This window comes from Mitsuokella jalaludinii DSM 13811 (assembly GCF_000702905.1).
In the GTDB taxonomy this organism is placed as follows: Bacteria; Bacillota; Negativicutes; order Selenomonadales; family Selenomonadaceae; genus Mitsuokella; species Mitsuokella jalaludinii.
The window spans coordinates 1-57,671 of sequence record NZ_JNKR01000010.1 but is presented as its reverse complement, the minus strand read 5'-3'; the positions used below and the strand labels follow the sequence as shown (position 1 = coordinate 57,671).

Genomic DNA, 57,671 nt, shown 5'->3' with positions numbered 1-57,671 from the left:
CGTCGGGTCAATCGGGTAGCGCAGGTGCTTGCGCATCTCCTCCGTATCGGCCTTGAGCTGGTCTTTCTCGGGATTCGGCTTCTGGGCGCGCGCCGCGCGGTGCTCGTTCTCAAGGTAGTCGAGCAGGCCCAGGCTCGTATCGGAATCGGAATGATACGTCGCGGCGCTGGCCGTGCCCGCTGCTGCCGGCAGGACGAGGGCCGTGATCATCAGGCCTGATAAAATCTTCGTTGCTGATTTCATCCAGAAAATCTCCATTCTATGCATCTATGCAATCGTACATCCTCTATAGTACATCATCGCCGCGAGGAGCGCAAATCTCATGGCTTCTCAGCAAGTGTCTCATTGAGGCTGCCCGTGCGGTAGCCGAGCAGGTCGAGCGCGGCGTAGGCAAAGCCGATGCGCCGGAAAAAAGCCGCCGTCTCCTCGCGCAGACCTTCTTCAAGGAAGCGCGGGATGTCCTCTGGCACGAGCTCGATGCGCGCCACCTCGCCATGCGCGCGCACGCGCAGCTGGCGGAAGCCCTTCGCCATAAGGAATTCCTCGGCGCGATTGACGCGCGCGAGCCCCTCCGGCGTCAGCACCGTGCCGTACGGGAAGCGCGAGGCCAGGCAGGCAAACGACGGCTTGTCCCAGGTCGGCAGGCCGAGCGCCCTGGAGAGCGCGCGGATGTCGGCCTTGCGGAGCCCTGCCTCGTGCAGCGGGCTCACGATGGCGAGCTCGCGAAGCGCCCTGTGCCCCGGGCGGTAGTCGCCGTCGTCGTCGAGGTTCGAGCCGTCGACAACAAAGGCGAGGCCATGCTCTGCTGCGAGTTCCTTCATGTGCGCGAACAGTGCGTGCTTGCAGTAGTAGCAGCGGTCTTTGGGGTTCTCGCGGACATGCGGCACCGTGAGGATCGGGAACGGCACGGCATGGTGCTCGATGCCCTCTTTCTCGCAGAAGGCCCGGGCGTCGTCGACATCGCGCTGCGGCACAAAGTCAGAGGCCGCGGTGAACGCCACCGCTTTGCTGCCAAGCACATCGTGCGCTACCTTGACGAGCAAGGTCGAGTCGACGCCGCTCGAGAAGGCCACGGCGACACTGCCGAGCTGCTGCAGGATGACCCGCAACTTCTCGTACTTCTGGCGCACGGGCTCGGGGAGAGACTGTATAGAGTTCATGGGAATCACCTTTCTTCAGGGGAAATCAATTCTGGGGCTTCAACAAGCCGTTCTGGTAGGCGAGCAGCAGATTGTAGAGGTCCGTGATCTCGTCCTGGATGGCTCGGCCTTGGTCGGTGTCGCCGACCGTGTTGTGGCACGACTGCAGTTCGACTGTCTCGGAGACGGACTCGATGTCGTGGTTGGCGCGCAGCGCCTCGCGGACGTCGGCGATGCGCTGGTGCTCGAGCAGGCGCAGGCCGCGCGAATTCGAGATGAGCGTGTAGCCGGAGATGCCCGTCTTCTTGTGGTAGGCGCGGCAGAAGCCGCCGTCGATGATGATGGCGCGGCCGCCCGCCTTGATGGGGCTCTCGCCCTTCTTGACCTTGACGGGTACATGGCCGTTGATGATGTGGCCGCGCTTCGGGTCGAGGCCGAATTCCTGCAGGACATGCTCGCAGCATTCCACTGTGTCGATGTAGCGGTAGTACGGGTCGGACGGCTCCTTCCAGGTGCTCTCGTCGGGAATCAGCGCGCGCTCAAACGTCTTGAACTCGCGCCCAGACGTCGGCGAGAGCCTGCCGCACCAGAGGAAGTACATAAAGTCGAGGGCGCGCGGCGTGCCGTGCAGCCATGCCTCCCGCGCGCGCTGCTCGCAGAAGTCGAACCAGCTGCGGCCGCGGTACTCCTTGCCCTCGAAGCGTATCGTGCGGAAACTGCCGTCTTCATTGAGCGGCACGCAGCCGTGGAACAGCAGATTGCCGTTGCAGCAGGTGTAGAGATTGCCCTTCTGGTAGAGGTAGTCGACGTGACGGTGCAGGACGGCGCTCTCCGTGAAGTAGGAGCGCAGGTCCGCGATGATCTCCTGCTCCTTTGCGGTCAGCTCGTAGACATCCTCGCCCGACTCGTCAATCGTCGGGAAGTAGGCGCTCTCGAGCTCGTAGCGCCTGCCGTCGCCGAGCCGCGCATACGAGGAACGGAAGTCGATGTGATGGAGCAGCCGGCGGCTCTCCATCTGGAAGTCGTGATTGCGCGCGATGAGCTGGCCCTCGAGCTTGAACATCATGATGGTGATGGCGCGCTCCGCTGCCTTCAGGGGCGCTTCGTCGGGGTAGATGTGCGAGGCAAATGTCGTCAGCGGCCGCAGGCTGATGCCGTAGCCGCGCTCGAGGACGTCGGTATTGTGGTAGCGCAGGGAATTGCGCACGACCGTCGCGATGCAGGCCTCGCTGCCGAGCGCCGCGCCCATCCAGAGCACATCGTGGTTGCCCCACTGGATGTCGACGGACGGGTGCTCCATGAGCAAGTTGAGGATGGCGTCGGGCCGGTTGCCGCGGTCAAAGAAATCGCCGACGATGTGGAGCCGGTCGACGGCCAGCCGCTTAATCAGAACGGTGAACGCCTCGATGAAGTCCGCGCCGCTGTCAATCTGCACGATGGTATTGAGGAGCTTCTTGAGGTAGAGGAACTGCGCCTGGTCGGCTTCCGGGCGCGTGTTCATGAGCTCGACGATGACCGATGCGTAGCGGTCGGGGATGAAGCCGCTGACCTTCGAAGCCGGATACTTGTAGCTCATGAGCTTCGCGAGCTCGAGCAGGCGCGAGAGGTTCTCGCGGTACCACGACGGCGTCGCGCGCCGCTCCGTGCGCATCTGGTCGATCTTCTCCTTCGGGTAGTAGATGAGCGTGCAGAACTCCGCCTTCTCGTCCTCCGTCAGCCGCACGCCGAAGACGTAGTCGACCTTCTCGCGGATGACGCCGGAGCAGTTGTTGAGGATGTGGAAAAACGAGGCATACTCGCCGTGCAGGTCGCTCATGAAGTGCTCGATGCCCTTCGGCAGCGAGAGGTACGACTGCAGGTAGATGAGCTTCTCGTAAACGGCTTCTTTTGTTGGGTATTTCTCGGCCATGAGGCGCAGGATCTTGCTCGTCTTCTTCGTGTGTGTGCGATAGTCCGTCATCGTGACTCCCCTTCCCTAATCTATCCCTCAATCTCATATCTCAGCGCAAGTCAGCTCAAAAAAGAAAAATGCGTGCGCAGGCCGTAGCAGAGCAGCACAGCCGCAATCGTGAAGAGGTACTCCGGCACAGAGCCGACCTTGAAGAGCCTGACGCCGACTTTCTGGTACGGCGTCAAGAGCGGCACCTTGCCGCAGACGGCGTCCTCGGCGATGTGCAAGAGAGCGCCGATGCAGATGTAGATGCCGATCGTCGTGAGGTCGGCCGTCGGCAAGGCAGTCAGCTGCCCCTCCTCGAGCCTGCTCAGGAAAAAGATCAGACCGAGGTACAAGAGCGGCCAGTGCGACCAGCCGCGGTGACGGCTGCGCCAGCTCCAGTAATTGCCCGCATGCGGATTGCCCTCGACCTTGTCGGGGAAGATTGCCCCCGCCATGCTGTAGATAGTCAGCAGCATATCGTCCGTGGCCGCATAGACAATGACGCCCGTCAGGACCTGGTGGTTGACCCATTTCATAAAAAACATTTCCTCCAAAGCACAAACGCATGAGATTCTATTCTCTATCTCACTATTCTACCAGATATTACAAGGAAAACATATGAGTGCTGGCGATTTTTTGGACGCATACCGCCTCGTATAGTATAATAGAATCACACAGACAGAAAGGAATTTGCCAGATGGATGATTATACTTGGGAAAAGACCATACAGAGGCGTAGGATCAGGAGGCGACGCCAGGCTCTCCTGATCCTCGTGCTGCTGATCCTCGCGCTCGGCGCCTTCTTCGGCTGGCATTCGTATGCCGAGAAGCGCACACCGGAATACGCGCTCGAGCAGGCGGCGATCGCCGTTCAGAAGAAGGATGCCGACAGCTTCCGGCACTACGTCAACCTCGACCTCGTGACCTCGCGCGGCTACGACGACCTGACGGCAGACCTGCTCTCCTACGACACGACGCTGACAGCTGTCAACAAGGCCGCCTACGAGAAGTTCTACATCACGGTCAAGCCGCAGCTCACGAGCGGCACGCAGGACACGATCCTGCGGCGCGTGAGCTCGGGCGAGTGGAGCCTGCCTGAAGGCACGGACATCCTCAAGGGACGCCAGCTCGGCATCGACTACGAGCGCTTCCTCGCGCGCAGCCAGATGCGCAACACCTCGCTTGTCGGCATCGGCAAGGTCACGCGCGACGGCACGGCGGCAACGGCTGAGATCGAGGTGCGCGACGACTGGACGGGCACATCCTTCACGCTCGAGGCCGCCATGGAGCAGGCGACGGACGGCCACTGGCAAGTCACCTATCTCAAGAATTACCGCGACTACCTCGACGCCATCACGCCGCTACACAACGAGGACATCGCCAAGTACAGCGAGGCGACGAAGAACATCGTCGCCTCCTACAACGAGAAGCTCACCGCCTACAAGGCCCGCTTTGCCGCACTGAGCCAGACGAGTTCCGGCACATTCACGGCCGAGCAGAAGGCGGGGCTTGAGGCACTGGTCGAGAAGGAAGTCATCCCGACTCTGCAGGCTCGCCAGCAGGAGCTCTCGAGCGTCGAGGTGCCGCCCGGTGCCCGCTACCTTGCCGACCAGCGCCAGCAGGCCACGGAGCTAACGCTCAAGGCATGGCAGCACTTCCTCGCGGGCATCAAGAACGATGACCCCGATGAGCTCGCCCAGGCCGAGACGCTCAACAAGCAGGAGCTCGCCGTCGACCTGCGCGTCGACGACATCATCCGCCACACGGCCATCAGCCGCAGCATCCCCAATCTGCCGTGACTGCCCTGCCCCATCAAAAAAGGTTCCACTCCGATGAGTGGAACCTTTTTTGATGGGATTACGGCTTCTGTATCTTGTACATCGCAGCATACATCGTCGGCAGCACGAGCAGTGTCAAGACCGTGGCGACGAGCAGGCCGCTGGCGATGGCGACGGCCATCGGCCCCCAGAAGGCGCTCGTCATCAGGGGCAGCATGCCGAGGATGGCGGCTGCAGCCGTCAGCATGATGGGGCGGAAGCGCAGCACAGCGGAGTCGACAACGGCATCCCACGGCGTTTCGCCCGCCTCCAGATGCTTCTGGATCTGGTCGATGAGGATGACCGAGTTGCGGATGATCATGCCGAAGAGCGCGAGCACGCCGAGAATGGCGACGAAGCCCATGGCCTTGTCGAGCACGAGCATGCCGATGGCCACGCCGATGATGCCGAGCGGCGCCGTCAGGACGGTCAGGACCATGTCCTTGAAGCTGCGCAGCTGGAACATCAGGAGCGTCATGATCAGGAATACCATGACTGGTATCGGCTTGACGAGGAAGCCGACTGACTTGTCGCTGTCCTCGAGCGTGCCGGCAGCTTCGATGGAACAGCCGAGCGGCAGATCATCGCGCAGGTCCTTCGTCGCCTCGTACGCTTTCTTCGTCGCGTCATTAGCCGTGCCCGTCTTGACATCGGCGCTGACCGTGACGGTCGGCATGAGGTCGTAGCGCTTGATGAGTCCGTCCTCACCTTCGTACGAGATCTTCGCGATCTGGTCGAGCGTCACATAGCCGGCCTGGCCGAGGTAGATCGGCAGATTCTTGAGCTCCGCGATGTTCTGGCGGTCAACAGCCGCGAGCCGCAGGTCGATGTCGATCGTGCGGTCACCCGTGTAGAATTCCGCCGCCTTGGCGCCCGTGATCTCCGTGTAGAGCATCTGCGAGACGGCCTGCGTCGTCACGCCCATGCTGCGCAGCTTGTCCTGATCGAGCTCGAGGTGGACGACCTTGCTCTTCTGACCCCAGTCCGTCTGGATATTCGTGTTGTTGGGATCCTCGGCGAGGATGTCCGCGACCTCAGCCGCCGTCGCCTTCGCCTGGTCGACTGTGTAGCCAGAGACGCGCAGCATGACAGGATGATCGGCCGGCGGGCCCGTCTGGATGAACTGGATGTTGCCGCTGACGTCGGAGAACTCACCGGCAAAGGCATCCTGGAGATCCTTGGCCAGCGCCTCGCGGGCCTTCGTGTCCTTCGCGACGATGACGAACTGCGAACAGTTGTCAGCTGCGGCCTTCGGGTCGACCGTCAGCACGAAGCGCGGCGCGTACTGGCCGACGTAATACGAGTAGTTCTCAAGCTTGTCACTGCGCTCCTGCAAAAAGTCCGACATGCGGTCGCAGACGGCCTGCGAGGCCTCCATCGAGGAGCCCTCCGGCAGCTTAAGCTCTACGAGGATCTCCGGGCGCAGCGACGGCGGGAAGAACTCCTGCTTGATGAACGTCATCATGAGGAGCGAGAGGAAGAATACGCCGGCCGTCGCGATGAGCACGACCTTGCGATGCGTCAGGAAGATGGTGAGCACCTTGCGGAACCACGTGTAGAAGCGGCTCTGGTACGGGTCAATATGCCCCTCAGCATCCTTCTTGACCTCGACGCGGATCAGGTAGTAGCCGTAGAGCGGCGCGACCATGACAGAGACGATCCACGAGAGCAAGAGCGCCGTTGCGATGACCGGGAAGAGCGCGCTGCAGAACTCGCTGGCCATGCCCTTCGCAAAGGCGACGGGGATGAAGCCACAGCAGGTAATGAGCGTGCCCGTCAGCATCGGCTTGGCTGTCGCGCGGAAGGCATAGCAGGCCGCATCAAAGCGGCTGTTGCCCATCTCGAGCTTAACGCTCATCATCTCGACGGCGATGATGGCATCGTCGACGAGCAGGCCGAGCGCGATGATCAGCGAGCCGAGCGAGACTTTGTGCAGGTCGATGCCCACAGCGTACATGACGACGAAGGTACCGCAGAGCACGAGCGGGATGCAGCCCGCGACGACGAGGCCCGTGCGGAAGCCAAGCGACAGGAAGCTGACGGCCAGCACGATGACGATGGCCTCGACGAGCGTCTTGACGAAGTCGTGGATGGACTCTGCGACGACGCTCGGCTGGTCAGATACCTGGTGGATCTCGAGGCCGACGGGCATGTCCTGCTGGATCTTGCCGATCTCCGCCTTGAGATCATCGCCGAGCTTCAGGATATTGCCGCCGTCCTCCATCGAGACGGCGATGCCGATGGCCGGCTCGCCGTTGTAGTACATCTTCGGCGCAGCCGGCTCCTCAAAGCGGCGCTCGACCTTGGCGATATCGCCGAGCCGCAGCACCTTGCCGCCCGCATTCACGGGCATCTGGCGGATGGCCTCGACATCGTCGAACTGGCCCGACACGCGCACGTAGACGTTGTCGGAGTCCGTCTCGACCATGCCGCCTGGCGTCATGTCATTCTGCTGTGCGAGCGCGTTCATGATGACCTGCGGGCTGATGCCGAGCTCGGAGAGCTTGGCGCGGTCCATCTCGATGTAGACCTTCTCCTCCTGTTCGCCGACGAGTTCGACTTTCTGGACGCTCGGCACATTGAGGAGCAGTCGCCGCGTCTTCTCGGCCTGCTGGCGCATCTCCTCATACGAGTAGCCGTCGCCTGTCACGGCGTAGATCGAGCCGTAGACATCGTCGAAGCGGTCGTTGTAGTACGGGCCGTAGACGCCCTGCGGCAGTTCGCGCTTGACGTCCTCGCAGAGATTGCGCACATCCTTCCAAGTGTCGCGCACCTTTTCCTTCGCGACCTCATCGGAGAGCTCGACGTAGATGATGGTCTGGCCCGCGCGCGTCTCACTCTTGATGTTGTCGAGTCCCTGCGTGTCCTGGAGCTTCTTCTCGAGCTTGTCCGTGACCTGCTCCTGCATCTCCTGCGCCGTCGCGCCCGGCCAGGCGGCCGAGACGACCATCTGGCGTATCGTGAACTGCGGGTCCTCCATGCGGCCGAGCTTGTTGTAGGCAAAGATGCCGCCGATAGCCGTCACGATGATGAAGTACCAGACGAGCACCTTGTTCTTCAAGGAGACTTCTGTCAGATTTCTCATTTGTCCGCCTCCGTCCGCACGGCCTGGCCCTCACGGAGTTTATGGACGCCGGCCGTCACGACGACATCCGTCGGCGCGAGGCCGTGCACGAGGACCGTGTTGTCGCCGAAGTTCTCGACCTCGACGCTCTTCAGGGCAACGGTGTTGTCGTCCGTGACGACCCATACCTCGGGCGCGTCATCCGTCTGGTAGATGGCCGAGAGCGGCAGGACGGCACCTGAAGAGGCGTTGCCGTCCGACTGCCGGACAGCCACACTGGCCGTCATGCCGAGCTGCATGCCCTGCGGCGGGTTCGGAACGGAGACGCGCACTTTGTAGGTGCGCGAAGTGCTGTCCGCCATCGGCGCAACTTCGCGCACCGTGCCGTCCACTTCCTGAGAGAGCGCCCAGAACGAAACTTTGACCGGCGTGCCGACTGCCACATCCTCGATGTGGTTCTCCGGGACGGCGATCTCCACCTCAAGCTCATCCGTCTGCACGAGCGTCATGACGGTCTGGCCGGCCGCGACGACCTGCCCTTCCTCCGCGTCAATCTTCGAGATGACGCCGTCTGCACCGGCTGTCAAGTTCGTGTAGCCGAGTGCGTTGTGCCCCTGCGCAGCGGTGGCGAGCGCCTGCTGGTACGTCGCAAAGGCCGCATCGTAATTGGCCTGGTACTGGTCGAGCACAGAGGCCGCGACAGCATCCTCTTGGTAGAGCTCGCTGTAGCGCGCGAGGTTGCGCTGTGCCAGGTCGAGCTGCGCGCGGGCCTGCGCGACCTGCGCGTCGCCGGCATTCGACTGCTGCACGACGTCCTTGGCGTTGATGACCATCAGCGTGTCGCCCGCCCTGACGCGGCTGCCCTCCTGCACATTGCGCGCGAGGATCTGGCCGCCGACCTGGAAGGCGAGGTTCGTCTCATAGCGGCCGCGCACCGTGCCAGCGTACGTGCCCGTGTCAGCCTCCATGCCGCTGCCGGCCTGCTGCGTCTTGACGAGCGGCGCCTTCTCTGCAGGCGCCGCCTTCTGGCCGCAGCCGGCGGCCGAGAGCGCGACAACGAACGCGAGCACGAGCGCCAGTCCCTTACGATTCTGCATGACCGTTCCCCCTTGTCATTTCTACCTCCGGTATATCGCGCGCCAGCTTGCGGATGTCGGCACGGCAGGCCCGGTCGACGAGATGGTCGAAACCCTTGACGATGACCTCGACTTCGGCAGGCTCCATGTCCTCCACGAGGTAGTCGACCCAGCGCTGGATGACATTGCGCAAGTAGGCATGCTGCTTCTTGCCGTAGTCCGTCAGGTAGACGTGCTTGGCGCGCTTGTCGCGCGCATCCTGCTCGCGGTAGACGAGCCCCTTATTCTCGAGCATCGTCATCGTGCGCGTCACGACGGCCTTGTCGAGGTAGAGCATCGCAGCGAGCTCATCCTGCCGCGCACCCTCGTGGTCGTAGATGCGCAGCAGCATGACGTACTCCGAGTACGTCAGATGCAGCTTCTCGCACGCCTCGACAACAAAGATCTGTGAGCGGCGATGAAGCACCGAAAACCAGCGTCCTATGTTGATATACTCATCCATGAGTGATCCCTCCCATTATCTGCCTATCCCTTGGCAGATATGTATCAGCAAATGTCCAGTTGATGAAATCAACTATGATTACGATAATTGTAACATATTGGGCTAGCAGGTTCAAGGCGGCAGACATCGTCCCCGAAAAATACCGTATACATAAGAAATCCATATATTTTCGCAGAAGCAGCGTGTATAATGAAAGAGACTATGAAACAAGAAAGGGGATATTCTATGACCTGTCCAAGGGTTGGACACATCAACTTCCTGAACGTTCTGCCGCTGACCTGGAGCTATGCACACGGCGCAGCGGACGGCCTCCAGCTCACGCGCGGCGTACCGGCGGAGCTCAACAGCGACATCGTCAACCACCGCCTCGATGTCAGCAATGTCTCGTCCATCGTCTACGCCCGCCACAGTGAGGAACTCGTCGTCGTACCGGATGTCTGTGTCTCGACGGACGGCGATGTCGAGAGCATCCTGCTCGCCTCGCGCAAGCCCATCGAGTCCCTGAAGGACGACAAGATCATCCTGACGGCCAAGTCGGCGACATCGCACTGCCTCTTGAAGATCATCCTGCGCCTCGCCTACGGCGCCATCCCGAACTACTACGTGCGTCACATCACGCCGGAAGACCCGATCCCTGACGACGCGACAGCCTCGCTGCTCATCGGCGACGACGCGCTCTGGCTCTACCACCACCCGCGCGAGGGCTACTATTACTACGACCTCGGCCTCGAGTGGAAGAAGATGACGGGCAAGAAGATGGTCTACGCGCTCTGGGTCGCGAGCCGCCGCTTCGCCGAGAGCCATCCAGAATCATTGCAGCTCGTCTACGACCGCATCCACACGGCCTTCCAGACTGCAGAAGCGCACAAGGACGCGGCCATCCGCGAGATCCTGCCGAAGAAACCCGCCTTCACCTACGAGCAGCTCGAGGAGTATCTCGGCCCGATCATCCGCTGGGACCTCGCCGACGACTACCTCGACGGCCTCAGGACCTTCTACAAGCTCGCCCACGAGATGAACCTCATCGACCACGTGCCTGAGATCGAGTTCGCCCCCGTGCGGCGCAGCTGAGCGGCACGATAAGAGAATACGGCGCAAAAAAGACGCTCTGACCTGAAATGTCAGAGCGTCTTTTATCATCGGATGTTGGATTGTCTCATCACTCAAGACTGCGCGTGCAGCAGCTTTGCCTTGACGATGCGGCGCACCGACTCGTCGACACGCTCCATCGGGATCGTGCCGTCCTCGACGGCGTCCAAGAGGCCGAGGTAGACGTCCGTCTCATGCGGGTACTCGTGGCAGACGAGCACGATATCTGAGCCGGCTTCGACAGCCTTGACGCCGAGTTCGCGGAAGCTGTAGTGCTTCGCGAGTGCGCCCATCTCGACGTCATCCGTGATGATGAGGCCGCGGTAGCCTAGCTCACCGCGCAGAAAGTCCGTCTGGATGGCCTTCGAGAGGCTCGCGGGGTTCTCTCCGTCGAGCGCCGGATAGCGCAGGTGCGAGACGAGCACGAAGTAGTCCTCGCTCTGGCGCTCATCGATGACCTTCTGGAACGGCACGATATCGCGCTTCAGGAGCTCCGCCTTCGTGGCCGTGATGGAGGAGATGTCCTCGTGCGAGTCGACCGTGCCGCGGCCGATGCCCGGGAAGTGCTTGAGCGCGTACATCATGTGCTGCTGCTCGTAGCCCTGTGCGGCAGCCTCGACGAACTTGGCCGCCTGCTCCGGATCCGGGCCGAAGGAGCGCGCGTAGTCTCCCACGTCAGCGACAGGCGCAAAGTTGACATTGAAGCCGAGCTTCTTGAGCTTCTCCGCCGTCTGGCGGGCCGACTCCTCCGCGCGCGTTACCTCACCGCTCCTGCCGATCTCCTGCTCCGACGGCGGCGGCGTCAGGAACGACTTGCCGCGCACGACCTGGCCGCCCTCCTCATCGACGCCGATGAAGAGCGACACCTTCTGGTCCGCCTTCGCCTGCAGGTCCGCGATGAGCTTCTTCGTCTGGTCGGCCGACTCCATGTTGCGGTCAAACAGGATGACGCCACCCATGTGGTACTGGTGCAGCATGTAGAGGCTGTCATCCGTGACATCCGTCCCCTGGACGCCGATCATGACCATCTGGCCGACCTTCTCCGTCGTCGTCATCGAGTCGACAATCGCATCGACCTTCTCGTCGAGCGTCTGCTCCTTCGCTGTCTGACCTGCGCCATCGCCGCTCTGCGCCTTGCCGCAGCCCGCCACGATTGCGGCAGTCGACAGAGCAAATAGCAGCAGAACGAGCAGCCAAAAGCGGCTCATGTTCTTTCGCATCATCCCATCCCTTTCCGTTCTCACAGATTCACACCCAAATGTCATCCCGCTTACTTGAAGAACATCGCGTAGTAGCCCGCTACAAAGATGTAGAGGACAATCAGCGGCAGGATCCAGGTCGCGTAGAAGCGGATCCACTTTGGGAAGGCCATGCCCTTGCCGGTGTCGGCCTCCTTGATGAAGTTATTCCAGCCCCAGCCGTAGCGGCTCGTGCAGAAGGCCAGGTAGACGAGGCTGCCGAGCGGCAGCAGGTTGTTGCTGACGATGAAGTCCTCGAGGCTCAGGACATTCGACCCCGGGCCGAACGGCGTGAAGCCGCTCCAGAGGTTGAAGCCCAGGACGCAGGGCATCGAGAGCAGGATGATGATGAGCATGCCCCAGCGGATGATGATCTTGCGGTCCTTGCGCAAAAGCTCGAGGAAACAGCAGATGAGATTCTCGAACACGGCGATGACCGTCGACATCGAGGCAAAGGCCATGAACAGGAAAAACATCGCGCCCCAGAAGTGGCCGAGCGGCATGTGGTTGAATACGTTCGGCAAGGTGACGAACAGCAGGTTCGGGCCGCTGCCCGGATTGACGCCGTAGCTGAAGCAGGCCGGGAAGATGATGAGGCCGGCCATGATGGCAACGAAGGTGTCGAGCACGATGACCCAGACAGCCTCGCCCGTCAGCCGCTTCGACTTGCCGATGTAGCTGCCGAAGATGGCGAGCGCGCCGATGCCGAGGCTCAGCGTGAAGAAGGCCTGCCCCATCGCCGCGAAGACGACCTCCTGCACGCCGTACTCCACGACCTTGCTGAAGTCCGGATAGAGGTAGTACTTGAGTCCGATCTCGCTGTTCGGCAGCATGATGGAGTTGATGGCCAGCACGACCATCAGGACGAGCAGGGCCGCCATCATCAACTTCGTGATGCGCTCGACGCCGGCCTCGACACCGAGGTAGCAGACGCCGCCGCAGAGCACGACGACGAGGATCATGCAGCCGGCCAGCGTCACGGGGTCGGCGAGCAGGCCGCCGAAAACGGCCCCGACCGCCTCGGCGTCCATGCCGTCAAAGGCGCCCGTCGCCATCTTGTAGATGTAGTAGAACATCCAGCCCGAGACGGTCGTGTAGAACATCATGAGCAGAAGATTGCCTGCAATCGCCCCGTACTTGTAGAGATGCCATTTCGTCCCCTTCGGCTCGAGCACGTCAAACGACATGGCCGCACTGCGGACGCTCGCGCGCCCGACGGCAAATTCCGCGACCATGATAGGCAGCCCGAGAATGGCCAGAAACACGAGATAGATCAGCACGAACGAGGCGCCGCCATACTGGCCTGTGATGTACGGGAAGCGCCAGACATTGCCGAGTCCGATGGCACAGCCCGCTGAGACCAGGATGAAGCCCAAGCGCGTCGAAAAACTTCCTCTTTTTTCCAAAAATTATCCCTCCTATTCCCTTTTACAGGGATACAATTCCTTGTGGTTCACACTACACCAGTTTACTCTACAGCATCTTTTTTGTCCAGCCACGAGCAACAAAAGGGCCTCCCGCAAGGGAGGCCCTTTTATTGCACGACTGCTTCAAGTGAATCAGCCGAGAATCTTCTGGAGGTAGTTGCGGATGTCGTCGCCGTCTTCCATCGTCATGACGTCTGCGAGGATTTCCTTTGCCTTGACCGAGCTGATGGAGCGGATCTTCTCCTTGACGCGCGGGATCGACGGTGCACTCATCGAGAGCTCGTTGATGCCCATAGCCATGAGCAGGACAGCGGCGTTCGGATCCGACGCCATCTCGCCGCACATGCCGGCCCAGATGCCGTTCTCACGAGCGCTCGTGATTGTGCGCTGTACAAGGCGCAGCACAGCCGGGTTGAAGTGGTTGTAGAGATAGGAAATATTCGCATTGCCGCGGTCGACTGCCAGCGTGTACTGGACGAGATCGTTCGTGCCGATGGAGAAGAAGTCAACGTACTTGGCAAGTACCGGCGTCATGATGGCTGCTGCCGGCGTCTCGACCATGATGCCGACCTGGACATCGTCAGAGTACGCCTTGCCCTCATGCGCGAGCTCGAGTTTTGCTTCCTCGATGAACTCCTTGACCTTCTTGAACTCCGCCACGTTGATGATCATCGGGATCATGATGGCTGCCTTGCCGTAGACGCCGGCGCGCAGGATGGCCTTGAGCTGCGGCAGGAAGAGGTCACGGCGCTGCAGGCTGATGCGGACGGCGCGATAGCCGAGGAACGGATTCTCCTCCTCCGGGATGTTGAGGTACGGCAGCGGCTTGTCACCGCCGATATCCATCGTGCGGATGACGCAGAGCTTGCCCTTGCACTTCTCGATGGCCTCTTTGTAGGCCTTGAACTGGTCTTCCTCCGTCGGGATGTCCTGACGGCCCATGAAGACGAACTCGGAGCGGAACAGGCCAACGCCCTCTGCACCGTAGTTCAGCGCGTTGTCGACGTCCATGTGCGTACCGATGTTGGCCATGAGGTCGACCTTGACACCATCCGTCGTGACAGCCGGCAGGTCCTTAAGAGCCGCGTAATGAGCAGCAAGCTCCTTCTGCTTCTTGATCTTCTCGTCGTAGCTGGCAATATCTTCAGGTGCCGGATTGATGACGATCTCGCCGCGCTCACCGTCCATGATGACGTGGTCGCCATCCGCGATGCGGTCGATGCGGTCTTCCTTGTTGAGGCCGACGATCGTCGGGATTGCGCGAGCCTTGGCGATGATAACGGCATGGGCCGTCGTGCTGCCCGAGCCGAGCAGGACACCGGCGATTTTCTCCGTCTCCATGCCGGCGATGACGGACGGCTCAATCTCACGGCCGCAGAGGATGACCTTCTCGTCACCGATTTCCGGCTCCTTGACGCCGAGGATGTACTTGGCGACGCGCTTGCCGACATCGCGCAGGTCAACAGCGCGGGCTGCAAAGTACTCGTCCTCCATCTGCTCGAACATGACGGCCTGCTCTTCCGCAGCCTTGAGGACGCCCTGTGGCGCATTGCCGAGCTCCTCGATCTTGGCCATGATGTTGTCGGCCATCATCGGGTCCTGTACCATCATGCGGTGTGCTTCCATGATGGCGGCCTGCTCCTTCATGTCCTTGCTCTTGAGCTTCTCGATGCTCTCGCGCAGGATCTCTGCGACAGCCGTCAGGGCATCCTGTGCCTTCTGCTTCTCCGTCGCCTTGTCTTCCGGCTTGTAGTTGACGAGATAGCCGTCAAGGTTCTGGCCTGCGAGCATGATCTTGCCCATGGCGATACCGGAGATGACGCCTTTACCACGAATGATTTCTGCCATTTTACTTTCCCCCTGAAAAATTCCCTGCATTCGCGTGCATTCCCTGCACATATGCAAATGACCTCCCTCCCGCCGGAGCCGGAGGAAGGTCACTCACCTCTTCTGTTCGCTTATCGCGCTCGAATCCGAAATTATTCCTCGCCGAACTTGGAGTCGATGAGGTCTTTCAGAGCCTTGACTGCCTCTGCTTCATCCGGGCCGTCTGCGATAATCGTGACTTCCGTGCCCTTGACGAGGCCCATGCTCATGATCATGAGGATGCTCTTTGCATCGATCGTCTTGCCCTTAGCCTGCAGCTGGATCTTGGACTTGAACTTCGTAGCCGTCTGAACGAAGATGGAAGCCGGGCGAGCGTGGATACCAGTCTTGTTTTCAATCGTAAGCGTTTCCTGAGTCATTTGAACCTCTCCAATCTTAAAACCATTAATCTTACTTTCCCTGTCGTTACAGGAACATAATCAGCACTTATAAATAATGCAAGATACGTGCCAACTTTTTCCTCCAAGCAGGATTTTTTATCTTGACCCGTCAGGCCTTGTACACAAGGCTTCCGAGATCATATCGTCTTTTGCTTTCGGATTGTTCCGCCGCTATATGACGTTCTCCGATATGGGTTTTGGTAAATTTTACCAAAACTGCGATTTTGCTTGGTAATTTTTACCAACGCTTGGTAAATTATACCAAGCCGTATTTCCGCGCCTTGGCCGCCACGGTCTTGTGACTGATGCGCAGCAGTTTGGCCGCGCCGTTGAAGCTCGTTCCCTGGCGAAGGGCGTTTGCAATGATCTGCTTCTCGTACTCTTCCCACGGGAGGACGGTGTCATCGGCAAGGCTCTGCACCTCGCGTCCGGCGATGTCGCCCTTTATATAAGAAGGCAGCATGGCTGTCGTGATGAGGTCCGTGTCCATCAGCGTGATCACGCGCTCGATGACATTCTCGAGCTCGCGGACATTGCCGGGCCAGCGGTAGTGCATGAACATCTGCATGGCGTCCGGCGTGATGCCGCGCACCGCCTTCTTGTTCTCCTTGCTGATCTTCTCGGTGAAGTGCTCGACGAGCAAGGGGATATCGTCGGGGCGGTCGCGCAGCGGCGGCAGGATGATGGGGATGACGTTGAGGCGGTAGTAGAGGTCATCGCGGAAAGTGCCCTCGCGGACCATCGCCTCGAGGTCGCGGTTCGTCGCCGCGATGATGCGCACATCGACGTGAATGGTTTCCTCACCGCCGACGCGGTCGAATTCCTTCTGCTGCAAGACGCGCAGGAGCTTGACCTGCAGGTTCTTGTCGAGCTCCCCGATCTCGTCGAGGAAGATCGTGCCGCGGTTGGCGAGCTCGAACTTGCCGAGCTTGCGGCGCACGGCACCAGTGAAAGCACCCTTCTCGTGGCCAAAGAGCTCTGACTCGAGCAGCGCTCCGGGGATGGCGCCGCAGTTGACGCGGATGAAGGGGCCGCGACGTCGTCCGCTCGCATAGTGGATGCCCTCCGCGATGACCTCCTTGCCCGTGCCGCTCTCGCCGCGGATCAGGACATTGGCCGAAGAGTCCGCCGCCTTCGAGGCCAGCGCCAGCACGTCGACGACCTTGCCGCTCTTGCCGATGTAGTTGGCAAAAGCCTGCGCCGTCTTCTTGGTGCGCAGGAGCTCCTGCTCGAGGTACTCCGCTTTGGCCGAGACTTGCGACAGGCGCTCCATCAAGGTCTGGATTTCCGTGATGTCCTTGATGACCGAGACGACGCCGGCAATCTCGCCGTCGACGAAGATTGGGTTGACATTGGCGACGATCGTCGTGCCGTCCTTCTTGTGGCGGATGCTGCCGATGCGCGCGATGCCAGAGCGAAGCACGGCACAGCGATTGCCGTCGGCAGCCGTCTCAAAGACGTTCTGGCCGATGACCATCTCCGGCGTCTTGTGGACAATGCGCAGATACGACGGATTGACGTAGGTGATCTCGCCGCTGCGGTCGACGACACAGATGCCGTCCTGCACCGACTCGAGGATCATCTGCAGGCGCTCCTGCATCAGGGCATTCTCGTGCAGCAGCTTGTCGACGCCGTGGATCTCCGAGGCCTCGTTCATGATAAAGTCGCTCTCGAGGAAGCGCACCATCTCGATGACGGCCTGACGCCCGTTGTCCCCCTCCGCCGAGACGAAGACTGAGTCACCCTGTGCGACCTTGAGGGTCACGAGCTTCATGAGACTGTGCATCTCACAGCGCTCGCTGCGCGCGCTGCGCAGGTAGAGGTGGCAATCGTAGCGCTTGCAGAGTTCCTGTGCGCGCTGCACGATCATCGCCGCGACGCGCGCATGGATGCCGCCCTCGTCGTGGATGACGGCTTCCCGTTCAAAAATCATGTCCATCGTTCCTTTCTGCTTGTTATTATTATACTATAAAACACGGCCAAAATCCTCTCTCATCGCGTAAAAACCGAACCTTTCAGGCAAATATTTTCTAAGAGCGTCATCATCCGGGCGCCATCATCCGAGCGCCATCATCCGCCAGCACACCCGCCAGCTGCCCGAAAAAATCTGCAATTTTTTCCGAAGCAGCTATTGACAACATTACACGCGAGCGTTATGATAGTACCCGTAATCAAAACAACAGTTCACATAACGAATACAGCTGAAGACAGGAAAGAGTAGACTTCTGGTGCTGATGCATAGCGAGCCGGGCATGGTGAAAGCCGGTGATGAGCAGGAAGCCGAAAATCATCCTCGAGGCATGGCGCTGAACCAGAGTAAGCGACCACGGCTGCTCCCCGTTACAGGAGCCGCGTATGATGGTACGTCGTGAACCTTACGAATGCCTGAGTACGTCAGAGCGTCGTGCTTTGGCACGGAACTTGGGTGGTAACGCGGAAATCAATCCGTCCCTTTCAGAGGGACGGATTTTTTATTTTTATTCCATCACTCGGAACAGCCCTGAGAAATCTTGTGACTGCTTTCATCTCATCTATCATTTATCTTGGAGGTATCATCATGGAACAAGCAGCAAACGTCGATCTTGCCCATCTCAAGCGAGCGCGCGACTGGCGCATCATCCTGCCGGTCTTCCTCGTCTCGATCATCGCCTGCATCGACCGCGTCAATGTCGCCTACGCAAAGCTCACGATGACAGCAGACCTGCCGTGGATCACGCCGGAAGTCTTCGGCATGGGTGCCGGCATCTTCTTCGTCGGCTACCTGATTTTCGAGATCCCGGGCTCGCTCGTCGCCTCGCACTTCTCCGCGACGAAGTGGATCGCGCGCATCATGTTCACCTGGGGCCTCGTCTGCGTCTTCATGGCGTTTATCTCGACCGAGTTCCAGTTCTTCCTCTGCCGCTTCCTCTTGGGCGCGTCGGAGGCCAGCCTCTACCCGGTCATCTACTCCGTGCTCTTCCCGCGCTGGTTCACGGCCGGTGAGCGCGCCCGCGCCACGAGCCTCATGCTGACGTCGCTGCTGCTCTCGAACATCATCGGCGCGCCGATTGCCGGCGTGCTGCTCGAGAGTTCCTTCTTCGGCCTGCACGGCTGGCAGGAGCTCTTCATCCTCGAAGCAATCCCGGCCCTCGCCTTCGCTGTCTTCTTCTTCTTCTGCGTCAAGGACCGCCCGGGCCAGGTCAGCTGGCTCACGGACGCCGAGAAAAAATACCTGACGGACAACTTCAACAAAGAGCAGGCTGCCATGCAGTCCCGCAAGAAATACACGGTTCTCGAAGCATTCCATGACCCGAAAGTCCTCAAGCTCTGCCTGATCTACTTCCTCTGGGTTGTTGGTTTCTGGGGCTTCTACTTCTGGATGCCGACCGTTCTCAAAGAACTCTCCGGTCTCTCGACCTCGCTGCTCGGCGGTGCCATCGCCATCCCGATGACGGCGGCCCTGCTCGTCCAGCTCGTCATCAGCAAGACGGCCACGATGACAGGCGATAAGGTCTGGCACGTAGCCTGCACACTCTTCGTCGGCGCTGTTGGCCTCGGCCTCTCGCCTTTTGCTCAGAGTCTGCCCGTCGCTCTCGCGCTCGTCTGCCTCTCCGCTATCGGCATCCACGCCGCCATGGGCGTCTGGTGGACCATCCCGACGACGTTCCTCACCGGCCCTGCTGCCGCCGGCTCCGTTGCCCTCATCAACTCCTGCGGCAACCTCGGCGGCTGGGTCGGCCCGAACATGATGGCCTGGGTCAAAGTCAATACGGGTTCCTTCGATGCCGGCTACTTCATCATGGGTGCCGCCATGCTCGTCTCCGGCCTGCTCGTCCTGACCATCCAGTACAAGCTCAACGGCCAGCGCAAAGACGTCTTCGCAGCCGATAAAGCCGCCGTCAGCGTTGAAGAAGCCGAAGCATGAGAACAATCAACTGAAAACACTGCTATAAAAAAGGTGATTGACCAACTGTGGTCAATCACCTTTTTATGTCATACAAACCTCAGAGCAACTTCACGCTGATCTTGACGACAACCTTGCGCACGGTCATGGGCTGACCGGAGGCGCAGGCCGGACGATGGATATCTTCCGGGAAAAAGACACTGTAGCAGCCGGGGCGCGCCTCGATGAAGCACTCGTTCTCCACCTTCTTGTAGAAGATCAGGTCGCGGTCGTCGAAGCGCTCCGCCACCTCATAGCTGCCTGTGTCCGGCGTGAAGCCAAGGCGCTCTCTGCCCGAGGCGAGGAACTGGACATCGGCGTACTTTTCATGGGCTTCGGGACGCTGCTCCTCTGCCGGCTTCGTCTCCGCGTCGAAGACCTGCGCGTAGATGTCATCGCCCTGGATCGCATAGCGGCCCGGCTCCATCTTCGTGAAGTCATGCGCCTTCAAGAAATCCAGTGCCTTCTCGACGGCCGTCGGCAGCATGACGCTCTGCTGTTTTGCATGGATGGAAGAAAAAATCATGATATGCCCTCCTCTGTGATCACAATCGCAGTCAATTGTGTGATGCCTTCTCGCCTATTGTATCACATGGAGCACAAATCCACATCAAAGAGATACGGCAAACTCTCTGCCGATGGCTTCGCACGCGGCGATGCCGTCGTCATCAGGGGCGTTCTCGATGGCAAGGCCGTCGCCTATGAGCTTGGCGCCCGCATTGCGCGTGCGCTCAGCCCAGGACTCCATCCAGGCACCGCCGCCCCAGCCGTAGGAACCGAAGAGTGCGACAGGCACGCCCTGCAGATGGCTCTCGGCCTCTGCGAAGAAGGGCTCGAACGCCCCTTCCTCGAGGACTTCATCCCCCATGGCCGGGCAGCCGAACATCAGGCCATCGTATTCTTTGAGGCGCTCGACGCCGCCAAACGATTCTACCTCGAATACATCGACATCGGCGCCGGCCTCCTTGGCCCCCTTCTCGATGGCCCTGGCCATCTCCAGCGTATTGCCCGTGCCGGTCCAGTAAATGATTGCGATCTTGCTCATTGAGAATCACCTTTCTTTCTATAAAAGTATATCTGCTTCTTCTGACTCAAACGGCTTTGACGAGATCCGGGAACGAACAGCCCTGCTCGAGGCGCGAGCAGAAGTCCTCCGTGCAGTGCGCATAGCGGTCGAACAGCGCCCGCGTCTCTCTTTCGTTCGCGTATACCTTCCAATACCCACTATAGCAGAAATCCTGCCCTTTGTGCGTGATAAAACCGACAACATCCTCGACAGGATAGCCAAGGAACAGGCCAATCTCATGCGGGAAGGATTTCTGGAGCTGCATGCGCAGGCACAGATGCGCGAGGCATACATCGAGCCCTTCGTCACACGGATAGCCGTACGCCTGCAGCAAATCCCGTACCTCCGCCTGCTCCAGATGGCGGCGAAGGCATGCTGCCCGGTAGAACAGCAGCAGCGTGTACGCCTCTCCCTCCGCTACGCGGAAGACTTCGATTCCCTTGCAGGAAAAACACGCCTTGTACGAGGCCAGCAGCCCTTCGAAATCATCAAAGCGGTCCCTGCGGAAGGAGAGCAGACTCGCGGGCCGCAGCCCGACGAGCAGCGGCGCGGCGTGGAAGCCCATGAGCTGTTCGAAACCCTCTCGTCCCAAAATGCATCACCTCTTGTTGAAAATTATTATCATCGTTGCTCTGCCTGTATTATATCGAAAATGTTTCTCAATTACAAGGCGGCCGATAAAATTTTTCGATTTCGCCTTTGTCCTCCTATGAGATAACCCCCTTTGATGCTATAATGGACAATAGCATAGTCAGGACTCGTAGCAGTCTGTAAGATTGTATTGACAACATTTCATTCCTATGCTACTATCAAAACATATAAGATTAATATGATTAGGAGGTAACTCATTCTATGATACAGCTGTCTCATATCGAGAAGACGTATGACAGCCCCTCCGGTCCCGTCAAGGCGCTCAAGGGTATCGACCTGACGATCGAGCGCGGCGAGATCTTCGGTATCATCGGCCTCAGCGGCGCGGGCAAGTCCACGCTGATTCGCTGCATCAACATGCTCGAGCGCCCGACGGCCGGCAAGGTCATCGTCGACGGTCAGGACATGACGGCCATGAGCGAGAAAGAGCTGCGCAAGGCGCGCAAGAACATCGGCATGATCTTCCAGCACTTCAACCTGCTGAGCTCGGCTACTGTCTACGACAACATCGCATTCCCGCTGCGCCTCTCGCACACGCCGGAAGCAGAGATCAAGAAAAAGGTACTGCCGCTCTTGGAGCTCGTCGGCCTGGCCGACAAGGCGCACCAGTACCCCTCACAGCTCTCTGGCGGCCAGAAGCAGCGCGTCGGCATCGCCCGCGCACTCGCGAGCGAGCCGAAAGTCCTGCTCTGCGACGAGGCAACAAGCGCCCTCGACCCGCAGACGACGCGCTCGATTCTCGAGCTCATCCAGGACATCAACCGCAAGCTCTCGCTGACGGTCGTCGTCATCACGCACGAGATGCAGGTCATCAAGGACATCTGCGACAAGGTCGCCGTCATCGAGAACGGCGTCATTGCCGAGCAGGGCACCGTCCTCGAGGTCTTCACGAACCCGCAGAAGCCCATCACGAAGGACTTCATCAGCGTCCTGCTCTCGAACGAGCTGCCCGCGGCGTTCCGCGGCGGCGAAGTCTCGAAGACGCCGCTGCCCGGCGCCTATCTCTTGCTGCGCCTGACGTTCATCGGCGAATCGGCCGACGACCCCGTGCTGGCCGGCATGATCCGCAAGTTCCCGGAAATCGAGGTCACGATGCTCTTCGGCAACCTCGACCAGATCAAGTCGACGCCTTTTGGGCGCATGATCATCGGCATCACGGGCCCGGAGGCAAAGATCCAGGAAGCTCTCCAGTACCTGCGCCAGCAAGATCTCAAAGAGGAGGTGATCGGCTATGTCCGCAGACATGATTCCACTTCTGACTAAGGCCCTCGGCGAGACGGTCTACATGGTCGTCGTCTCGATGGTCATCGCCACCATCATCGGCGTGCCGCTCGGCGTACTGCTTCACACGACGAGCAAGGGACAGATTCTCGAGTCGCTGGCTGTCAACCGCATCGTCGGCGCCATCGTCAACGCGGTGCGCTCCATCCCGTTCATCATCCTGCTCGTCGCCATCATCCCGTTCACACGCCTGCTCGTCGGCTCGGCCATCGGCACGACGGCTGCCATGGTACCGCTCGTCATCGCTGCAATCCCGTTCATCGGGCGCCAGGTTGAGACGAGCCTTAAGGAAGTGCCGTTCGGCCTCGTCGAGGCTGCGCAGTCGATGGGCGCAACGCCGGCCCAGATCATCTGGAAGGTCCTGCTTCCGGAATCGATGTCCTCGATTGTCGCACAGCTCACGACCGTCATCATCAGCCTCGTCGGCGAGTCGGCCATGGCCGGTGCCGTCGGCGGCGGCGGCCTCGGTGACCTCGCCATCCGCTACGGCTACCAGCGCTTCCGCCCGGAAATCATGCTGGCCACCGTCGTCATCCTCATCGTACTCGTTCAGCTCGTCCAGTTCGTCGGCAATACGCTCGCCAAACGTCTGGACAAGAGATAAACAAAAAGGGAGGAATCCACATGAAAAAAGTACTCGCACTCATCGCTGCGCTCGTCGTCGCGACGCTGGCTTTCGCCGGCTGCGGCGGCAGCCAGTCCTCTTCTTCGTCCTCGTCGAGCGCAGCTCAGACGAGCGGCACGAAGACGCTCAAGGTAGGTGCTACGGCTGTGCCGCACGCCGAAATCCTCGAGGCAGCCAAGCCGCTGCTCGAGAAAGAAGGCATCAAACTCGACATCGTCGAATTCAACGACTACGTCCAGCCGAACCTCGCCCTCAACGACAAGGAACTCGATGCCAACTTCTACCAGCATGACCCGTACCTCCAGAACTTCATGGAAGAGCACAAGGAAGTCAAGCTCGTCAGCGCCGGCGGCGTCCACATCGAACCGATGGGCATCTACTCCAAGAAGGTCAACGACCTCAAGGACCTCAAAGACGGCGCTACAATCTCCATCCCGAACGATCCGACCAACGGCGGCCGCGCCCTGCTCCTTCTCGAGAAAGCTGGTCTGCTGAAGCTCAAGGACGGCGTCAAGGAGAAGGCAACGCTGCAGGATATCGCGGAGAACCCGAAGAACTTCAAGTTCCAGGAAGTCGAAGCCGCACAGGTTCCGCGCACGCTCGATGATGTCGATGCCGCCATCATCAACTCCAACTTCGCAATGCAGGTCCAGCTCGACCCGACGAAGGATTCGCTCTTCATCGAGGACAGCACGAGCCCGTACGTCAACATTGTCGCCGTACGCCAGGGCGATGAGAACCGCCCCGAGATCCAGGCTCTCATGAAAGTCCTGCACAGCCAGGAAATCAAGGATTTCATCAACAACAAGTATAAAGGCGCTGTCGTCCCGGCATTCTGATTGCCCAAGACAGCACAAAAGCTCCATCAGTAACGCTGATGGAGCTTTTTTCATGCATCATCATTGCACGATCGTGATGCGGCCCTGCGGTGCCTTGTAGTCGGCGCTGACTGTGCCGCCGAGTTCTTTGAGGTAGTTGCGGACGGCGTCGGTGTCGAGGTAGTCGACATCGTGGATGGTGACTTTAGCAGGGTCCTGCATGGAGTAGTAGGAGTCGCCGCCGGAGGTCAGGAAGTCGGGGACGGCGATGTTGTAGGTCGCCTCCGGGTCGAACGGCTTGCCGCCGACGCTCGTAATCGTGACGCGCGAGCCGGGGGCTGCCGGACGGTAATAGACGGAATGCGGGTAAAGCTCGCCTTTTGCGAACGGCGTTTTCGTGTCGACCGTGTAGACGATTCCTGCAACCTGCGGGAAAGCGCCGAGCGCTGTCGGCGTCGTGCACGTCGCCGCCTCGAGGATCTCGAGCAGCGTCGAGCCCTTCATGGTGACGTACTGCAGGTAGTTGTGGTACGGCAGGACGCGCAGCAGGTCGGCCTCCGTGATCGTGCCGGCCTTGATGCCCGCGCGGATGCTGCCGCCGTTCATCAGGGCGCCGTCAATCGTGACGCGGTCGAGCACCGCAGCCTGACGGACCTGCCAGAGGTAAGCATCGGCGAGGAAGTCGCCGAGGTTCGTCTCTTCCGTGCGCACGCCCGGGTCGCGACTGCCGTTGAGCTCAAATGGCGTCATGCCGACTTTTGTCGCGAGTCTCTTGTCGATGGCGGCCTGCGCCTTATCGACGATTGCCTTGACCTTGGCATCCTCTTTGTTGAACTGGCCGTAGGCATGGAGATCTTCCTGCCACTTGCCATCTTCATAGCGGACAACGCCGATGTTCGCGAGGTGCGACCCCGTCTCGGTCAGCAGACTGCCGTCAATGTAGAGATTCTTGACCGTGTGATCGTGGCCGTCGATGAAGACGTCGATGCCCTTGACGTTCGCGAGGACGTCGTTTGAGCGGTCGCCGATGGCATCCGGCTCGCTGCCAAGATGGCCGATGGCGACGATGAGGTCACAGTGCGCGGCCTTGAGCGCCGCGACTTCCTTCTGGGCTGCTTCGTACATTTCCTCTTTCGAGAGGAAGGTCAGGCCGCGCGTGCTCTTCGGGTTCGACGTCGTGATGGTCGACGGCGTCGTCAGGCCGAAGACACCGATCTTGAGACTACCCTTGCGGATGATGGCGTGCGTCTTGCCCGTGAACGGCTTGCCCGTCGCATCGACGATGATGTTGGCCGACACGATCGGGAACTTCGCCTGCTTGATGCGCTCCATGGTCACATCCGAGCCGTAGTCGAACTCATGATTGCCCAGCGTCATGGCATCGTAGCCCACGGCGTTCATGAAGTCAATGGCCGTCTTGCCCTTGCTGAAATTGACGAGATTGTTGTCCTGGATCGCATCGCCGGCATCGACGAGCAGGACCTTGTAGCCCTTGGCCTCGTAATCCTTCTTGAGTGCGGCGACTGTCGCCATGCCGTTGACGCCGTCGGCACGCTGGTCATAGCCATGCGTGTCATTCGTGTGCAAGATGACGAGATGCGAGAAATCCGCCGCAAACGCCGTGCCCCAGAGACAGGCAAAGACGAGTGCCAGCACTGCCAGTATCTTTTTCATAAATTCTCCTTTCGGCAAAATAATACTAAAACCATACTCTTACATCCATTGTACCGAACGAAAATTCTGACGTCAAATAGTAAATGATATACAGACAAAAAAGACCCGCAACAGCGGGGAACTGTCGCGGGTCAAAAAGGGAAATTTAAGAGAAATGAGGGATGTTATGGATGCTCGTGTCAGTCTTCTACGAGCATCATCCCCTGGTTCTCACCAAGGGCCAGTGTCAGCTGACCGCCATTTGCCGTAGCTTTGGTGCCGGTCAGCTCATCGGTGAAGATGGTGCCATCTGCGGCGGAGACGGGCAGGGTAACCTGCTGTGCTTTGCCGCGGTTCAAGGCGACGATACCGAGTTTGCCGGAGTCGGCCTTGCGGCTGAAGGCGTAGATGTCGCCCTCTGCCTTGAGCGTATTGACATCGCCGCGCGCGAAGATATCCTTGTGCGCGTTGCGGACACCGATGACTTTCTTGTAGTGGGCAATGAGGTCTTTGTCCTCCTTGCCCCACGGATAGGTGCGGCGGCAATCCGGGTCGCTGCTGCCGTACTGACCGGCTTCATCGCCGTAGTAGATGGTCGGCATGCCCGGATAGCCCATGAGGAAGGTCGCCGCGAGTTTGAGACGCGCCTTGCCGAGGTTGTAGTCGAAGTCCTTCTTCGTCGGCTGTGCGACACTGTCGGAGCCGCCGCCAAACTTGTAGATAGCGCGGACCGTGTCGTGGCTGTCGACGATGTTCATGAGGTCGTAGAAGGCCTCCTTCGGGTAGTTCTGGCGCAGGACCGTCAGCTCGTAGTCGGCCGCCTTGGCGTCGCCCTTGTTGAGGAAGAGGTCGCCGAGCGCGAACGAGAGCTTGTAGTTCATGACAGAGTCGAACGTGTCGCCCGTGAAGAACTGCGAGCCATCCTGCCAGATCTCACCCAAGAGCAGCGGCTCAGAGCCGTCCTTCGTCTTGATGGACTTGACTTCCTTGCGGACGTTGGCCCAGAATCCCGGCGGCACCTCCTTGGCGACGTCGAGGCGCCAGCCGTCGAGGCCCTCGTCGAACCACTTCATGATGACGCCTTTGTCCTTGCCATTGCCGTAGAGCAGGTAGTCGCCGAGGTCCGACTTCACTGTGCCCTGCTCCGAGCCCGGATAATCGGCATCCTTGAACGGCACGAGGCTGTCGTAGCCCTGCCAGTCATGGTAGGCGTACTTCTTGCCCATCATGTCCTGTGTCTTCTCGTTGCGGATGTCGAACCAGTTCTCCCAATGCCACGGGCTGAAGACCTGGCCTTCGGCCTCGAGTTCTTTCTTGGCCTCGACCTTGGCCGCCGCCTCCGTCATGTGCTTGTCGTTCATGAGGTCGTAGATGCGGCTCCAGTACTCGTAGGCACCGACTGTCTTGTACTTGCCGTAGCGGTCGAAGTAGATGGAATCATCGCCGATGTGGTTGTAGACACCGTCCATGATCAGGTGCATGCCGCGCTTCTGCATCTCCGCCGAGAGCTTCTCGAGATCCTTGAAGTTGCCGAGGAACGGGTCAATTGTGCCGTAGTCGACGGCATCGTAGCGGTGATTCGAGCTGGCATCGTAGATCGGGTTGACGTAGATAGCCGTCACGCCGAGGCCCTTGAGGTAGTCGAGCTTCTTCGTAATGCCGGCGATATCGCCGCCGAAGAAGTCGTTGCACTCCCACTTGTCGCCGTCGGCAGCCGGCGTCTTGCTGTAGTTAGCCGGCAGGTCGCTCCATTTGCGGTGCTGCACCGGCTGGAAGCCGCGCGCATTCGCACGCGCGTTGTCGTTGCTCTTGTCGCCGTTGAAGAAGCGGTCCGGGAAGATCTGGTAGCAGACGGCATCCTTCGCCCAGTCCGGCGTCTTGTAATCCTTGCTGTAGACGGTGAGCTGGTACGGCTTGACACCGCGCAGCTTGAGCTCGCCCGTGCTGCCGGGCTTCGCATCGTCGCCGTACTCCTTCGTGTCGTTGAGCACGAACTTGTAGCCATAGAGGCCGTACGACGTCGGCGTGAACGATGCCGTCCAGATGTCCTGGTCGCCAGAGGTCGAGGCTTTCGTCATCGGATACGAAGTGACCGTGCCGGCCGTGTAGTCCGGATTGTACTCATCGCCGCCATTGGCCGTAATCTTGGCCTTGTAGACGACGAGCTTCGCGCTCGTGACATCGCCCTTGCCCGTGGCGAGCGAGAGCTTTACAGGCGTGCCCTCCTTGACGGCTTCAAACGGAGCGCGGTAATCCGTACTCCAGCTGTCGTGGTAGACCTTGTCCTCGCGGATGCGGCCATCGTCGGCGATCAGGCGCTTTGCCTTGCTGTCGTAGTAGAACGTGACATCGCCATCCTTGGCGACATTGACCTGCTGCGTCAGCGCATCCGCACCCGGCATCTTGACCGTGACCGTGTAGTCGCCCTTCTTCAGTGGGACGGTCTTCTGGAAGAGATTGTCGAGCATCTGGTCGCGCATCAGCGGGTCATCGACCGCGCCAAAGCTGCCCGAGAGCACCGGCAGGTCTTTATCCGCGCGGAATGTGTAGCTCGTGCTGTCCGCGATGTGATGCGACTTGTCGTTGTAGTAGAACGTGACCTCCTGCGCCTTCGGCAGCGTCAGCTGCACATTGGCGCCGTCGAAGTTGCCGCCGAGCCCGTAGTTCTCGGCCCAGCTGCCGTTGACGGAAATCTTGTAGTAATACGTGCCGGCAGGCAGCTTTATCTTGTAAGAATAGAAATCATGGCCGATGGCCTTCATGCGCGTCGTCGTATCCGACGGATCCCAGTCCTTGGCCGCACCGGCCTTCGACTGCACCGTGCCCGTCAGCACGATGCTGCGTCCCTCGGCAGCGAGAGCTTTCTCCTCAGCGTCCTTGCCCGCGTAATCGTACGTCACGGCATGCGTCGCATCGTCGTAGGTGAATGTGACATCGTGGTCTTTGAGCAGACGCAGCGCGATGTTCTTGCCATTCGCCTCACCGTTCGCGCCGTAGTTGACATCCCACGAGCCGCCCACGGCGACCTTGAAGTCGTAGTTGCCCTTCGGCAGATGGCCCGTGAAGACATGATGGCCAGCGCCGTCCGACTTCATGATGGTCTTGCCATCGGCAGGATCCCACTCCTTGGCCGCACCAAGCTCATCCTGCAAGGAGCCTACCAAAACAACGTCAGTCGGCTGTACGGAGCCAGGTCGGGCTGCTTCAGCAGTAGTTGCTGCCTTTTCCTCCGCAGATCCCTGTCCAGCATACGATACCGTCGTCTTATGCGTAGCGGAATCGTACGTGAAGGTCACCTCCGTGTCCTTCGTGAGCTTCAGCTTCATATTGGCACCATCGGCCGCGCCGTCAGCACCGTAATTCGTATCCCACGTGCCACCGATGGCAATCTTATACTCGTAATTGCCCTTCGGCAGTTTGCCCGTATACTGGTACTTGCCGTTGCCGGCATCCTTCATGATCGTCGTACCGTCTCCCGGTGCCCAGTCTGCACCAGCACCGAGCTTCGACTGAACCGTGCCGACGAGAACAACATCTGAAGGGCCTACCGCTGCCGCAGCTTCAGCAACCGAAGCCGTGATGCAGGTTGGCATGACGTCTGCCGGCATGACGAACGGACTGCCGAGCAGGCTAAAGGCCAGCGACATGCCAATGGCACGTTTCAACGCTTTCTTATGACTCATTACGAATGCCCCTTTCACCAAAGGAATAAAATCGGGACCTCACTGCTGAGGGCAACGACTCGTCTATCACCTTAGTGGTAACCACAAAGCCCATGTCAGGTGCGAGGTTGCCCCCACTGTGAAATCCCGATACTGTCAGAAAATCATTTGCGTATCAAGCGGAGAGCACTTCATCAGAAGTGGAAGTCGAGCCAGCTGCGCAGGATGTGACGCGTGTAGGCACCACCAGCCCAGTTAGCATCACTATTTTCGGTGAGATGCGGAGCCCACATCGTCTCCCACTCGCAGTTCTGCCACGGAACCATCTTGAAGCCGTAGAACCAGCCCTTGACGCCATTGACAAAGGTCGGTTCACGCGTAGCCCACTCATCATCATGTCCGAGATCCGAAACGGCACCGATATCCATCCACTTTGCATAGGCCCCCCAAGAACCAACTTTGTTGAGATCCGTGCCACGATAATCAAAGCGGACAGCCCACGTGCGATCTGCATGCGGTTTCAGCCAATTCAGGTCCTCTAACAGGGCATCAGATTTCAGATAAGAACCCGTGACCGAGAAATCTTTGAAAAGTTTCGCCTTCAAATCAACACCATAGAAGTTCTTAGCCCCCGTGTAATAACCATCTGCCGAGTTACCCGTATCCGATGTATGATCGACGACACGAGAGTAAGCGATGTTTGCATCGAGGTATTTACCGATTGGGCCCCAGAAATCCAACGAACCAACAATCGGTGCGCGATGCGTGTTAATCTTGACAGAAGAAGTATCCCAGCCCTTATGCGAACCATCTTCATTAAACGTTTCTTTGATCTGGTCCGTACCCGAGACAGTCGTCCAGTCAGCAGACGGTTTCCAGTACTGAGCACTCATCCACCAACCGTGACCACCTTCAATCGGATGGTACGTGGCGATACCGTCGACCTGACCACCAAGCATGAGGTTCTGCATACCAATACCGTTCCACTTGCGGCCAATGTTCGTATACCAGTTGTGGTTCTTGCCGAGCTGGAGTTCTACCCAGATATTCGAGATGGAACCATTGTGGTTATCATCGCCGAGCAAACTATCCTTATCGATACCAGAAATAGCATTTGTCGTCTCAAGGAAATCAGTCGTACCATCTTTACGGGTCAACTTGAGCATCTTAGGAATCTTGCTGTTCGCGTATTCACTGTCGCGATAATGCGCGTTTTTCTCAACCGTAAAGCGTGCCGTTGCATGATCGTTGACCTTCATGGAACCCTCGAGATCCATGTAGAAGCGATTATTATAGGTGCCATTATGACCATCTTTCACCAAGCCATTGTCATCGCCAACCTGTACACGCGTCATGCCCCAGACCTTGAATTTATCCGTCTTGTTCTTGAGATCATTGATGTCATTCGTATTCTTGTTGACCTGATTTTTCAGCGTGCCCAGCTCATTGGCATACTCGGCAGAGAGTTTGTCGAGCACGGCCTTATCGCCGAAGCTGACGTCCTTCTTCTGCATTGCCTTTGCTACAATTGCTGCCATCTCATAACGAGTCATGGTGCGGCTGCCCTGGAAGGTACTATCCCCCATACCTTCGATGACGCCTTCTTTGGCCAGGTAGTCGAGTGCCTGGTAGGACCAGTGATCCTTCGGGACGTCTGTGAAACTGTCCGCCGTAGCAGCAAATGCCGTACTGGACATGCCGACCGTCAGACCGGCAAGGATAGCAAGTGCTTTCGTGTTGATCTTCATGTGATAGACTTCCTTTCCCTTTTAAGATAAATGGGTAATTGGGATTTTATAAGAATGAGATTCCCTTATCTATCCTTGTTCCGATATGAAAATCTCATCATATAAACTTTTCTGATATCTCCCGGTAAAAAGCAGGCGATAACGGTTCTGTGTGTGATAGAGGACAGAACCGTTACACACCCAAAGGGGGAATTCCTGTAAACATGTCACAGGTCAAAAGAAATATATGTACACGCAAATACATGCGCGCGGGGGCTGATTAAAGGTTGGCGAGCAGCATGGCGCCGACGCTCTCGTAGGCGCAGCGGGCCTTGGCCTTGATGGCATCGCGGGCTGTCTCTACTGTATATCCGCTGAATGCCTCAATCATCGGCAGGTCGTTGACCTCGTCGCCGATGGCGAAGATCTCGGCATCCTGCCACCCCATCAACTTGAGCGTGTGGTCGACAGCCTGTTCCTTGCTGATCTCCTTCGGCGTGATATCGACGGCACAGCGGTTCGGGTAGGCGTGCACGACGTCGCCGAACTTGGCATTGACCTCATCACTCGCGGCGAAGGCGTCCTCCGGGTTCGTGAACCCGAGCGCAAACTGGTGGATGGTCTGCGGCAGATGGCCGACTTCGCTCTCCTCGATGTTGACAATCGGGAAGTTCCACTGCTTCGCCTCGCGGATGACCCAGGTACCTTCCGACGCATGGCAGAGGTAGGTGCGGTCCGCGGCGGACAGGGCAAAATGGAAGGACTTGCGCACGAGCGGCAGATGCGTCAGCGCGGCCAGCATCTCCGGAGCGATTTCTGCTTCCCAGAGCACCGTACCGTTGGCTGCACAGATGATGCCGCCGTTATTGCAGGCGAGATAATCGTAGCCGACGCCGTAATGCTGGAGCTGCGGCACGAGCATGCCGTGGTCGCGTCCAGAGACAACACCGAACTTGTGTCCGGCTTCACGCCATTTCTTGATTGCCTCGGCATCGCTCTTGGCGATCCTGTCCTGACGGAACAGGGTTCCATCGTAATCACTAGCGGCTACTTTCATCATCGTTCCTCCTCATTTGACATAGACGACGGCTTCCGCCGGTCTAAGAGTTCCCTTCTTGGCATTCTCGTAGTTGCCGATCAGGATGTCGGCATCCTCAAGGACGCTGCTATCGTATGTAACAGTATCATTCGTGAAGTTGACGACCGTGTACGCCGCATGCTCCCCAAGCACGCGTTTGAATGCGTAGACGTGCTCATCCTCGTGCAGCAGCTCTTCATAGGAGCCCTGCAGCAGGATCTCAGAGGCTTTGCCCTCCGTGCGCTCACGGTTCATCTGACGGTAGTAGCTCAGCACGGATGTGCCGTCCTCGCTCTCCGCCTCGACACAGCAGTCCATGAAGTCCTTGTGGACAGGCAGCCACGGCTTGCCGGTCGTGAAGCCTGCGTTCGTGTCGCGCGTCCACTGCATCGGCGTGCGCGCGTTGTCGCGGCTCTGGAACTGCACGGCCTTGAGTGCTTCTTCTGGCGAGAAGCCCTCTTCGAGGGCGTATTCATACTGGCCATGCGTCGAGATATCGTTGTAGTCCTCGATCTTCGGGAAGGCCGTATTCGTCATGCCGATCTCTTCGCCTTCGTAGACGAAAGGCGTGCCGCGCAGCGTGAAGAGCACGGTCGCAAGCGCCTTGGCTGCCGTCTTCGGATCGGTGCCCTCCGGGAAATAGCGGTGCATGGAGCGGTTCTGATCGTGGTTCTCGAAGAAAATCGGGTACCAGCCCTCTTTTGCCGTCGCAGCCTGGCTGGCTGACAGGGCATCCTTGAGCTGGCCGAGCTTCCAGGCGAAGCGCTTGCACCAGATCTCGCCCTCCGGGTAGGAGAGCTCGAGGTGGCTGAACTCGAAGAGCATCGAGAAGACGCCGTCCTTGCCGACCCACTGCGGCAGTTCCTCCGGGCTGACGCCGTTGGCCTCGCCGACCGTGAAGATGTCGTGGCCGTCGAAGACGTTGCGGCGGAACTCGTGCAGGAAGTCGAGGATGCCCGGCGTGTTGGCCGTCATCTCGTGGATGCCGGAGAGGCCGTCAGCACCGTCGACCGGGCCGTCCTTGAACGCCGGCTTCTTGATGTAGACGATGGCATCGATGCGGAAGCCGCCGACGCCCTTGTCGAGCCAGAAGTTCGCGGCGTCAAAGAGCGCCTGGCGCACCTCTGGGTTCTCCCAGTTGAGGTCCGGCTGCGCCTCAGCGAACGTGTGCAGGTAGTACTGCTGGCGCTCCTCGCACCACGTCCAGGCCGAGCCGCCGAAGATGGCTCTCCAGTTCGTCGGAGCCGAGCCGTCTGGCTTGGCGTCGCGCCAGATGTACCAGTCGGCCTTGGGATTCGTGCGGTCCTTCTTCGACTCGAGGAACCACGGGTGCTGGTCAGAGCTGTGGTTGAATACGAGGTCCATGACGATGCGGATGTCGCGCTTCTTCGCCTCGGCGATGAGCTCTTCCATGTCCTCCATCGTGCCGTACGACGGGTCGATCCCGCAGTAATCGGAAATATCATATCCATTGTCGACCATCGGCGATGGGTAGACCGGCGTGAGCCAGATGGCTCCCGTGCCGAGGGACTTCAGGTAGTCGAGATGGCTCGTGACACCTGGGATGTCACCCACGCCCGTCCCGGTCGTATCCTGGAAACTCTTCGGATAGATCTGATAGACGATGGTTTTCTGCCACCATTTCAATTCATTCATGTATATGCTCCTTTCTTCTGAGAATCTCTGAGAAATAAGAAAGAGGAGTGTGGAGCACTCCACACTCCACTCTCATTTCTTATCGATGGGACATCAGAAGGAGATGATCGGGGTTTCGTTTACTTTGACGTCTCCGTCTGCAGCTTTCTTCATCTGCGGATAGTCACCGCTGTTCGTGACAGCGAGGATGATCGTATCCTTGTAGCCCGCAGCCTTGATGGCATCGCGGCTGAAGCCGATGAGCTCGTCGCCGGCCTTGACTTTCGCGCCCGTCTTCGTCAGGCAGCGGAAGCCCTTGCCGCCCATCTTGACCGTATCGAGGCCGATGTGGATGAGGATCTCGGCGCCGTTCGTCAGGCGCAGGCCGATGGCGTGATAGGAACCTTCCATAATCATGGTGACTTCGCCGTCAGCCGGAGCTACGACCATTTCCGTCGTCGGCTCGATGGCAACGCCGTCGCCCATCATCTTCTGGGAGAATACGTCGTCCGGGACCTCCGTCATGTCGATGAGCTTGCCGGAAGCAAATGCCTTGAGTTTCATCGCGAGATCCGTCTTGACAGGCTCGCTCGGATCAGCTGCTGCCTTCGCCTCGACGGCTACGTCAGCGAGGTCGCCCTTGAGCAGGGCATCGAAATAGCTGCGGACATTCGGTACGGAGAGGCCGACGATGACCTGGATCGCATGGCCGTTCTTGACGAGGCCGAATGCGCCAGCCTTCGTGAACTTGCTTGCCGATGCGACTTTATCCGGATCAGCGACCGTGACGCGCAGACGCGTTGCGCAGTTCGTGACTTCCTTGATATTGGACGGGCCGCCGAGGTTGTCGAGGAAGACCTGAGCCTTCAGAGCTTCCGGGTTGTTGGCGAGGCCCTTCTTCTCCATCTCTTTCTTGGCCTTGTACTCGGCTTTCGAGAAGAGCTTGTCCTCTTCATCGTCGTCCGTGCGGCCCGGCGTCTTGTAGTCGTTCTTGAGGATGAGGTAACGGAATACGAAGAAGTAGATTGCGGTGAAGCAGAGGCCTACGATGATCTGCATGATGTAGGTGCCTGCATGATACTTGAACAGCGGGATCCAGTTCTGGACGAAGCAATCGATGAGGCCGCCGCCGAAGTTACCGGAAAGGCCGAAGAAGTAAAGCGTTGCGGAAAGCGTTGCCGCGAGAACGGCATGCACAGCGTAGAGGAGCGGTGCGACGAAGAGGAAGGTGAACTCAAGCGGCTCAGTGATGCCGCAGAGGACGGCCGTAATCGTGGCCGGGATCAGCAGCGTTGCGACTTTCTTGCGCTTCTCCGGTTTTGCGCAGAAGTACATGGCAAGTGCAGCGCCAGGCAGGCCGAAGACCTTCGACATGCCGTGGAGGGCGAAGCCGCCTTCCGGGAACATCTCTTTCAGGGAATGAGCGCTCGTAGCGAAGTCATTGAGATGCTGGAGCCAGTAAGCCTGGATACCGCCATCGCAGACGGCCGGGCCGAAGATGAACGGCAGGTAGATGAAGTGATGCAGACCTGCCGGCAGGAGGATTCGTTCGGAGAAGGTGTAGCACCATACGCCGACGATGCCGCTCGTCTTGAGGAAGAACTGGAACTGCTCAATGGCGTGCTGGACAGCCGGCCATACGAAGCAGAAGAGCAGTGCCATCGGGATCATGACGGCGAAGCCGACGGCTACAACAAAGGCAGGGCCCTTGAAGATGCCGAGCCAGTCCGGGATCTCCGTATCATAGAAGTGGTTGTGGATCCAAGAGGAGCAACAGGCGATGAAGATGGCGCCGAGCATGCCCATGTCGAGCGTCTTGATGTTCGCGATCATCGCAAGGCCTGTGCCCGCACCAGCTGCCTGGCTGTAATCCACTCCGAAGAAGCTGCCGTGCAGCGTCAGGAATGCGGATATGAAGTAGTTGAAGCACATGTAGATGACGAAGGACTCCATTGCGCAGCGCGCAGGTTCCTTTTTCGCGAAGCCGATTGGAACGGCGATGGCGAAGAGGATTGGCATCTGGGCAAATACCGTCCAGGCACCCTGTTCGACGACGAACCAGAAATCGTACCAGACTGTGCCTTTATCTGCAATGCTGCCGAGAAGCATTGTGTTCTTGCAGACAATCGAGATGGCAACCGTGAGACCGAAGAATGCGAACAGGATGACCGGCGTGTACATTGCGCCGCCAAACCGCTGCAATTCTTGCATGACGCGATCTTTCTTGATCGACATGTTCATACCCCCTATTTCTTAAACATACCCTTATGAGTTCTTGCCAATTCGACATTGTTATCGATTCGGCTTGGTTTCCGAGCTGGGTGATTGCAATCCCCCGATCACCCCTCGGTTATCTTGTACCTAAAGGATACAAAAAAAAGACCGCAAACGCAATAGTTTCGCGGCCTTTAGGCACATCACCCCTTTCGTGTACCACGGTACATCCGGCGTATCTTGGTACACGCGAGGTGCTGCAAGGGTTTGCAGGCAGTCTTTCTTTATATTGTTGACTGAATAGTTTTCTCTTTCAATCGATGCACGTACATGCGGTACTTGACATACCAGACCTCGATGAGCATGAAGTACGGCATCATCGACTTGAAAGAGATGTGCTTGCCGTCCTCGGCATCGTAGAGCTGGAACTCGGCCGGCGAGATGTAGAGGTTGACGGTCGAGAGGCTCGCGAGTGTGTTGTCGTGGAGCTTCGTGATGGAGATCAGCGGAATGTCGCGCAGCTGGAGCTCACGGGCGAACTCGACAACAGTCGGCGTCTCGCCCGACAGCGAGACGATGATGAAGAGGTCATCCTTCGTCAAGGTGTTCAGCAGCGAATAGAATTCCTCGCGGGCCGGTATCTCATAGAGGAAGACGTTGTCGTAGAAGAACAGCCGCTTGAGCTCCTGCAGGACGTTGGCCTGCACGTAGCCCGAGGCAAACGTGAAGACGCGGTTGGCCTCATGCACGAGTCGGCTCGCGCTGTCGAAGTTGCGCTTGAAGATCTTCTCGCCTGTCTTGAGGTAGAAGTCGCTGAGGTCCTCGAGCACGTTCGAATTGTAGTGCGGCGTCTCCTGCTCCTCCATCTTGAGGATGGCCTTGAGCTCGCCGAAGCCGTCGAGTCCGAGCTTCTGCGCGAAGCGCACAATCGTCGTACTCGAGACGCAGCAGGACTTTGCGAGCTCATGGATGGAGATGTGGCGCGCCATCTCCCGGTGCTGCAGGATGTATTTCCAGATGACCATGTCGGTGTCGTTGAGCGACTGGCGGTGGGTGTTGATGATTTCATCGAGACGCATATCCGTTCCCCCTTGACGAATGCATTTCTTATTCCTTTTCAATACAAAATGATACCATCCCTGAAAGGATACGACAAGATGTTCTCAAGAGCATCAGAACAGGCCGAGCGTCTTCAAGACGAAGACCCAGCCGAAGATCGTGAAGCACGAGAGACCCGTCGTGTAGACGACGCAGTTGCCGGCGAGGTCGGCATCACTGCCCATCTGCTGTGCCATGGCGTAACCGGCAACGGCGCACGGCGTCGCGAAGATGGCCATGAGTGTGACAAGCTCAATGCCGCGGAATCCCAGGAAAATGGCCAGCCCGAGCATGATCGTCGGCACGATGATGAGCCTGCCCGCGACGCAGCCGATGAGCTGCGGCAGGTGATCATGGTAGCTGCCGGCCTTGAAGGAAGCGCCAAGGACGATGAGCGCCATCGGCGTCGTCGCAGCAGCGAGCTGGCTGACCGGCTTGAGGATGACCTTTGGCAGAGGGATGCCGAGAAGCAGCATGGAGAAGCCGAGAATCGCGCCGAGGATCATCGGGTTCTTGAGCACACCGAGGAGAATGCCGGGCAGGTAGAAATGGCCGCCGCGGAACGTCTCGAGGATGAAGACAGAGACGATGTTGTAGATCGGCACGATGATCGCGATCATCATCGTCGGGATGGCCAGCTGATCATCGCCGAAGATATTGCTGATGATCGGGATACCCATGATGACAAAGTTGCTGCGGAAGATGGCCTGGATCATCGCCCCGCGCCGCTTGTTCGACTTCTCGAGCAGGCAGATGATGATGCCGCCAATGAGCGCCGACGCGAGCACGCCTAGGACACCGAACAGCATGAGATGCGGCCGGAATGTCTCGGCGATGTCAGTCGTGTAGATGTTGTAGAACATCATGAAGAAAAAGAAGATCTTGAAGACCATGCGGTTGACATGGGCGAGCTCCAGCTCGGTGAGCAGCTTCATCTTCTTGACGGCTACACCGATGAGCATCAGGAAAAACAACGGGATAATCGCGCAGACTGCGACGATCAGGTTACTGACCATAATGATTCCACCTTTCATGATGGTTTCAGTATAGCACAAAAAAAGACGCCCTAGGAAGCGGCGATGTGGGATTTATCATTGACAAATACGCGATAAACTGTCCTACTACGTTACTTAGTACTCTTCTCGCGTGGCGGGGTGGACCTTTTTCGGCTTCGGACTTCCGCTGAATGGGCCTCAAGCTGCTCCTGTGCCATAAAGAAGATTCGCCGCGGCAGGCGGCGAAATAACTTCAAGGACGGCTAGAAACATGGGGCACATTTAACGGAGCGACGAAGCCAGAATACATCCCCCCGCCCATCACGCAATCTGCCCGAGAGCGCTAAACACAAATGAAGATCCACGCCGAAGCCGAAACAGGTATCCCCGCCAGGTAAGAATTTCCCTAAGTAACGTTGCGCAACACTTTCCCACCTTCACCAGCGATTGCGGATTTTCCAGAATTCCGGGCTCAGCATGACGAGCAGGGTGAAGAGTTCGAGGCGGCCTAAGAGCATCTCGATGCAGAGGATGCTCTTGGTGAAGTCAGAGAGGCCAGCGAAGTTGCAGGTGGCGCCGGCTATACCGAAGGCGGGGCCGACGTTGCCGAGGGTGGTGATGCTGATGCCAAGGGCGTCGAAGGCGCCGATGCCGTCGAAGGTCAGGAGCAGCGCCCAGAGGACGATGCAAAGGATGTAGAGGAAGAAGAACTGCCCGACGCGCAGCAGGATGTCGCCGCCGACCTCGATGCCGTTCATGTGCGCACGGATGACACGGCGCGGGCTGAGTTTCTGATGGACAACGGCCCAGGCGTTCTTGGCGAGCAGGACGACGCGCGAGACTTTGACGCCACTGGCCGTCGAGCCTGCGCAGCCGCCGCTGATCATTAGCATCATCAAAACGCCCTTCGAGAAAGCGGGCCACTGGTCGAAGTCGGCTGAGACGAAGCCCGTCGTCGAGAGCGAGCCGACCTGGAAGCTCGCATAACGGAAAGCCTCGACGGGCTTCATGCCCATCGCATCGATGAGATTCACGGTGATCAGCAGCATGGCCGCTGCGAGGATCACGAGGTAGGCCTTGAACTCCGTGTTGTTCTTGAGCACGCGCGGCCCCTTTTTCCAGACGCGGTAGTAGAGGCCGAAGTTGCCGCCCGCGAGGATCATGAAGAAGGTCATCCATCCCTCGAGCGCGGGGTTGTCGAAGTGCATGGCGTTGTCGTCGTAGAGCGAGAAGCCGCCCGTGCCGAGCGTGCTCATCGCGTGCGCGATGGCGTCGAGGAAGGTGAGGCCGCAGAAGAGATAGATGACGCAGGCCGTGACGGTGAAAACCATGTACATGAGGAAGAGCGAGCGCGTCATCTCGCGCAGGCGCGGCAAGACGCGGTCGCGCGTCGGCCCCGTCGTCTCAGCGTTGTACATGTAGACCGTGCTCTGGCCGGCCTGCGGCAGCAGCGCGATGAAGATGACGATGATGCCGAGGCCGCCGAACCAGTGCGTCATCATGCGCCAGAACAGGATGCTGAACGGCTGCGACTCGATGCTCGTCATGACGGTCGCGCCCGTGCCCGTAAAACCTGAGATGCTCTCAAAGATGCCGTCGAGGAAGCCCAAAGAGCCGCTCAAAAGATACGGCAGCATGCCGAGGAAGGTCGCGAGCAGCCAGCCGAGGCCCGTGATGGCCGCGCCCTCGCGCATCGTCAGCTGCTCATTGCCGGAGCGGCCGTTGACGCGCAGCGCGAGCCCCACGAGCACGCAGATGCAGATGGAGACAGCAAAGGCCGGCGCACTCCTCTCCCAGCCGTAGAGCGCCATGAGGAAGGGGATGCCGAGGATGACGGCCTCCGCCAGGACGAGGCGCCCGAGCACGTAACAGATGATATCCCAGTTCATCCCCTAACCTCCTTTCTATCTGTATCGATTCCCTTACAAAACCAATCACCAATGGCGTCCGACAGAGCGGATGCCTCCGTCGAGCAGCACAAAGAACGAGAAGAGCTCGATACGCCCGATGATCATGATGAAAGCGCAGAAGAGCTCCATCCAGTCGGGCGCCTCCGCAAAGCTCATGATGCCGAAGAGATCTGCCGTCGAGCCTGCGCTCGTCAGGCAGCCCGCCGCAACGCCCATCGCCTGCATGAGGCTGATGCCCGAGAGTGAGATGACGAGCGTGGAGACGATGAAGATGCTCAAAAACAGGAAAAAGAACGACAGGATGCGCCCGACAATCTTCATCGGCACGGGCAGCCCGTCGATCTTGATGCTGACGACCATGTGTGGGTGCAGGGTGTGGCGGACTTCCGTCACGCCCATGCGCATGAGCACGAGCAGGCGCATGACCTTGAGGCCACCGCCCGCGCTGCCGATGCAGCCGCCGACAAAGACGAGCACGAAGAGCACGAGGCGCGAGAAATCCGGCCAGTCCCAGCACGGCGCGGAAACAAAGCCGCCCGTCGACAGGAAGGCCGCCGTCTGGAACAGACCGTAGCGCAGGCTCTCCGCCGCATCGTAGACACCCGAGCGGCAGAGATTCCAGGCGACGAGCACACCGCTCGCGAGAAAGAGCCCCGCGTAAGCCTGCAGTTCCGTATCGCGCAGCATGAGCCGGAAGCTCAGCCTGTCCCAGACCTTCCAGCAGAGCAGCGGATTGAGGCCCGAGAGCAGCATCGAGATGCCGGCCGCGAGCTCCAGCGCGATGCTGTCATAGGCGATGAAGTAACCCCGGTCAGCCGAGCCGCTCGACGACAGCGTCACCATCGACTGCGTCAGGGCTGCGAAGGGGTCGAGCCCGGCCAGCAGGTAGAGCACAAACGAAAGCCCCGTCAGCGCAGTGTAAACACCGAAGCCCTGACGCGCCGACTCGGCCATCTTGTTCCAGACAGGGCTGAAAAAAATGCTCTGGCGCGCCGACAGCGTCAAGCCGAAACAGCCGCTGACCTGCGGCAGGACGGTCGACAGGATGATGATGAAGTTGAGGCCGCCGAGCCAGTTCATGATGCTGTGCCAGAGGACGAGGCTCCGCGCCATGTCGCTGCGCGCGTAGTCGAGGCACGAGAGCCCCGTCGTCGTGATGGCGGCCACGCTCTCGAAGAACGCGTCGACAGGACTCGTCAGGACGCCCGAGAGCACGTAGGGCATCATGCCGAGGACGGAGAGCAGCGGCCAGACGAGCACCATGAAGAGCGCGCCTTCCCAGACATCGATCTGGCGCTTGTGGTCGCGGCCGAGCCAGCCAAAGCCCAGGCCGAGAGCCAGAGAGAGCACGGCCGGCACGAGGAAGGCCCAGCTCTTCTCCTCATGCCAGAGCAGGCTGTCCGCAAACGGCACGAGCAGGGCGAGCCCCACGATGGACGCGACGCCGCCCATGAGCAGCCAGAAGATGTCCAGCTGGCGTTTTCGCTGTTGGAGCTTGATCATCTCATTCCCTGCCCTTGAAATACTGCATGACCTTCTTGGAGAACTGCGTCTGGATGAAGAGGATTGTCCGGTCGCCCGGCTGGAGGACGGTCGCGCCGTTCGGGATGACGGCCTCGCCGTCGCGCACATAGGCGCAGACGAGGCAGGCGCGCGGCAGCTTGGCCTCCATCAGAGGCTTGCCCGCCACAGGCGCGCCTTCCTGCACGATGACCTCGACGGCCTCCGCCTTGGCGCCCTCGAGCAGCGATACCGAGACGACGCCGCCGCGGCGCGCGAAGGCCAGGACCTCGCTCGCCGAGAGCAGGCGGGCCGAGAGAACAATGTCGACACCGACTTTCTCCATGAGCTCCACGTACTCGTTGCGCGCGACGCGCACGACCGTCTTCGTCTTGTTGTGCGACATGTGGCGCGCGAGCAGCGCCAGCATGAGGTTGAGCTTGTCATCCTCCGTCAGGCAGACGACGACGTCCGCCTCCGCCACGCCTTCCTCTGTCAAGAGGTCGATGTCCGTGCCGTCGCCGCAGATGGCGATGCCGTCGACGAGCTTGTCCGCCATGAGTCGGCAGCGCTCCGGGTCCTTGTCGATGACCTTGACGCGCACGCCCTGCTTCTCGAGCATCGGCGCGAGCGCGCGGCCCGCGCGGCCCGCGCCGATGATGATGACGCGATGCAGCTTGCGGGCGTCGCGCTGCACGAAGGTCTGGCTGAACTTCTCGATCTCCTCTGGGATGCCGATGAAATAGGCGTTGTCGTGCGGCAGCAGACAGTCGTCGCCATGCGGGATGATCATGCGGTGGTCGCGGAAGATCATGCCGGCCAGCACGCCCTTCGGGAACTCGATGTCCTTCAGGGGGATATTCGCTAGCGGCGACGAGCGACGCACTTTCGTCTCGAACAGCCGGATCTTGCCGTGTGCGAAGTCCTCGACATCGAGCGCAGCCGGTGTCATGAGGATGCGGTTGATCTCGTTGGCAGTGATGAGCTCCGGGTTGAGCATGAGGTCGATGTCGAAATTCTCCTTGAGGTAGTCCTTGGCCTCGCTCATGAACTGCATATCGCGGATGCGCGCAATCGTGTGGCGGATGCCATGCTTCTTCGCGAGGATGCAGGCGACCATGTTGACCTCGTCGCTGGCCGTCACCGCGATGAGGATGTCAGCCCCGCGGATATCGGGGTCATTCATCGTGATGGGGCTCGCACCGTTGGCGAAGATCGTCAGTACATCGAGTGTGTTCTTGACGGCCTCCAACTGGCCTTCATCGTGATCGATGACGATCACGTCGAACTGTTCTTTTGAGAGGAGCGAGGCGATGCTGTAGCCCAGCTTGCCCGCTCCGACCACGACAATACGCAAGACGGCAGCCTCCTATACAAAATCAAATGATACTTTTCATTATACCATCTCCGCCCGTATCCAACAAAATTTTGGGCAAAGAAAAGACAGGGGCCGCTGGCCCCTGTCTCTGACGTGTGATATGTGGGAGGTCTCTTTATTACTCGGTGAAGAGTTCCGTCGAGAGGTAACGGTCGCCCGTATCCGGCAACAGAGCGACGATGTTCTTGCCCTCGAACTCCGGACGCTTGGCGAGCTCGATGGCAGCAGCGAGTGCTGCGCCTGAGGAGATGCCGATGAGCACGCCCTCGACATGGGAGAACTGGCGGCCGTACTTGAAGGCATCCTCGTTCGGCACGGCGATGACTTCATCGTAGACCTTCGTGTCGAGCGTCTCCGGCACAAAGCCTGCGCCGATGCCCTGGATCTTGTGCGGACCTGCCTGGCCCTTCGAGAGGACCGGGCTCGTGGCCGGCTCTACAGCGACGACGCGGATGTCCTTGTCCTGCTTCTTGAGGTAGTGGCCGACGCCCGAGAGAGTGCCGCCCGTGCCGACGCCAGCGATGAAGGCATCGACCTTGCCGTCGAGATCGTTGTAGATCTCCGGGCCCGTCGTCGCCTCATGGGCAGCCGGGTTGGCCGGGTTGGCGAACTGCTCCGGGATGAAGGAGTTCGGTGTCTCCTTGGCGAGTTCCTCAGCCTTGGCGATGGCGCCCTTCATGCCCTTCGAGCCGTCCGTCAGGACAATCTTCGCGCCGTATGCCTTGAGCAGATTGCGGCGCTCGACGCTCATCGTCTCCGGCATCGTCAGGATGGCTTTGTAGCCGCGGGCTGCTGCGACGCTGGCGAGGCCGATGCCCGTGTTGCCGGAGGTCGGCTCGATGATCGTAGCGCCCGGCTTCAGTTTGCCATCTTTCTCGGCCTGCTCGATCATGGCCTTCGCGATGCGATCCTTGACGGAGCCAGCCGGGTTGAAGTACTCGAGCTTCACGTAGATGTTAGCCTTGATGTCATTGGCCTTGATGAAGTTGTTGGCCTTCAGGAGCGGCGTGCCGCCGATCAGTTCCGTAACGCTGTTGTAGACTTTACCCATGGTGAATACCTCCATTTATATCATGTGTATTTCAGTGCGAGTTAAAACATATATGATTAATATGTTTATATATTAGCACAGCCTCAGCGCCTTGTCAATAGGGATTGACTTTTTCCTGTATTTCTAATATGATATAGCATACAAGAATGACATATATTTTCAATATGATTATTAGGAATGAGGGAACATCGATGAAGATTTCTGCTAAAGGCCGCTACGGGCTTGCGGCCATGACGTACCTGGCCCGCAATTACGCTTCTGGCTCGCCGGTCACGATCGTCAGTATCTCGGAGAAGCTCGGCATCTCGAAGATCTACCTCGAGCAGGTATTCTCGCTGCTGAAGCGCGCGCGCCTCGTCAATTCCATCAAGGGCAGCCAAGGCGGCTACCAGCTCTCACGCGCGCCGCGTGAGATCACGCCGTACGATATCCTCTCCTCCATCGAACTCTCTCTGATGGAGGAAACGGCGCCCGCCGCCCAGGAGAAGATGCCGGAACTCGACCGCGCACTCGCCGCCTGCGTCTTCACTCCGCTCGACGAAGCCATCCAGAAGACGCTCTCCTCTGTCTCGCTCGACGACATCCTCACGGCCATCGACAAAGAGAAATCGACCGAGAGCCTCATGTATTTCATCTGATTGACAGCATCATAGCATCAAAATGCGGCAGAACTTTGACTATCTCAGGGTTCTGCCGCTTCTTTCAAGCGAAAATGTGCCTATTTCGCAATAATTTTTATAGAAAACGTTCTCTATATGGTATTAATTCCATAAAATGAACCATTTTCCCCGCTATAGCCGTAAAATACAGTTTAACATCAGATTCAAACTGTAGTATAATAGCCGTAAGTTGTGAAGGAATACGCCCCTATCCCTATCATCGCTTACAACAGTCCGCAAGTTTTCTGTGCATGGCAGAAGGAGTCGGCCCGCCCGGTTTCCTGCTTTCATGCCGTCGGTTTTGTTGGAGGTGTTTCCCATGATGATCGACAATATCCGCGTTATCATCGAACAGGGTCCCTTCTCCGCGGAAGACGCACAGTATTATATCGAACGTATCAAAGCTACCACGAAATTCACATTGAAAAAGATCACATTCACACGTTCCGATACTTATCTGGATATCCGCTATGCATTTGCAGAGATTCCATTTGAGCGTATCCGCCGAGTCGCATTGGCGGCCCCACCAAAAAAACGTGCTGTAAATAACTGATTCTATCAGTCCTGTTTGCAAGACAGAAAGCCCCGAAGCAGTCCGCTGCTTCGGGGCTTTCTCTATATGCAGTTACGTCTGTCAGGGATTGAAGCGGAAGGCGTCGAGCTCCCAGACGCGGCCCGTGACCGTCTCTAGTGCGGCGTCGGCCTCGATGCGCAGCTCGGGGCGGATGTTCTTCTCGGGGAAGACGAGCATGCTCGCCACGTCTTCGCCGTGCTGGAAGAAGGCCTCGACGGCGGCGCGGTCGACGAACATCTGCAACGAGAGCACCTTGTCGACGAACATCTTGAAGCGGCGCACGCCGCGGCCGCCGTTCTTCATGCCCGTGCGGTCGATCGTCATGGCCTGCGTCGTGCGGTCGTACGAGAAGACTGTCTTCTCGAGGCCGTAGGCCAGCGTCATCGTGACCTTCTGCGCCTTGCCCAGCGTGATGTCCAAGAGGACTTCCGAGCCGTCGAAGAGGCGCGTGAGAATGCTGCTCTCCATGTCGGCATCGATGTCGATGGCCGTGCTCTCGATGCGCAGTGCCTTGAGCTCTGCAGCCGGGCGCGAGAAGATGTGCCCCTGGCGCAGCGTCAGCACGCGCGGCAGTGTCAGGCTGTACATCCAGCCCTTCTCGCGCGTCGGGTACTCTGCGTCCTTGTCCGGCATGCCCATCCAGCCGATCATGATGTGGCGGCCTTCGTGCTGGAGAACCTGCGGCGCATAGAAGTCGAAGCCGTGGTCGAGCTCCTGGAACTTCGTGTGCTGCATCATGTCCATGCTGTCGAGGGACAGATGACCCGCGATGTAGCCGGCCTGATAGATGTTCTGGCGGTCGAATTCGCGCGCCTCGAGGCCCTGCGGGCAGAAGATCAGCGCGTCGTAGCTGCCGAAGTGCAGCATGTTCGGGCACTCCCACATGTAGCCGAAGTCCTGGAGGCGTGTCTTGAGCTCGCCGAGGTTCTGCCAGCCGTCCTTCGTCTCCTTGTAGATGAGGACCGTGCCGCGCGGCTTCTCCTCGTCCGCCTGCGCGCCGATGACGAAGTAGCACTTGCCGTGGCGGTGGAAGAGGTACGGGTCGCGGAAGTGGCCCGTGATGCCCTCGGGACTGTCCGGCACGACGATCTCGTCCTTCTCGACATGGCCGTCCGCCTGCAGGGTACCGAGGCGCTGTGCCGGCGTGCGCACGCCGTCATTCTTGGCGTTGCAGGTGTAGAAGACGCGGACCTCGCCCTTCTCCGTGAAGCCGCAGCCCGAATAGCAGCCGTCCTTGTCGTGCTCGTCGCTCGGCCAGAGCGAGAGTTCCGGCAGCGAGTAGTGGACGAAGTCGCGCGTCTTCACGTGTGCCCAGCACTTGTTCTTGTGCTCGCAGCCCAGAGGGTTCCACTGGTAGAAGATGTGGTACTCGCCGTTCGCGAACGTCATGCCATTCGGGTCGTTGATGAGGCCGAACGGCATCTCGAGATGGAAGCGGTTGTGCCAGCGGTCCGTCAGGGGGAAGCCGGCCGCCACCTTGGCATCGATGGCCTTCTTATCAAACTTTTCCATAAGGATCTCCCTTCTATACAAACAAGAAAAGGGCTGCCGTAACGGCAGCCCTCATAGAGTTCTTACGCTTCGTCCTCTTTTTCCGGGTTAAACAGCGTGAACGTCAGAGCAAACGCTACGGCGAAACCAACGACATTGACGAGGATGTACTGCGGCAGGTGGTCGAGGTACAGGAGCGTACCCGGCAGCACCGTGATGCCCATGCCCGTGCCGGCAAGGTGCAGGAAGCCGGCAATGCCGCCTGCGCAGGCGCCGCCGACGAGCGCGTAGAGGAACGGCTTCATGAGGCGCAAGTTGATACCGAAGATGACCGGCTCCGTGATGCCGAGGAAGGCCGGCACGATCGAGGAAACGTAGAGAGCGCGCTTCTTCTTGTTCTTTGTGCGGGCTGCGACAGCGGCAGCGGCACCGCCCTGTGCGATGATGGCGCCCGTGATGATGGCGTTGAACGGATCGACGCCCGTCGTGGCGAGGAGCTGGACCTCAAGGGCATTGAAGACGTGGTGGACACCGAAGACGACGATGACCTGATGGACGCCGCCGACGATGAAGCCGCCGATGCCGTACGGCAGAGCGAGGAACGTCTGGATGGCACCAAAGACGGCGAGCTCAATCCAGTGCATGATCGGGCCGACGATGAGGAGGCCGAGAATCATGGAGATGAAGAGCGTCAGGAACGGCGTGACGATGAGGTCGATGACATCCGGGATGAAGGTCTTGAGCCATTTCTGGAGCTTCGCGGCGAAGATGCCAAGGACGAGGGCCGGCAGGACGGAGCCCTGGTAGCCGACGACCGGCACGCTGAGGCCGAAGATGTCCATCATGATTGGCTGTGCCTCACCGGCTGCGATCGCGTAGGCGTTCGGCAGCTGCGGTGCGACGAGCATGAGGCCGAGGACGATGCCGATGACCGGCGTGCCGCCGAAGCGCTTCGTCGTGGACCAGCAGACGAGCGCCGGCAGGAAGGCGAAGGCCGTATCCGTGAGGATCTGGCTCATGCGCAGGACATTGTCGCTGAACTGGACGCCAAGGCTCAGGCTGGCACCGCGCAGGCCCATGAAAAGACCTGTCGCGACGAGGACCGGGATGATCGGCACGAAGACGTCGCCGAGCGTGCGGGAAATCTTCTGGGCCATCGACATCTGTGCGTATGCCTCAGCCTTGTTGTTGCTGGCACCGGCGAGGCCCGTGCCGGCAACAAAGGCGTCGAATACCTTGTCGACGAAGCCCGTGCCGAGAATGATCTGGTACTGGGCCGCGGCGAAGAACTGGCCCTTGACGCCGTCGATATTCTCGATGGCCTTCTCATTGAGCTTCGACTTGTCGTTGATGATCAGGCGCAGGCGCGTCGCGCAGTGCTCTGCGCTGCGGACGTTGTCGCGGCCGCCAACGTACTTCCAGATGAGCTTGGCGACGCGCTCTTCCTTCGGAAGGTCGCTGTAGTCCTCTTCCGGCTCTGCAGGAGCCTCTGCAGCGGGGGCTTCCTCTTCAGCCGGCTCCGCCGTGACCGTCGTGATTTCCTTGTCGCCGAGCGCCACGGTGATCTTGTCGTAGTCGAAGGCATTCGTCACGAGAACCGGCGTCGTCGTGTCGTAGCCAGCCGACTTGATGCCCTCCGGGTCGAACTCGAGCAGGAGCTGGCCCTTCTTGACGGCATCGCCCTGCTCAATCTTGGCGTCGAAGTACTTGCCGCCGAGGTTGACCGTGTCGATGCCGACGTGAATCAGGATATCTGCACCATCCTCTGAATGGATGCCGATGGCATGCTTCGTGCCGAAGAGCACGGTGACGGTGCCGTCGACTGGCGAGTAGACCTTGCCCTCCGGATCTTTGACGGCAGCGCCCTTACCCATAGCGCCGCTGGCAAAAGCCGGGTCCTTGACATCTTTCAATTCGATGAGCTGTCCCTTGAGCGGACTGTTCAAGCGAATCTCTTTCATGAAGATTTCCCCCTTTTCTCTTTTCCTCTCATTTCGATTCGATTCCTCTTTATGAGACCGTTTTCATATTCCAAGTGTATAACGAAGACTGCGTTTTGTCAAGCAAAAAAACGTCACTCGCGGATCATATCGCGGAACTTCGTGTACTCCTTCTGGAAGTAGAGATTGACCGTGTCGACAGGACCGTTGCGGTGCTTGGCGATGATGACTTCCGTCTGGTTCTTGTGCTCCGTGTCCTTGTCGTAGTAGTCCTCGCGATAGAGGAACATGACGATATCGGCGTCCTGCTCGAGAGAGCCGGACTCGCGCAGGTCGGAGAGCATCGGGCGCTTGACCTGGCGCGCCTCGACGGAGCGCGAGAGCTGCGAGAGGGCGATGACCGGCACGTTGAGCTCGCGCGCGAGCGCCTTGAGGGAGCGCGAGATCTCGGAAATCTCCTGCTGGCGGTTGTCGCCGTTCTTGCCCGGCCGGCCCTGCATGAGCTGCAGGTAGTCGATGACGATGAGGTCGAGGCCGTGCTCCGCCTTGAGGCGGCGCGCCTTTGAGCGCAGGTCCATGATGGTGATGCCCGCTGTGTCGTCGATGTAGATTGGCGCGCGATTGAGCTTGTCGGCGACGGTGACGAGATTCGTCCAGTCCTCGTCGCCGAGCTGCCCCGTGCGCAGGAGCTGCGAGTCAATGCTGCCCTCGGAGCAGAGCATGCGCTGCATGAGCTGCTCCTTGCTCATCTCGAGCGAGAAGAAGGCGACCTTGCCGCCGTGCAGGCCGACGTACGAGGCGATGTTGAGGGTGAAGGCCGTCTTGCCCATCGACGGGCGCGCGGCGACGAGGATGAGGTCGGACGCCTGCAGGCCGCTCGTCAGGCGGTCGAGGTCCTTGAAGCCCGTCGGCAGGCCCGTAATGCCGCCCTTTGACTCGTAGAGCACGTTGATGCGCTCGAACGTGCGCATGAGGATGCTCTTGATCGGCTCGAAGCCGTTGGCCGTCTGCGAGCCTGCCACGGCGAGAATCTTCTGCTCGGCCGCGTCCATGATGTTCTCGACGGGCTGCGAGTCCTCGTAGGCCGCGCCGGCGATCTCTGTCGCCGCGTCAATGAGGCGGCGCAACTCGGCCTTCTCCTTGACGATCTTCGCGTGGTAGGTGACATTGGCCGCCGTCGGCACGATATTGGCGATCGTCGTGATGAACGGGATGCCGCCGATTTTCTCGAGCTCGCCGTCCTTGCGCAGCTGCTCTGTCAGCGTGACGAGGTCGACTGCCTCATCGTTCTCCGCGAGCTTCAGCATCGCATCGTAGACGCGGCGGTGCGCCTCGCGGTAGAAGTCCTCCGGCTGCAGGATCTCCTGCGCCTCGATGATCGCCTCTTTCTTGATCATCATCGCGCCGAGCACTGCCTGCTCAGCTTCGATGTTCTGAGGCGGCACACGATCTGGTAGTGCCATCTTCATTCCCCCTCAAAAATCAGCTGGAATGCCTCCTCGGCCGTCTCCACCGCGTGGATGTCGAGCCCTAAGAGGTCTTCTGGGATGTCGCGCTCGTTCTCCTTCGGGATCACGAGCGTCTTGATGCCGGCCTGGCGCGCGCCGTACGCCTTCTCAAAGACGCCGCCCACCGGGCGCACGCGGCCCGCGAGCGAGATCTCGCCCGTCACGGCCACATCCTGGCGGATCTTCTTCCCCGTCACGGCGCTGACGATGCAGGCGAGGATGGCCGTGCCGGCGCTCGGTCCGTCGATGTTGCCGCCGCCGATGACGTTGATGTGCACATCGTAGTCGTGGATATCCTTGCCCGTGAGCTGGCGCATGACGGACGCCGCGTTGAAGACGGAGTCCTTGGCCATGCTGCCGGCCGTCTCGTTGAAGCGCACCATGCCCTTGCCCTTCTCTCGCGCAGGGAAGGCCACGGCCTCGATCTCGATGACGGAGCCGAGGAAGCCCGCGACGCCGAGGCCGAAGATGTGGCCCTGCACGGCCGTGTGGCGCGCCTTGCGCGTGACGAACTGATAGAGGCGCGAGACTTGCGCGACCTCGTAGACGGCCTCGCGGCCGATCGTGAGTCCTGCCATCTCTCCATTCGCCTTCTCGAGCGCGAGGCTGTAGGCGTCGGCGAGGATGTTGATGGCCTTGCGCCCCTCCGTCGTGTACTCGGAGATCAGCGCCGCCACGCCCGGCTCGAGCGCGACCTCGAGCTTTGCCGCCGCATTCTGCACGATGGTCTCGATGTGCTTCGGCGTCAGCGGCTCGAAGTAGATCTCGGCGCAGCGCGAGCGCAGGGCGGGGTTGATGTGACCGGCGTCGCGCGTCGTCGCGCCGATCAGCACGAAATCAGCCGGCGCGCCCTCCTCGAAGAGCTTGCGGATGTAGGGCGGCACCTTCGGGTCAGTCGGGTCGTAGTAGGCCGACTCGAAGTAGGCGCGCTTGTCCTCGAGGACCTTCAAGAGCTTGTTCTGCAGCATCTCGTCCATCTCGCCGATCTCGTCGATGAAGAGGATGCCGCCGTGCGCCTCTGTGACGAGGCCCGGCTTCGGCTCGGGGATGCCGCTGTCCGCAAGCGTTCTCTGCGCGCCCTGGTAGATGGGGTCGTGGACAGAGCCCAGGAGCGGATTCGTGATGTCGCGCGGGTCCCAACGCAATGTCGTGCCGTCCGTCTCGACGAACGGCGCATCCTCACGGAACGGCGAAGACGGCTTCTTACACGCGGCCTCGAGCACGAGGCGCGCGGCCGTCGTCTTGCCGACGCCCGGCGGCCCGTAGAGCAGGAGATGCTGCGGGTACGGCGAGGAGAGCTTGGCGAGCAGCGATTTCACGGCGCGCTCCTGCCCGACGATCTCGCTGAAGTCGCGCGGGCGCAAAAGTTCCATGACCGACTGCGTCAGGTGGATGCTGTCGAGCTGCTCAAGCTTCTTGCGCTTCTCGGCGTCCTGCGGCGATTCCGCATCAGGCTTCTCCTCCTTGATGACCTGCTTGCGGATGTCGTCGACGTAGTCCTGGTGCTCCTGCTCAAGCTTCTCGTTGACCTTCTTCTCGATGCGGTCCTCGATATCCTTGCGCGCGCGCTTCTCGGCGATGCGCTCCGTCAGACGCTGGAGCACCTCTGGCAGGTCCTCCTCGCGCGGGGCGGGATGCAGGAGCGGATCCTCGTCGAGGATGCGCTGCAGGGCCAGCACGCGCTCGCAGCGTCCCGAGGAGCGCAGGAGATTCATCGCGTTCATGCGGCCGGCCTGTATGACGAGCGAATCCGTGCCGATGAGGTCGATGAGCGCCTGGTAGAGCGCGTCGATCTCGCGGTCGATTGGCAGCACCTCCGGCTCTGCGGGCGGCACCACTTCCTTCTGCTCATCGCGGTGAAAAAAACGATTGAAAAAGGACATATTCCCTCCTTTGTCTGCTAGATGCCTCTTCTGTCTGGAATCAAAAAGCCCCCTCTTGCGAGGAGGCTTCTACCGGGTCAATCACTCTGCGACGACGCTGACCTTGATCTTGCTCGTGACAGACGGATGAACCTTGATGACCGCCTCATAGACGCCGGTGCCCGTCACTTCACCCTGGATGGTGATCTTGCGCTTGTCGATGTCGATGTGCTGCTTCTTGAGCGCATCCGAGACATCCTTGCCCGTCACGCTGCCGAAGAGCTTGCCGCCCTCGCCGATGCGGACCGGGATCTTGACCTCGACCTTCTCGAGCTGCTTGGCCATGAGCTTGGCCTCGTCAGCTGCCATGGCCTCCTTGCGGGCCTTGGAGCCTGCCTGGGCATTGGCTACATTGAGGTTCTGCGACGTGGCCGGCACTGCTGCCTTGCGCGGCAGCAGGAAGTTGCGGCCGTAGCCTTCCGATACCTCTACGATATCGCCCTTCTTGCCGAGTTTCTTAACGTCCTGCTGTAAGATTACTTTCATCTTGATCATTCTCCTCTATGTACTTCTTGGCAATCTCGATTGCCTGTTGTTTGATATCTTCTACATCGCCGCCCTTGACCTGAGCGCCGGCGACGTTCTGGTGGCCGCCGCCGCCGAAGGCCTCCATGATGACCTGGACATTGAGCTCGCCCGTCGAGCGCGCGCTGATGCCCACTGTGTCCTCCGTGAGCTGGAAGACGACGATGCTCATGCGCACGTTCTCGATGCGCAGCAGCGAGTCCGCGACCTGCGCCGCGATGACCTGGCCATTCGAGATGAGCTCGGGGCATGTCGAAACGATGAGGCCGCCCTCGTAGAATTCCGACCGGGCCTCCGCCTTCGCGAGTGCGACGGTCGTCTCATAATCCGTGCGGAAGAGGTGGCGGACCATGACGGGATCGGCACCGCTGCGACGCAGGTAGGCCGCGGCGTCGAAGGTGCGCACGCCCGTCTGCACGGCGAAGTTCTTCGTGTCGACGACGATGCCGGAGTAGAGCGCTGTCGCCTCGACGCGCGAGAGCACGAGGTCGTCGCCGAAGTACATCAAGAGCTCTGTGACGAGCTCGCTCGACGAGCTCGAAGCCGGCTCGATGTAGACGAGCAGCGGGTTCTTGATGAAGTGCTCGCTGCGGCGGTGGTGGTCGATGACGATGACGCGCGGGATGCGCTCCAAGAGCGCCGGCGCCGCGACAAGGTGCGGGATGTGCGTGTCGACGACGACGAGCACGGGATTGAGTGCCGTCGTGCCCGCGAGATCATCCGCGTGCACGATGATGTCCCGGTATTCCTCGTTGTCCTTGAGGATGTCCTCGAACTTGCCGATGCCCTCGTTCATGTCGGACAGCACGATCTTGACGGGCTTGCCGAGCTGGCGGGCCATCTTGGCCACGCCCATCGAGGCGCCGAAGCAGTCGAAGTCCTCATTGTGGTGGCCCATGACGTAGACGGCATCGGCCCCCTCCATGATCTCGCGGATGGCGTGCGCGACGACGCGCGCCTTGACGCGCGTGTGCTTCTCCACGGCCTTGGCGCGGCCGCCGAAGAACTGCGTCTTGCCGCCGATCTGCACGGCGACCTGGTCGCCGCCGCGGCCGAGCGCGAGGTCGAGCCCCGCCTGGGCCTGCGTGCCGAGGTCGGCCATGCTCTGGCAGTCCGCCACCGCCACGCCCATCGAAAGCGTGACGGGCAGGCGGTTCGCGCTGTGGAGCTGCCGGACCTTGTCGAGGATGTCGAAACGGGCCGCGATGGCCTTGTCGAGGCCCTTGCGCTCGAGGATGACGACGTAGAGGTCATCCGACACGCGCCGCATGAAGCCGCCGAGGCTCTTCATCCATGTGTCGAGCTGCTGGTTGACCGAGAGCAGGAGCGCCGTGCGAGCCGCCTCGTCGAGCCCCTGGATGACCTCATCGTAGTTGTCGATCTGGATGTAGGCGAGAACGGTGCGGCTGAGCTTGTACGAGCTGCGCAGCGTCTCGAAGCCCGTGATGTCCTGCACGTAGAGCGCCATCAAGGGCGCCTGGTGCGGCGGCACGGGCACAGGCCGGTAGCGGACCTGATAGTAGCGGTCCTCGTTGGCAAAGACGTACTCGCCGACCGTGCCCCAGACGGGACCGATGATGACGGCGGGCCAGATATCCTTGACATCCGTGTCCTGCTCCGGCTTCTTGCCGGCGTACTCCGCCATGCGCTCATTGCACCACTGGATGCGCCCCTCCTGATTGACGATCAGGATGCCCTGCGGCAGGTCCTCGATGGCGTAGTTCATCATCTCATTGAGGTTGCGCACGACATTGCGGCAGTAGCGCTCAAAGCGGCGCGACCTGTCGTGGCAGCGCTCCTTCACAAAGAACGCCAGGCAAAGCCAGATGACAAAGGCGATCGCAGCGATGAAATAGTTGTAGCAAGACAGGATGCCGATGAGCATCAGTATTACGAACAGATGTATCGAAAGATCGATCCATGCCGAGAGATTCCGCGGCATTGTTTCACCTCATTCCAAATTATGCGGATATGCCTGCTGTCAGCTCTTCTTCTGGCCGAAGCGGCGCCGATAGTCGAACAGCATATCGAAAAGGCCCGTGAAGGCCAGGATCTGCATGAGGACACCGCCCAGCAGCACGAAAGCGTAGAGGCAGATGCGCATGACCTTGCCCACGCGGAAGCGGTCCATCACATAGCTCATCAGCGAGAGGCCCTGGATGACACCGGCGCCCATCGCCACCATGTTGAGGTTGAAGGCCGCCTGGTAGAGCGGCTGGATCTCGCGCGAGCCGCCCCAGTAGATGCCGACGAGCGCGAAGCCGAGCAAGTACAGGAAGAACTGTGGCAAGCGCCACTCCGCAAAGGGCGGCAGCTGCGGCACCGACTCGCCGAGCCGGCGCAGCACGCGGCTGCCGACAATGTAGGCGACGGCCGCGTCGAGCAGACCCATGACGCCGACGACGAACGGCAGCAGCAGATTGAGGTACGTCAGCGCCTCCTGCACCTGCGCGCGGCTCGCCTCGATGGCTGCCTTGTCCATGCCCATCTGCTCATAAACAGCAAACGTCTCGTCGAAGCTCTGCTGCATGACATCCATCTGCATGTTGAGCGGGTTGACCGATGTCAAGAGGAACAGCAGGCCGAACGTCAGGAGCTTGCCGGCGACCGACGCGACGAGCGTCGTGCCGAAGGCCTGCGCGCCGGACCATCTGCGCCGGAAGGCGTAGCCGAGCACGAGGCCGGTCGGCCCGAAGGACAGGACCATGCGCAGCGAGATGGTCGGCTCGATGAGCAGCGCCATGATGACGCCCGAGACGAGAACGGCCATCGCGCCCCAGCGCAGGCCGTGGCGCACGACGAGAACGATGACGGGGATTGCCCAGACGAGCGAGGCCACGACACCGACCACGGGCAGGTAGACTGCCGCGAGGGCCAGGATGACCGTCAGCGCCGACAAGAGACCACTCTCTGTGAGCGGCGTGATTCTATGTGAAGTCATGTCTTCATCCTTTCAAAACTAAGACTATTTTTCATTATATCAGAAGAACCGATTCCTGTCTTGCCAGCAGGTCCTAAAGCATCTGCCCCTAGCAAAAAGGCCCCGCGCTGCTGCGCGAGGTCTTTCCATGGCAATATACTGCTTTGACCGGTCACTGTGCCTGCGTTGTCACGACGCCGTAGAGCGTCGTATCGGCCTTTGTCTGGATGTAGAGCTCTGTGCCGGCCGGCAGACGGACATCCTTGCCGTGCACGAAGGCACCGGCCACGATGCCGACAGGACCGAGGACGGCGATGCCCGCGAGGCTTGCACCGGCGGCCATCGCGAGGCTCTTCATCTCTTTCTTGGCCGCTTCGCCGACGTGCGTGTCGACGTAAGTGCCATCAATCGACTTCGTCTTGTTGAAGTCGATGTTGACCTCTGCATTGCGGCCGAAGTTGCGCGCCTGCTTGACCTTCGTCACCGTGCCCTCGCCCGGCAGCCCCTTGGCGAAGACGAGCTTACCGTTGACGATGACATCGTCCGCGACCTTGTAGCGGATCGTGTCGCCAACCTTGAGGTTATCTGAGTCGACCGGCGTGACGAGCGCAATCTTGACGAGCGTATCAGCCGGCACGCGCACCTGGTCGAGCGGCAGGACGGCCGTGCCGAACGATGCCTTCGAGAGCGCCGTGAGGCGCTGCTTGTAGGTGCCCGTCCCCGTCTTGCCCATCATGCTCATCTCGAGGTCCGCCATGCGGGAATCGACAGGTTCCATGCTGACCTCGTGACCGATATTCCACTCGACGGCATTGAGGTCGGCGAGCAGCGACGGCTTCGTGCTGTTCGTGTAGACTTCGTTGTAGATAGCGTTGACGCGCGCCATCATGCTGCCGCTGCGGTGCGAGCCGTCGTAGTCCTTCTCGATTTTGTTGATGCGGTCGACGAGCGCGCCCGTCTGGATGGTACCGTATGTGTCCTTCTCGATCGCGCCGAGTTTGTCCTGGACCGTCTCCGGTGTCGCGGCCGCCGTGATGCCCATCGACGAGACGAAGAATACAGCGCTCATGACGGCGCTGACGAGCTTGCGGAATTTCATATATCGTTCCCCCTTGACCCGTATTGTCGGGATTCTCCCGGCATTCTGTCTTTGAATGTTGCCTATGTCTATTATTTTGGCATAGATCCTTGGAAATAGCAAGGAAAGCCGCTCATCCTTTTTGGTGGGCGCCCTCGGCCTGCGATTCCTCGTAGAGGCTGACCTTCGTCTCGACATCATGGTAGCCGGCCGGCTCCGGGTGGATCATGATGTCGAACGTGCCGAGCTCCTCGCGGATGAGCTGCTCGAGCTCATCGCAGATTGCGTGGACCTGTGAGAGATGCATGTTCCCGTCGAACAGCACGTGCACATCCAGGAGCTTGTAGGAGCCCGAACGGCGCGTCCTGAGGCAGTGGCAGCCCTTGACTTCGGGCACGCTCTCGATGATCTTGCGGATGCGCTGCTCCTCTGCCTCCGGCAGGCTCGCATCCGTCAGCTGCATCGTCGAATCGACAATCATGCGCCAGCCCGCGCGGAAGATGATGCCAGCGACGAAGATGGCGATGACCGGATCAAGCCAGGCCCAGCCCGTGACCTGCATGAGCACGAGGCCCGTCAGGACGCCGACGGACGTCCAGATGTCCGCGCGCAGGTGTAGACCGTCGGCCTCGAGTGCCTGCGAGCCCGTCTTCTTCGCCACGACAATGAGGCGGTGCGAGACGAAAAAGTTGATGACGATTGAGATGACCATGATCGCGATACCGTAGCTCAAGAACTCCGGCACGGCCGACGCATGGAACTTGTCCACGGCCTCGTAGACGATGCCAAGCGCGGCCGCCACGATGAGCACAGCCTCGACGGCTGCCGAAAGGTTCTCGTACTTGCCGTGCCCATAGTCGTGCTCCACGTCAGGCGGCGTCACCGACTTGCGCACGGCCCAGAAGGCGATGAGCGCGGCGATGAGGTCGACGCCTGAATGGAGCGCCTCCGAGATCAGGCTGACCGCGCCGACGTAGATGCCGACGATGAGTTTGAGGACGACGAGCGTCGTATTCGAGATGATGGACAAGTAAGCTGTCCGCTGCTTCAAGGCAGCATTCCTTGACATGAATATGCCCCCTAAAAAAATCGTTGTGGTATTCCGAGAAAAAGCTGGACAAAGCAGATCTGCCCCGCTATAATGAGTCTGTCGAGCGATCGACATACTCAAAAGCACTTATATTTCATATGTTTTCTTGCTTTTGGACGCGCGAGCGTCTTTTTTTTTGCCGTTTT

General features: G+C 59.7%; 44 protein-coding genes and 1 other annotated feature (1 of these 45 running past the window's edge). Of the genes, 8 read left to right on the top strand and 36 right to left on the bottom strand.

Going from position 1 to position 57,671, the window contains the following annotated elements; translation table 11 throughout:
* The 4 genes from T518_RS06710 to T518_RS06695 form a co-directional block, all read right to left on the bottom strand.
* A protein-coding gene (locus T518_RS06710) for an LPS-assembly protein LptD (protein WP_036377256.1) crosses the window boundary here: on the bottom strand, nt 1-243 show its 5' portion. The gene continues 1,296 nt to the left of window position 1, outside the view; the window shows 243 of its 1,539 coding nt (coding positions 1-243); its start codon is at nt 241-243; its stop codon lies off the left edge, out of view.
* A 77-nt stretch (nt 244-320) separates the two neighbouring features.
* Nucleotides 321-1,160 (bottom strand): ATP-dependent sacrificial sulfur transferase LarE, encoded by an 840-nt coding sequence (gene larE / locus T518_RS06705; RefSeq protein ID WP_036377253.1) that lies wholly within the window; start codon nt 1,158-1,160, stop codon nt 321-323.
* Between the two features lie 25 nt (nt 1,161-1,185).
* Nucleotides 1,186-3,099 carry a fructose-bisphosphatase class III gene (locus tag T518_RS06700; protein WP_036377250.1) on the bottom strand — a complete coding sequence of 638 codons (1,914 nt, stop codon included), beginning with the start codon at nt 3,097-3,099 and terminating at the stop codon, nt 1,186-1,188.
* A 50-nt stretch (nt 3,100-3,149) separates the two neighbouring features.
* Nucleotides 3,150-3,611: a metal-dependent hydrolase gene (locus T518_RS06695; protein WP_036377247.1), complete on the bottom strand. Its 462-nt coding sequence runs from the start codon at nt 3,609-3,611 to the stop codon at nt 3,150-3,152.
* A 161-nt stretch (nt 3,612-3,772) separates the two neighbouring features.
* On the opposite strand from T518_RS06695, the gene T518_RS06690 reads away from it, so the two are divergent.
* Nucleotides 3,773-4,873 carry a hypothetical protein gene (locus T518_RS06690; protein ID WP_036377244.1) on the top strand — a complete coding sequence of 367 codons (1,101 nt, stop codon included), beginning with the start codon at nt 3,773-3,775 and terminating at the stop codon, nt 4,871-4,873.
* Nucleotides 4,874-4,931: 58 nt separating this feature from the next.
* Here T518_RS06690 and T518_RS06685 read toward each other — a convergent pair whose 3' ends face one another.
* From T518_RS06685 to T518_RS06675, 3 genes are read right to left on the bottom strand one after another with little or no spacing between them, the layout of a single operon-like run.
* Nucleotides 4,932-7,976 carry an efflux RND transporter permease subunit gene (locus tag T518_RS06685; RefSeq protein WP_036377241.1) on the bottom strand — a complete coding sequence of 1,015 codons (3,045 nt, stop codon included), beginning with the start codon at nt 7,974-7,976 and terminating at the stop codon, nt 4,932-4,934.
* Nucleotides 7,973-9,052 carry an efflux RND transporter periplasmic adaptor subunit gene (locus tag T518_RS06680; RefSeq protein ID WP_036377238.1) on the bottom strand — a complete coding sequence of 360 codons (1,080 nt, stop codon included), beginning with the start codon at nt 9,050-9,052 and terminating at the stop codon, nt 7,973-7,975. Before T518_RS06680 ends, T518_RS06685 begins: the two co-directional genes overlap by 4 nt.
* A complete protein-coding gene (locus tag T518_RS06675) occupies nt 9,039-9,533 on the bottom strand; it encodes a MarR family winged helix-turn-helix transcriptional regulator (protein WP_036377235.1) in 495 nt (164 codons plus the stop codon). The genes T518_RS06680 and T518_RS06675 overlap by 14 nt, the downstream gene beginning before the upstream one ends.
* 225 nt (nt 9,534-9,758) lie before the next feature.
* Between T518_RS06675 and T518_RS06670 the strand changes: the two genes are divergently transcribed.
* Nucleotides 9,759-10,604, top strand: coding sequence for a menaquinone biosynthetic enzyme MqnA/MqnD family protein (locus tag T518_RS06670; protein ID WP_036377231.1), 846 nt, complete (start codon nt 9,759-9,761; stop codon nt 10,602-10,604).
* Nucleotides 10,605-10,696: 92 nt separating this feature from the next.
* Here the strand turns inward: T518_RS06670 and T518_RS06665 are convergent, their stop codons facing one another.
* From T518_RS06665 to T518_RS06645, 5 genes are all read right to left on the bottom strand, one after another.
* Nucleotides 10,697-11,830: a glycoside hydrolase family 3 N-terminal domain-containing protein gene (locus T518_RS06665; RefSeq protein WP_248617166.1), complete on the bottom strand. Its 1,134-nt coding sequence runs from the start codon at nt 11,828-11,830 to the stop codon at nt 10,697-10,699.
* A gap of 62 nt (nt 11,831-11,892) precedes the next feature.
* Complete coding sequence (locus tag T518_RS06660; RefSeq protein WP_036377225.1) at nt 11,893-13,266, bottom strand: sodium-dependent transporter; 1,374 nt, start codon at nt 13,264-13,266, stop codon at nt 11,893-11,895.
* 153 nt (nt 13,267-13,419) lie between these two features.
* Nucleotides 13,420-15,135 (bottom strand): phosphoenolpyruvate--protein phosphotransferase, encoded by a 1,716-nt coding sequence (gene ptsP, locus T518_RS06655; RefSeq protein ID WP_036377221.1) that lies wholly within the window; start codon nt 15,133-15,135, stop codon nt 13,420-13,422.
* A 131-nt stretch (nt 15,136-15,266) separates the two neighbouring features.
* Entirely contained in the window at nt 15,267-15,533 is a 267-nt protein-coding gene (locus T518_RS06650) for an HPr family phosphocarrier protein (RefSeq protein WP_036377218.1), read from the bottom strand.
* A gap of 277 nt (nt 15,534-15,810) precedes the next feature.
* Entirely contained in the window at nt 15,811-17,487 is a 1,677-nt protein-coding gene (locus T518_RS06645) for a sigma 54-interacting transcriptional regulator (protein ID WP_036377300.1), read from the bottom strand.
* A 262-nt stretch (nt 17,488-17,749) separates the two neighbouring features.
* Nucleotides 17,750-18,010 (top strand) — a binding site (T-box leader).
* A 101-nt stretch (nt 18,011-18,111) separates the two neighbouring features.
* Between T518_RS06645 and T518_RS06640 the strand changes: the two genes are divergently transcribed.
* Complete coding sequence (locus T518_RS06640) at nt 18,112-19,458, top strand: MFS transporter (protein ID WP_036377215.1); 1,347 nt, start codon at nt 18,112-18,114, stop codon at nt 19,456-19,458.
* Nucleotides 19,459-19,537: 79 nt separating this feature from the next.
* Here the strand turns inward: T518_RS06640 and T518_RS06635 are convergent, their stop codons facing one another.
* From T518_RS06635 to T518_RS06625, 3 genes are all read right to left on the bottom strand, one after another.
* Nucleotides 19,538-20,002, bottom strand: coding sequence for a NanQ anomerase/TabA/YiaL family protein (locus tag T518_RS06635; protein WP_036377212.1), 465 nt, complete (start codon nt 20,000-20,002; stop codon nt 19,538-19,540).
* 84 nt (nt 20,003-20,086) lie between these two features.
* Nucleotides 20,087-20,521 carry a flavodoxin gene (locus T518_RS06630; protein ID WP_036377209.1) on the bottom strand — a complete coding sequence of 145 codons (435 nt, stop codon included), beginning with the start codon at nt 20,519-20,521 and terminating at the stop codon, nt 20,087-20,089.
* Nucleotides 20,522-20,567: 46 nt separating this feature from the next.
* Nucleotides 20,568-21,107 (bottom strand): DUF3793 family protein, encoded by a 540-nt coding sequence (locus tag T518_RS06625; protein WP_036377206.1) that lies wholly within the window; start codon nt 21,105-21,107, stop codon nt 20,568-20,570.
* 287 nt (nt 21,108-21,394) lie between these two features.
* Between T518_RS06625 and T518_RS06620 the strand changes: the two genes are divergently transcribed.
* The 3 genes from T518_RS06620 to T518_RS06610 are packed head-to-tail and all read left to right on the top strand — an operon-like array spanning nt 21,395 to nt 23,938.
* Nucleotides 21,395-22,456 (top strand): methionine ABC transporter ATP-binding protein, encoded by a 1,062-nt coding sequence (locus tag T518_RS06620; RefSeq protein WP_036377203.1) that lies wholly within the window; start codon nt 21,395-21,397, stop codon nt 22,454-22,456.
* Nucleotides 22,425-23,078: a methionine ABC transporter permease gene (locus tag T518_RS06615; RefSeq protein ID WP_036377200.1), complete on the top strand. Its 654-nt coding sequence runs from the start codon at nt 22,425-22,427 to the stop codon at nt 23,076-23,078. The genes T518_RS06620 and T518_RS06615 overlap by 32 nt, the downstream gene beginning before the upstream one ends.
* Nucleotides 23,079-23,098: 20 nt before the next feature.
* Nucleotides 23,099-23,938 carry a MetQ/NlpA family ABC transporter substrate-binding protein gene (locus T518_RS06610; protein ID WP_036377197.1) on the top strand — a complete coding sequence of 280 codons (840 nt, stop codon included), beginning with the start codon at nt 23,099-23,101 and terminating at the stop codon, nt 23,936-23,938.
* A gap of 60 nt (nt 23,939-23,998) precedes the next feature.
* Here T518_RS06610 and T518_RS06605 read toward each other — a convergent pair whose 3' ends face one another.
* The 12 genes from T518_RS06605 to cysK form a co-directional block, all read right to left on the bottom strand.
* Nucleotides 23,999-25,591, bottom strand: coding sequence for a bifunctional metallophosphatase/5'-nucleotidase (locus T518_RS06605; protein ID WP_036377194.1), 1,593 nt, complete (start codon nt 25,589-25,591; stop codon nt 23,999-24,001).
* A 179-nt stretch (nt 25,592-25,770) separates the two neighbouring features.
* Nucleotides 25,771-29,253: a pullulanase X25 domain-containing protein gene (locus T518_RS06600; protein WP_036377191.1), complete on the bottom strand. Its 3,483-nt coding sequence runs from the start codon at nt 29,251-29,253 to the stop codon at nt 25,771-25,773.
* A gap of 173 nt (nt 29,254-29,426) precedes the next feature.
* Nucleotides 29,427-30,980: an S-layer homology domain-containing protein gene (locus T518_RS06595; RefSeq protein ID WP_036377188.1), complete on the bottom strand. Its 1,554-nt coding sequence runs from the start codon at nt 30,978-30,980 to the stop codon at nt 29,427-29,429.
* Nucleotides 30,981-31,239: 259 nt separating this feature from the next.
* A complete protein-coding gene (locus tag T518_RS06590; protein WP_036377185.1) occupies nt 31,240-32,016 on the bottom strand; it encodes an HAD-IIB family hydrolase in 777 nt (258 codons plus the stop codon).
* A gap of 12 nt (nt 32,017-32,028) precedes the next feature.
* The gene (locus tag T518_RS06585; RefSeq protein WP_036377182.1) at nt 32,029-33,693 is read right to left on the bottom strand and encodes an alpha-glucosidase; all 1,665 of its coding nucleotides are present in this window, start codon (nt 33,691-33,693) and stop codon (nt 32,029-32,031) included.
* 93 nt (nt 33,694-33,786) lie between these two features.
* Complete coding sequence (locus tag T518_RS06580) at nt 33,787-35,907, bottom strand: alpha-glucoside-specific PTS transporter subunit IIBC (protein WP_036377179.1); 2,121 nt, start codon at nt 35,905-35,907, stop codon at nt 33,787-33,789.
* Between the two features lie 263 nt (nt 35,908-36,170).
* The gene (locus tag T518_RS06575) at nt 36,171-36,965 is read right to left on the bottom strand and encodes a MurR/RpiR family transcriptional regulator (RefSeq protein WP_036377176.1); all 795 of its coding nucleotides are present in this window, start codon (nt 36,963-36,965) and stop codon (nt 36,171-36,173) included.
* A gap of 93 nt (nt 36,966-37,058) precedes the next feature.
* Complete coding sequence (locus T518_RS06570) at nt 37,059-38,000, bottom strand: AEC family transporter (RefSeq protein ID WP_036377173.1); 942 nt, start codon at nt 37,998-38,000, stop codon at nt 37,059-37,061.
* 416 nt (nt 38,001-38,416) lie between these two features.
* Nucleotides 38,417-39,868 (bottom strand): TrkH family potassium uptake protein, encoded by a 1,452-nt coding sequence (locus T518_RS06565; RefSeq protein ID WP_036377170.1) that lies wholly within the window; start codon nt 39,866-39,868, stop codon nt 38,417-38,419.
* Nucleotides 39,869-39,913: 45 nt separating this feature from the next.
* A complete protein-coding gene (locus T518_RS06560; protein ID WP_051652231.1) occupies nt 39,914-41,392 on the bottom strand; it encodes a TrkH family potassium uptake protein in 1,479 nt (492 codons plus the stop codon).
* A 1-nt stretch (nt 41,393) separates the two neighbouring features.
* Nucleotides 41,394-42,746, bottom strand: coding sequence for a Trk system potassium transporter TrkA (trkA, locus tag T518_RS06555; RefSeq protein WP_036377167.1), 1,353 nt, complete (start codon nt 42,744-42,746; stop codon nt 41,394-41,396).
* A 139-nt stretch (nt 42,747-42,885) separates the two neighbouring features.
* Nucleotides 42,886-43,818, bottom strand: a complete 933-nt coding sequence (cysK, locus tag T518_RS06550; RefSeq protein WP_036377164.1) for a cysteine synthase A — start codon at nt 43,816-43,818, stop codon at nt 42,886-42,888.
* A gap of 191 nt (nt 43,819-44,009) precedes the next feature.
* Here cysK and T518_RS06545 point away from each other — a divergent pair, with 191 nt between their 5' ends.
* Together T518_RS06545 and T518_RS06540 are read left to right on the top strand one after the other, a co-directional pair.
* A complete protein-coding gene (locus tag T518_RS06545; RefSeq protein WP_036377161.1) occupies nt 44,010-44,456 on the top strand; it encodes an RrF2 family transcriptional regulator in 447 nt (148 codons plus the stop codon).
* Nucleotides 44,457-44,796: 340 nt separating this feature from the next.
* Entirely contained in the window at nt 44,797-45,030 is a 234-nt protein-coding gene (locus T518_RS06540; protein WP_036377296.1) for a hypothetical protein, read from the top strand.
* 81 nt (nt 45,031-45,111) lie between these two features.
* On the opposite strand, the gene T518_RS06535 is transcribed toward T518_RS06540, so the two are convergent.
* The 9 genes from T518_RS06535 to T518_RS06495 all read right to left on the bottom strand — a co-directional run bounded on the left by T518_RS06535 (nt 45,112) and on the right by T518_RS06495 (nt 57,504).
* Entirely contained in the window at nt 45,112-46,563 is a 1,452-nt protein-coding gene (locus tag T518_RS06535; protein WP_036377158.1) for a glycoside hydrolase family 32 protein, read from the bottom strand.
* 62 nt (nt 46,564-46,625) lie between these two features.
* Nucleotides 46,626-48,503 (bottom strand): glucose PTS transporter subunit IIA, encoded by a 1,878-nt coding sequence (locus T518_RS06530; RefSeq protein WP_036377155.1) that lies wholly within the window; start codon nt 48,501-48,503, stop codon nt 46,626-46,628.
* Between the two features lie 113 nt (nt 48,504-48,616).
* Entirely contained in the window at nt 48,617-49,945 is a 1,329-nt protein-coding gene (dnaB, locus tag T518_RS06525; protein ID WP_036377293.1) for a replicative DNA helicase, read from the bottom strand.
* A 2-nt stretch (nt 49,946-49,947) separates the two neighbouring features.
* Nucleotides 49,948-51,873: a Lon family ATP-dependent protease gene (gene lonC, locus T518_RS06520; RefSeq protein ID WP_036377152.1), complete on the bottom strand. Its 1,926-nt coding sequence runs from the start codon at nt 51,871-51,873 to the stop codon at nt 49,948-49,950.
* 81 nt (nt 51,874-51,954) lie between these two features.
* On the bottom strand, nt 51,955-52,398 hold the full coding sequence (rplI, locus tag T518_RS06515; RefSeq protein WP_036377149.1) for a 50S ribosomal protein L9: 444 nt from the start codon (nt 52,396-52,398) through the stop codon (nt 51,955-51,957).
* Nucleotides 52,370-54,379 carry a DHH family phosphoesterase gene (locus T518_RS06510; protein WP_036377146.1) on the bottom strand — a complete coding sequence of 670 codons (2,010 nt, stop codon included), beginning with the start codon at nt 54,377-54,379 and terminating at the stop codon, nt 52,370-52,372. Before T518_RS06510 ends, rplI begins: the two co-directional genes overlap by 29 nt.
* 39 nt (nt 54,380-54,418) lie before the next feature.
* Nucleotides 54,419-55,378: a YybS family protein gene (locus T518_RS06505; RefSeq protein WP_036377143.1), complete on the bottom strand. Its 960-nt coding sequence runs from the start codon at nt 55,376-55,378 to the stop codon at nt 54,419-54,421.
* A 151-nt stretch (nt 55,379-55,529) separates the two neighbouring features.
* Nucleotides 55,530-56,426, bottom strand: coding sequence for a hypothetical protein (locus T518_RS06500; protein WP_391510237.1), 897 nt, complete (start codon nt 56,424-56,426; stop codon nt 55,530-55,532).
* Nucleotides 56,427-56,568: 142 nt separating this feature from the next.
* Nucleotides 56,569-57,504, bottom strand: a complete 936-nt coding sequence (locus tag T518_RS06495; protein ID WP_036377138.1) for a cation diffusion facilitator family transporter — start codon at nt 57,502-57,504, stop codon at nt 56,569-56,571.
* Nucleotides 57,505-57,671 lie beyond the last annotated feature (167 nt).

Excerpts from the sequence above, each read along its gene's own strand:
- T518_RS06630 (WP_036377209.1), bottom strand. The coding sequence starts at position 20,521 with ATGAGCAAGATCGCAATCATTTACTGGACCGGCACGGGCAATACGCTG.
- T518_RS06615 (WP_036377200.1), top strand. The coding sequence starts at position 22,425 with ATGTCCGCAGACATGATTCCACTTCTGACTAAGGCCCTCGGCGAGACG.
- dnaB (WP_036377293.1), bottom strand. The coding sequence starts at position 49,945 with ATGGCACTACCAGATCGTGTGCCGCCTCAGAACATCGAAGCTGAGCAG.
- larE (WP_036377253.1), bottom strand. The coding sequence starts at position 1,160 with ATGAACTCTATACAGTCTCTCCCCGAGCCCGTGCGCCAGAAGTACGAG.
- T518_RS06620 (WP_036377203.1), top strand. The coding sequence starts at position 21,395 with ATGATACAGCTGTCTCATATCGAGAAGACGTATGACAGCCCCTCCGGT.
- T518_RS06585 (WP_036377182.1), bottom strand. The coding sequence starts at position 33,693 with ATGAATGAATTGAAATGGTGGCAGAAAACCATCGTCTATCAGATCTAT.
- T518_RS06540 (WP_036377296.1), top strand. The coding sequence starts at position 44,797 with ATGATGATCGACAATATCCGCGTTATCATCGAACAGGGTCCCTTCTCC.
- T518_RS06680 (WP_036377238.1), bottom strand. The coding sequence starts at position 9,052 with ATGCAGAATCGTAAGGGACTGGCGCTCGTGCTCGCGTTCGTTGTCGCG.
- T518_RS06690 (WP_036377244.1), top strand. The coding sequence starts at position 3,773 with ATGGATGATTATACTTGGGAAAAGACCATACAGAGGCGTAGGATCAGG.
- T518_RS06530 (WP_036377155.1), bottom strand. The coding sequence starts at position 48,503 with ATGAAAGAGATTCGCTTGAACAGTCCGCTCAAGGGACAGCTCATCGAA.
- T518_RS06510 (WP_036377146.1), bottom strand. The coding sequence starts at position 54,379 with ATGCCGCGGAATCTCTCGGCATGGATCGATCTTTCGATACATCTGTTC.
- T518_RS06595 (WP_036377188.1), bottom strand. The coding sequence starts at position 30,980 with ATGAAGATCAACACGAAAGCACTTGCTATCCTTGCCGGTCTGACGGTC.
- T518_RS06580 (WP_036377179.1), bottom strand. The coding sequence starts at position 35,907 with ATGTCGATCAAGAAAGATCGCGTCATGCAAGAATTGCAGCGGTTTGGC.
- T518_RS06675 (WP_036377235.1), bottom strand. The coding sequence starts at position 9,533 with ATGGATGAGTATATCAACATAGGACGCTGGTTTTCGGTGCTTCATCGC.
- T518_RS06670 (WP_036377231.1), top strand. The coding sequence starts at position 9,759 with ATGACCTGTCCAAGGGTTGGACACATCAACTTCCTGAACGTTCTGCCG.
- T518_RS06610 (WP_036377197.1), top strand. The coding sequence starts at position 23,099 with ATGAAAAAAGTACTCGCACTCATCGCTGCGCTCGTCGTCGCGACGCTG.
- lonC (WP_036377152.1), bottom strand. The coding sequence starts at position 51,873 with ATGTCCTTTTTCAATCGTTTTTTTCACCGCGATGAGCAGAAGGAAGTG.
- T518_RS06695 (WP_036377247.1), bottom strand. The coding sequence starts at position 3,611 with ATGAAATGGGTCAACCACCAGGTCCTGACGGGCGTCATTGTCTATGCG.
- T518_RS06570 (WP_036377173.1), bottom strand. The coding sequence starts at position 38,000 with ATGGTCAGTAACCTGATCGTCGCAGTCTGCGCGATTATCCCGTTGTTT.
- T518_RS06500 (WP_391510237.1), bottom strand. The coding sequence starts at position 56,426 with ATGAGCGCTGTATTCTTCGTCTCGTCGATGGGCATCACGGCGGCCGCG.
- T518_RS06535 (WP_036377158.1), bottom strand. The coding sequence starts at position 46,563 with ATGGAAAAGTTTGATAAGAAGGCCATCGATGCCAAGGTGGCGGCCGGC.
- T518_RS06645 (WP_036377300.1), bottom strand. The coding sequence starts at position 17,487 with ATGATTTTTGAACGGGAAGCCGTCATCCACGACGAGGGCGGCATCCAT.
- T518_RS06650 (WP_036377218.1), bottom strand. The coding sequence starts at position 15,533 with ATGACTCAGGAAACGCTTACGATTGAAAACAAGACTGGTATCCACGCT.
- T518_RS06625 (WP_036377206.1), bottom strand. The coding sequence starts at position 21,107 with ATGGGCTTCCACGCCGCGCCGCTGCTCGTCGGGCTGCGGCCCGCGAGT.
- T518_RS06565 (WP_036377170.1), bottom strand. The coding sequence starts at position 39,868 with ATGAACTGGGATATCATCTGTTACGTGCTCGGGCGCCTCGTCCTGGCG.
- T518_RS06700 (WP_036377250.1), bottom strand. The coding sequence starts at position 3,099 with ATGACGGACTATCGCACACACACGAAGAAGACGAGCAAGATCCTGCGC.
- T518_RS06605 (WP_036377194.1), bottom strand. The coding sequence starts at position 25,591 with ATGAAAAAGATACTGGCAGTGCTGGCACTCGTCTTTGCCTGTCTCTGG.
- T518_RS06495 (WP_036377138.1), bottom strand. The coding sequence starts at position 57,504 with ATGTCAAGGAATGCTGCCTTGAAGCAGCGGACAGCTTACTTGTCCATC.
- T518_RS06600 (WP_036377191.1), bottom strand. The coding sequence starts at position 29,253 with ATGAGTCATAAGAAAGCGTTGAAACGTGCCATTGGCATGTCGCTGGCC.
- T518_RS06685 (WP_036377241.1), bottom strand. The coding sequence starts at position 7,976 with ATGAGAAATCTGACAGAAGTCTCCTTGAAGAACAAGGTGCTCGTCTGG.
- ptsP (WP_036377221.1), bottom strand. The coding sequence starts at position 15,135 with ATGGCAGAAATCATTCGTGGTAAAGGCGTCATCTCCGGTATCGCCATG.
- T518_RS06505 (WP_036377143.1), bottom strand. The coding sequence starts at position 55,378 with ATGACTTCACATAGAATCACGCCGCTCACAGAGAGTGGTCTCTTGTCG.
- rplI (WP_036377149.1), bottom strand. The coding sequence starts at position 52,398 with ATGAAAGTAATCTTACAGCAGGACGTTAAGAAACTCGGCAAGAAGGGC.
- cysK (WP_036377164.1), bottom strand. The coding sequence starts at position 43,818 with ATGGGTAAAGTCTACAACAGCGTTACGGAACTGATCGGCGGCACGCCG.
- T518_RS06575 (WP_036377176.1), bottom strand. The coding sequence starts at position 36,965 with ATGCGTCTCGATGAAATCATCAACACCCACCGCCAGTCGCTCAACGAC.
- T518_RS06635 (WP_036377212.1), bottom strand. The coding sequence starts at position 20,002 with ATGATTTTTTCTTCCATCCATGCAAAACAGCAGAGCGTCATGCTGCCG.
- T518_RS06640 (WP_036377215.1), top strand. The coding sequence starts at position 18,112 with ATGGAACAAGCAGCAAACGTCGATCTTGCCCATCTCAAGCGAGCGCGC.
- T518_RS06560 (WP_051652231.1), bottom strand. The coding sequence starts at position 41,392 with ATGATCAAGCTCCAACAGCGAAAACGCCAGCTGGACATCTTCTGGCTG.
- T518_RS06665 (WP_248617166.1), bottom strand. The coding sequence starts at position 11,830 with ATGAGCCGCTTTTGGCTGCTCGTTCTGCTGCTATTTGCTCTGTCGACT.
- T518_RS06545 (WP_036377161.1), top strand. The coding sequence starts at position 44,010 with ATGAAGATTTCTGCTAAAGGCCGCTACGGGCTTGCGGCCATGACGTAC.
- T518_RS06590 (WP_036377185.1), bottom strand. The coding sequence starts at position 32,016 with ATGAAAGTAGCCGCTAGTGATTACGATGGAACCCTGTTCCGTCAGGAC.